The sequence below is a fragment of the Pseudoalteromonas sp. OFAV1 genome (assembly GCF_021532595.1).
GTDB lineage: Bacteria > Pseudomonadota > Gammaproteobacteria > Enterobacterales > Alteromonadaceae > Pseudoalteromonas > Pseudoalteromonas lipolytica_C.
Genome location: NZ_JAKGBG010000021.1, coordinates 1 through 57671 on the forward strand (window position 1 = coordinate 1; position 57671 = coordinate 57671).

The following is a 57671-nucleotide window of genomic DNA, read 5'->3' on the forward strand; positions in this document are numbered from 1 at the left end:
AGCTATCAGCTATCAGCTATCAGCTATCAGCTATCAGCTATCAGCTATCAGCTATCAGCTATCAGCTATCAGCTATCAGCTATCAGCTATCAGCTATCAGCTATCAGCTATCAGCTATCAGCTATCAAAAACATAAAACCTGAGAGATCAATGTAAAGCTATTGCTGCTCAAAAACACAAATAACTGAAACACCCTCTCTATTTGCTAAAAACTGACGGCTGAAAGCTGACAGCTCTAAAAACAAAAAACCGCTGTAGAGACTAAGCAACTACAGCGGTTTTTACGAAATCAAAGCCGTTAAAAATTAATGCTCTTCATTAACGATATTGAGATTATACTTTGGAATTTCAACCACTAAATCTTCATCTTTAATGATTGCTTGGCAACCTAGGCGTGATTCAGGCTCTAGACCCCATGCTTTATCTAGCATGTCGTCTTCTAGTTCATCGCTCTCATCTAAAGAGTCAAAGCCTTCACGGATGATTAAATGGCATGTTGTACACGCACATGACTTTTCACAAGCATGTGGAATGCTAATACCGTTTTTTAGTGCAACATCTAATACTGTTTCACCTGCAGGTGCTTCAATTGCTGCGCCTTCTGGGCATAATTCTGCATGGGGAAGAAAAATAATTTGTGGCATACCTTACCTCGTTAAACTTCGTCTACTGACTGCCCTTGCAGCGCTTTTTTGATTGATGCATCCATTCTGCGAGCAGCAAATTCGCTACTTGCATTGTCTACAGCTTCAATCGCTGCTTTAATTTCTGCAGGTGTTGTTGCAGTTTCGCGTACGGCAACAAGTTTAGCAATTTCTGCTTTTAACGCACCTAATTCTTGTTCATCAAGTAATGCACTGTCGGTTGCCAGTGAAGCTTCAAGCGCTTCTACAACACGTAACGCTTCAACTTGCTGCTCTTTAAGCATCCGCGCTTGCATATCGTCTTTTGCGTTAGTCATTGATTCTTTGAGCATGTTTGCAACTTGATCATCCGATAAGCCAAATGATGGTTTAACCTGGATTTCAGCTTGTACACCGGTTGATTTTTCCATTGCCGATACACTTAATAGGCCATCAGCATCTACTTTAAAGGTTACGCGGATGTGCGCAGCACCTGCTGCCATTGCCGGAATACCTTTTAAGCTGAATTTAGCCAGCGAACGACAATCATCAACCAGCTCACGCTCACCTTGTAATACATGCAGTGACATAGCCGTTTGACCATCTTTAAAAGTGGTGAACTCTTGTGCACGTGCAACAGGGATCGTGGTGTTACGTGGAATGATTTTCTCAACCAAGCCACCCATGGTTTCAAGACCTAGCGATAGTGGTAATACGTCTAATAGCAACATGTCTGAATCTGGCTTATTGCCAACCAGTACGTCTGCTTGTAATGCCGCACCGAGTGCAACTACGCGATCAGGGTCGATAGAAGTCAGTGGCTCTTTATCAAAAAATGCAGCAACTTGAGAGCGTACAATTGGCATACGAGTCGAGCCGCCAACCATTACAACTTGCAGCACTTCTTCGTTTTCGATACCCGCATCTTTAACCGCACGGCGACAAGAACGCAGTGTTTTCTTCACAAGGCCAAGAGCTAACTCATCAAACGTTTCGCGAGTAACTTCAACTTTGTGGCTTTGGCCATCAAACTCTAAGCCTACATTCACAGTTTGGTATTGGCTTAGTGCTTCTTTACACGCTTTTGCTTTATTGATGAATAAACGCAATACCGATGCAGAAAGCTCGCTCACACCTGTTTGCTTTTTGAAGTAATCAACTAATAGCGAGTCAAAATCATCACCGCCAAGGCTTGAGTCACCGCCAGTTGCCATTACTTCGAACACGCCTTGGTGTAAACGTAAAATAGAAATATCGAAGGTACCGCCACCTAAATCGTATACGGCGATAATGCCTTCTTGGCCTGAATCAAGGCCATAAGCAACAGCCGCAGCCGTTGGCTCGTTTAATAAACGTAATACCTTGATACCAGCAAGCTCGGCAGCGTCTTTGGTGCTTTGACGCTGTGCATCATCAAAATAGGCTGGCACAGTAATAACTGCACCCATAATGTCTTGGCCTGCAAAGCTATCTTCTGCACGCAGTTTTAATGCTTTTAAAATTTCACTCGATGCAGTTACAGGACTAATTGCACCTGCAACCGTGCTGATTGCTAACGAGCCATCATGCTCACAGAATTCATACGGTAGTTGACCATAGCTTTTTTCGATTTCGGCCTGAGTTTTACCTAAAAAACGTTTCACCGAAATTAAGGTGTTAGCAGGGTCTTGAGTGGCAGCTGCTGCCGCTCGTTCACCGACCACTATGCTATCAGCTTGGTATTGTACAACTGATGGTAGCATCGCATTACCTGCTAAATCAGTCAGTGTGCGTGCTTCGCCGCTTTGCACTGTTGCAACTAACGAGTTAGTTGTACCAAGGTCAATACCGACTGCTAATTTGTGCTCATGTGGTGCCGCGCTCTGCCCCGGCTCAGCAATTTGCAATAATGCCATAATGCTCTTTTAAACTCTTAAATAGCTGCTTTAAAACAACTAACGATTAATCATCAAATAAACTGTCTTCAATACGCTCTAGTTCATCGCGTAACTTATAAACAAACTTCAATTTACGAATATTGTCAGCGGCAGCTTGCCATTGTTGCTCATCATTACTTGCGAGCTGTTCGGCTAATTCGCTGCTGTATTGCTTATCGAGTTGTTTAATTTGCGCTTCAAACTGGGCAATTGCTGCATCAGGATCTGCGGCATTTTCAAGTTCTTCTAATTCTTCACGCAGTTCCATTTGCTGCATTAAGAATAGCGGGTCTTGCAATGTTTGTTGCTCGGCGCGAATATCAACACCTAACTCGCTTAGCATGTACTCAGCGCGTTTTACCGGGTGTTTTAAGGTTTGTAATGCATCATTGATTTCTGCTGCATTTTGCACAGCAAGTAATTTATCACGGCTGCTAGAGCTTGCGTGGCGATCTGGATGAACTGCGCGTTGTAGCTCAAGGTAGTGTTTATTAATAGTCGCTAAATCAATGTTGTAATCTACTGGAATTGCAAATAACTCAAAGTAACGCATTACATAATCCAACTCGGTAAACAGGAAAGAACAAAGCCCTACATAGGCAGGGCTTCAAGCAAAGAAATTTTTTAAGCTTAAACGGTAAAGCTTTCGCCGCAACCACACTCATCGGCTTGGTTCGGGTTATTAAACTTAAACCCTTCATTCAAACCTTCTTTGGTGTAATCAAGCTCAGTACCATCAATGTAGACTAAGCTTTTGGCATCAACGATCACCTTCACACCACGGCTTTCAAAAATTTCGTCGCCGTCAGCTAACTCATCAACAAATTCAAGAACATAAGCAAGACCTGAACAGCCTGTCGTTTTAATGCCAACGCGTAGGCCAATGCCTTTGCCGCGATTTGCTAAAAATGATTCTACGCGGTTTGCTGCCGCATCTGTCAATGTCACTGCCATGAATTTATCTCTTACTTCGCTTGTTTGCTTTTGTAATCAGCAATTGCTGCTTGAATCGCGTCTTCTGCTAAAATTGAACAGTGAATTTTCACTGGCGGTAACTCAAGCTCAGCACTGATATCAGTATTTTTGATTGTTGCAGCTTCGTCTAATGTTTTGCCTTTTACCCACTCAGTTACAAGTGAAGAAGAAGCGATTGCGCTACCACAACCATATGTTTTGAATTTTGCATCTTCAATTACACCTTCTGGAGATACTTTGATTTGCAATTTCATTACGTCACCACACGCTGGTGCACCCACCATACCTGTTGCAACCGACGGATCATTTTTGTCTAAAGCACCCACGTTACGTGGATTTTCAACATGATCGATTACTTTATCACTATAAGCCATAATACTATCCTCACTACCTGCTAGCGGCGGCGATCACTGATTAGTGATGCGCCCACTCAACTGAATCTAAATCAATACCTTCTTGATGCATTTCCCATAGAGGAGACATCTCACGTAAACGGCCGATCGAGTTTTTGATTAGTTCAACGGTGTAATCAATCTCTTCTTCAGTCGTAAAGCGGCCAATGCTGAAACGAATTGAGCTGTGTGCCAACTCGTCATTACGGCCTAATGCACGTAGTACATAAGAAGGCTCTAAGCTTGCTGAGGTACAGGCTGAACCTGATGAAACAGCAATGTCTTTAACAGCCATTAATAACGACTCACCTTCAACAAAGTTGAAGCTGATATTTACAATACCTGGAACTGAGTGACTTGGTTCACCATTGAAGTAAACTTCGTCCATATCAGCCATGATGCCATCAATCAGACGCTTACGAAGTGCGCTGATGTGTGCATGGTCTTTTTCGAAATCTTCTTTAGCGATTCTAAATGCCGCACCCATACCAACTAATTGGTGAGTAGCTAGTGTGCCTGAACGCATACCACGCTCATGACCACCACCGTGCATTTGCGCTTCTAAACGTGCACGTGGCTTACGACGAACATACAGTGCGCCTACACCTTTCGGACCATATACTTTGTGGCCAGAGAACGACATGAAATCAACTTTTAACTGTTGCACGTCGATAAGTACTTTACCTGCGCTTTGTGCAGCATCTACGTGGAACATAATTTTGCGCTCACGGCACATTTCGCCGATTGTCGCGATATCTTGGATAACACCTAGCTCGTTATTTACGTGCATTACGCTCACAAGTACTGTGTCGTCACGCATTGCAGCTTCAAGCTTTTTAAGGTCAAGTAAACCGTTTTCTTCAACGTCCATATAGGTTACTTCGAAACCTTGACGCTCTAGTTCACGACACGTATCAAGTACTGCTTTGTGCTCTGTTTTAACAGTGATAACGTGCTTGCCTTTCTTTTTATAGAATTGCGCAGCACCTTTAATTGCTAGGTTATTTGATTCTGTAGCACCTGAAGTGAAAACAATTTCACGCGGGTCAGCGTTGATCAGATCAGCGATATCTGTACGTGCTTGATCAACCGCTTCTTCTGCTTGCCAACCAAAACGGTGTGAGCGTGATGCAGGGTTACCAAAATTACCGTCCATAGTCAGGCATTGCATCATTTCTTTTGCCACACGTTCATCAACAGGCGTGGTTGCTGCGTAATCTAAATAAATCGGTAACTTCATTTCTCTCTCCGCTTTCGTCAAGCTACAGTTGACAGCTTACTTGAATGTTTTCCAGTTGCTTAATTGCAGTGTTGATGCTGTTATCTTGGCGTGATGCGACTTCTTTCACATCTGACTTTTCAACCAATTCAGCAAGGGTAATACTATTTAAAAACTCTTCGATACGTGCGCTTAAGTCCGACCATAAAGTGTGAGTCAAACAACGCATGCCGCTTTGGCAGCCACCCGTTGCGTTGTGGCAACGTGTTGCATCAACAGACTCATCAACGGCATTAATCACATCGCCGACAGATATTTCGTTTGCTTCTCTACCTAATAAATATCCGCCACCTGGGCCACGCACAGAGGTCACAAGGCCATTTTTACGTAAACGGGCAAATAATTGTTCAAGGTAAGATAACGAAATCTCTTGGCGTTCAGAAATATCGGCAAGAGGCACTGCACCCACATTTGTATGTAGTGCAACATCCAACATGGCGGTTACTGCGTATCTGCCTTTTGATGTTAACTTCATGGAGCCCCCGATGTTACTGCACGCTAAGGTGTGCAAATTTTAATTACCAGACCAAAATAGTCAAGTATTATCACTTGATAAAAATTGATACTTGCCATTGATAAAACCGAATACTTGACAAAAATAGTCAAGTACTAGGTATATTGTAATTACCTGAGTAATTTAGTCAAGTATTATACTTATAACCTGTGATTATTTTATAGACTTATTAATAGAGGTAAGAATACCGCGTAAGATGTTCATCTCAGCTTCTTCTGGACGCGCGCGGTTAAATAAACGACGTAATTTAGTCATTACCATGCCAGGGTGTTGTTTGATAATAAACCCCGTGTCGTTTAGCGTTTGCTCTAAGTGCTCGTAGAACAGCTCAGTTTGCTTCGCATTTGGATAGGTTGCTTCGTCTTCTTCTTGTACTTTTGGCTGTTTATTTAAATAAGCCATACGTGTTTCATAACACAGTGTTTGCACCGCCATCGCTAGATTTAGCGAGCTATATTCAGGGTTGGCAGGAATACATACGTGGTAATTACATTGTTGTAGTTCTTCGTTCGTTAAACCACTATTTTCACGACCAAATACCAGTGCAACAGGACCGTGCTCAGCTTCAGCTACTAATTTTTCACCACATTCACGCGGCTCAACCATAGGCCAAGATAATGTACGTGAGCGTGCACTGGTACCAATTGTTAAACTACAATCGGCAATTGCATCTGCCAGCGTATCTACAACCACTGTTTTACCTAAAACATCAGTTGCACCAGCTGCAAGCGCACTGGCATGACTATCAATTTCACAAGCAGGATCAACAAGATATAAATTTGATAAGCCCATCGTTTTCATAGCACGTGCCGCTGAGCCAATATTACCAGAATGTGATGTGTTAACTAATACGATACGAATATCATCAAGTGTCATTGCGTTGTTACTTACTGAAAGTCAAAAATTGCGGGGATTATAACATGGCTGCAACCGCTAGGCGATATGCTTTGAACGGTAAGCGGTAAGGCGCGATTTTACATCGCGCAATAATCCTATGACTCACAAAGAGGGTAAGAGACGCTACGCTTTAGAGGAAGAAAAAAATCTGTGGTTTCCTCTTTATCTTCTCGTTCACTTCTCTTTGTGCATATTTTACAAAAACATATTTGAACCACTGAGAACACAGAGGCGCTTCGCGCTACACAGAGAAATCCAAATGTTCACAAAGAGTGATAAGAGACGCTGCGCTTTAGAGAAACAAAAAGCATGATTATCGCTTCCTCATTTTCTTCTCATTCACTTCTCTTTGTGCAAAACATATTTGAACCACAGAGAGCACAGAGGCGCTTCGCGCTCCACAGAGAAAACCAAATGTTCACAAAGAGGATAAGAGACGTTGCGCTTTAGAGGAAGAAAAAAACCTGTGGTTTCCTCTTTGTCTTCTCGTTCACTTCTCTTTGCGCAAATATATTTGGCATTAAAGCACTTCCTACGAGGTAGGCCTTAGGCAAAATGCTCAACCCGCAACACCATTCGACATCAAACTAATAGCTTACCGCTTGTAGTCCAATAGGATCCCCTTGCATTTCAACCCTGTACAAAAAACAACCTGATTTATTCGAGTTTATTGTTTACTTTACGCTAGAAATCGCTAGAATACGCCGGCTTAAATATATTCGTTCTTTTACAACCCAAAGGTAATGCTATGCATCCAATGTTAAACATTGCGGTTCGCGCTGCGCGTAACGCAGGCAAAATTTTACTTCGCGCAAGTGAAGATTTATCAAAAGTTGATGTACAACAAAAAGGCACTAACGACTTAGTGACTAACATCGACAAAGAAGCTGAAGCCGCAATTCGTGACACTATTTTAAAATCTTACCCTGATCATTGTATCGTTGGTGAAGAGCTTGGTGAGCACAAAGGTAAAGATGCAGATTACCAATGGATTGTTGACCCACTTGATGGCACAACTAACTTCATCAAGGGTATCCCTCATTTCGCAGTATCTATTGCACTTAAAGTTAAAGGTCGTTTAGACCAAGCTGTTATCTATGATCCAATTCGCGGTGAATTATTCACAGCATCGCGTGGTCAAGGCGCACAGCTTAACAACAAACGTTTACGCGTAACTAAAACTAACGAGTTAGCAGGTTCTGTACTTGCAACTGGTTTCCCATTCAAACAAAAGCACCACTTAGACGCATACTCTGAAGCGTTTAAAGCGCTTTTCGTACACACTGCTGATATCCGCCGTGCAGGTTCTGCGGCATTAGATATGGCTTATGTTGCAGCAGGTCGTGTTGATGGTTTCTTTGAAATTGGCCTTAAGCCATGGGACACAGCAGCAGGCGAGCTTTTAGTTAAAGAAGCGGGCGGTATGGTTGTTGATTTCGCAGGTGGTATTAACTACAACCAAAGCGGCAACATCATTTGTGGTGCACCTAAGTTAACGCAAGCGATCATTCGTGAAATTCGCCCAGTGTTAACTGAGTCACTACTCCGCTAATAGCGGTTGTAATTATACCAAGCCGCAATATTACTTAATTAAGCGAATTGGTATCTAAAAAGGAGCTAAGGCTCCTTTTTTTGTGGCTGAAAATAATCGTTATCGAGTTTTATTTCTATGGCTTCACTTTCTTTAAACGGCAATTTAGCTAAGTCTTCAGCGAAGTAGCTAGCAAATAACTGTTCAAACTCGCCCGTGCTTTTCATCGTTGTCAGTCCTTTCATTAACACTTCAGCTAGTTCAGGCCTGTGATTACTAACAAAAAAGTAAAATGCTGTTGGATAACTGATATATAAGTTTGGCACTATAACCAGCTCATTACTTTTCACTTGCTCTAGTTCAGAGATCACTTCAATGAACGAACGCGGAAAATAATCAACTCGTCCTCTGATCACTAAACTAAACATCGCTTGATAATTTGCCAGCGGCCTGACTGTTAGGCCATTTTGCGCAAGAATTTTTGTATCCGGCCAATCATGCCCTTGAATTGCCGTTAAAGGCGCTAAGTCTTGTTTCGTTTTTACTGATTCGAAAAGTGGTAGAAATGCACGTTTCGTTAGTAGAGCTCGCTTACCAATATAACCCTTGAACAAAGGCACAGGTACTGCAATGGCAAGGTGTTCTCGCTCAGGGCTTGTCATGCTCCAAAATATATCTGCTTGCTTTGCATCAAGCATCAGTAAGGTACGTTGTTGATGAGGGTGTACTAATACCTCATTAATTTCTGCTTGGTAATTACCAGCACGTAAAGCCGCTGCCAGTAATTCATGAAGATAATAATCACGCTTGTAGAGCGGGCGCTGTTCAATCGCTAAATTCACCACATTTTTTGCTTCTGTGGTAAGGCTGTATCCTAGGCTAAGCAATACTAAAATTGCGCTACATAGTCGCTTCATTGTTATTTTTTGATAGTGTTTTTTTTAAGCTACACCTACTCAAATGTAGACACAAGCAAAACTTACTAAACTTAAATTTTCTTCATAGTCCGACAGATGCACTGTCATCTTTCGCACAACTAAGGCGCACAACAGCAGGTGCTGGTCGCCTTCTTTGGCAAACAAATAAATGGCTACTTTGATAACGCTTAGCCTCTTTTTTTGCATCTGTCGCCAGCGCAGCTACCTGATGACTATTAATACACAGCTCTAAATCTGGCTTAACTAACCCTATCGATAGTGTAAGTAAAGGCACAAACTGCTTTTTACCTTCTCGATTACTTGCCCAATAACCCCCTTGCTCAATATGCTCAGGCGTAAAAAATGCGCGAGATTGATGCTCAAATTTATTAATGATGTCATGGCACACTTGCTCTGCATCATTTTTATCAAACACGACCATAAAATCATCCCCGCCAATGTGCCCCACAAAGCCTTTACTCGTGCTGCACGCCTCGACAATAACCTCAGCTAGCAGCTTTATTACGCTATCACCACTGGCGTATCCGTACAGATCATTGAATTGTTTAAAGTGGTTTAAATCAACATAGGCTAGCGAGAACGGATAATTATTGCGAAGCCTTAGCTCAATTGCTTCGTTAATCGCGACATTACCCGGCAGCATTGTAAGCGGGTTGGCATGTTGTGCATGGCGGATTTTTTCTTCAGTAATGTGCTTTAAAATATTACGTAGGGGTGCCAATCCTAAGTATTCACCACTTCGGGTGATCACAATGTGACGTCGAATATCAAACTCAAATTCGGTAATTTGCTGACTCACCGTATCGAGTAACTCGTTTTCGTCTACCACTAACGGCTGTTTATCCATTAAAGAAGTAACGGGTTGCTTATCATAAAGCGCATGCCCATACGGGGCAGCAAATACTTCGGTAAGTTGATCTCGGTGTAATAAACCAACAGGAATATTATGCTCTAGTACCGCAAGGCTCGTTAAGGTTTTATCTTGCTCAAAAATTTTATGAGCATCTTTACAGCGGGTTGTTGATTCAATACTTGCATGTTCAACTGCTAACCAGCCAATCGCCATAGACTGTTCAAAATTACTTTCAGTATCTGATGATTCTAAATGCTTTAGGCAGTGAATATTAATTTCGTAACTAGGCTGTAAACTTGGCCTTTCTAACAAAAAGCCTTGTGCATGCTGTACCCCTAAACTTTCGAGTAAGCGAAGCTCCTCTACACGCTCAATGCCTTCTGCTATTACTTGCGTATTGGTTGCTTTAGCAAGCTCAATAATAGACTTTAAAAACTCTTTTTTAACCACACTCTGGTCGCAATGATCAATAAAGTAGCGGTCTATTTTTACAAATTCAGGACATAACTCAGACCATTGTTTTAAGCCCGAATAGCCGGCGCCTAAATCATCAATTGCAATCGAAAAACCTAGCTCACGATAATGTGCAATAGTCTTTAACAATAAAAAGCCATCATCGACTTTTTCTTGCTCTGTAACCTCGATAACCACACGATTAGCAGCTAAACCGAAGTGCTCAACAAGGTGCAAAGTTTCACCTTTTGGATGACACGGATCGAGTAAAGTTTTAGGGCTTACATTTAAGAATAACTTACCTTGTAGGTTAAGCTTAACAAAGTTCTCAATCGCTTTACTGCGGCAAAGTAACTCTAACTCAGAGATTTTATGACAAGCAATGGCTTCGCTGAACAATGCACAGGGCATTTCTAACTCAGAATCTCTAGGCCCACGACTTAACGCCTCATAGCCCAAAATATGTTGATTAGAAATATCAAAGATAGGTTGAAACAAGGTTTCAATTGCACTGTTATCTAAGATCTGCTGTAGTTGTGCGCTCACCTTACACCTAGCATCAGTAATACAAATAGGCGACTAAATTAGCAACCTTGTATGACAATTTTATGGCAAGGCTATGACTAGCAATGACTACTCAGCAGCAATCATTTCTATCTGCTTGATGCGTGCAAAACTATCAATCATTTTTAACTTTGCGTGTTGGTAATCACTTTGTGCTAAATCTGCTTGTTGAGTTAGTGTATAGACCGCAAGTGGATTAAGTAATAGCTTTTGTGCGTGGTAGCAACTCGGCGCTGAGAATTCAGGTAATTTGGGGAGCTCTTCTTGAGACCCGCCATTTTCTATCTCTATATGTTGCTGTTTAATCATGGCTATTTGCGCCATAACGTTTAGACTTTCTTCGCATTCAGGCAGTTGCTCTTTAAGATTTACAAACAACTGCTTTGATGAGCCGATTAAAGTTGTTACTGAGTCACTTATCTGCGTTGGCGTAGATTGGCTTTGTAATAAACTGACTACATGCCAAGCCAGGTTTTGATACATATCTAATTGCTGTCGCACATCACCACTTGTATTGCTGCTTTCAGGCTGCTGGGGTGATGGCTCTTCTGAACATGCAACAAGCAAACAAAGTGAACACGCGCTCAGCATTAGCTTTTTAATAAGTTTTCTCATAAATAACAGTATATTACCGCCTCGTCATTTAATTTATCTTTGCAAGTGAGTGAATGAGATGCCTTCAAGTAAAAGCAACGCAAACTAACTAAGCAAGGCCTCTCGCTAATAGCATTTATAAATGCAATAACGCTTCAGCAGTAGACTCATTTGTAATGAGGGAATTGATCATACCAGACTCTATTGCCCCGGCAATGGCTGGAACCTTGTTCTGCCCTGCAGCAATTCCTATTACATGTTTGTCTCGACGAGTAGACAAAGCAACGCTCGTTACACGCTGGTTTATGTCAGATTGAACGAGTTTACCATTACTATCAAATATCCAACTTATTACTTCACCTGTGGCACCCATAGCCTCAAGTGCCGCAAGCTCATGTTGTGTAATAAACCCATCTAAATGTAAAGGGGAGTTTATCCCCAAGTCACCAACCCCGACAAAATACACATCTGCTTGTAGGGCGAGCTCATGAACATTTTTTACATGCGTCAGCTGTTGCCATTGAGCTTTATCTGCTTGCGTACTAGCAATAACAGGAACAGGCATAGGAAAATGTCTTGCCCCTAAACGCTCTGCAACATGAATAGCAACATCATAACGACTAGCAGAACCATCCTGCGCTATGTTTCCAACCAACGAGACAATACGGTGCTGAGGGCACTGCATATTGGTAAGTTCATTAGTGCAAGCACGTAAGGCTCGTCCGGTCCCAAAAGCAATCGTCTTAGCTTGTCGGCTTTTTGCGTACCGTTCAATTTCAGCTGCACCGGCTTGTGAAAGACCCACTACAGAATCAGCATCACCCGGCACACTCGGAACCACCTCACACTTGAGTAAGCCGAAGCGTTGTTGAAGTAAATCAGCCAGTTCCATGCAACGTTTAATTGGGTGTTCGAGTCGGACTTTTATTAACCCTTTTGATACGGCCATTGCCACTAATCTTTGCGCAGATTGTCGAGATGTATTGAGCTGTTTAGCGATCTCGTCTTGTGTTTTTCCTGCAACATAATAAAGCCAACCAGCTCTGGCTGCTTCCTCTAATTTTTGGTTTTCAGTAATAGGGGGCAAAGCCATTATTTATACCTGTTTTGGCCATTAATGAAAAAATTAACAGTAAAATGATTCACTGCACCAATCTATTCGTTTTTGCTATTTTTGCAGATTAACATACAGAATCAGGCTTATTGGTATCAAACCCAACTATGCGCCAGCTATTATTGAGTTCTGGCTACTGATTTAAAAGATACCATAAATTTTAATAACATAGCCTGTTTTAAACTTAATAGTATTACTACTCTAAAACAAAATTCAGGGTTCAAGGAAGTATTAAACATGATTTCTACCCTATTTTTACAGAGTAACCACCAAGCAACGATTAAATAAAGCCTTACTGAACAACAAACACAGTGCGAGTAAAACTTAAAAAACAGCACGTTCACTTATGAATCGTGCTGTTTCTTATTGGTTTTGCAAAAAACTAGCGGGATATTTCTTAACTATTTTTTACAGCCATCTATTGGTTTTTACAGCCATCTATTGGCACACAATATAAAACTAGAGATTAGAAGTTAAAACTCAGCTGTAAACCCGCAATGATGGCATTCTCTTCATCGCGATCACCATTTGGATGAATAATGAATTGAACACTTGGCATCAACTCAATCGCAGGCGTAATTGCATAATTGTAGTTAAGCTCAATAGGGTATTCATGACTACGCACATTAAAATCACTATTTATATGATTTACATTATATTTATGCTGTGCATCAGTTAACTCTTTACTGACGCTGTTTCGCCCAATAGCTAATCCAATACGGTCATTAGGACGACTAGCATATGGCGCTGTAATAAACCCTCCTATCGCGATCACTTCACCCACTGCGCTAATACTACTATCTGCATGAATCATACTCGCAAATACCCGTAATCCACCACCTGATGGATTGCGTGTTATTTGCTGTTCAAGGTTAAAATAAAATGCGTTATCCGTATCTTCAATCGCAACAGCATCAATAGTCGAACCGCCCGGAAAGCCAGCTTCATTTACAAGCTTGGCTTTATCTAGGCTGCTACGAACGACACCAACTCGGTAATCCCCTTGCAAGCCATGCCCATAGTTCACTTTATATTCTAACTCTCCCACCACGGTGGTACCGTCAATACCACCTGATGTATGCAGCTTCAACCCTTGGTTCAACGACATTACTTGTGGGTTTGCATCGTAGCTACCTATTTTAAATAATAAGTTATCCGATAACTTATACGTTAATTGCGCCCCTAAAGTACTCAATGGATCACCATACCAACTACTACTCAAATAATTAGATGAACCACCACTGCAAAATGTTAAATGCTGAAAAGCGCAGCTCATAGCAAAAAAATCAGCGCTTGGATAAATTCGACCAACTTTAATACTGAGCTGATCATCGAACAGCTGTTGAGTTAATGAAAATTGTGTGAGACGAGTTACATTTCCTCGACCATAAATTTGCTGTGATTGAAGTAATGATGGAATACCTGCCTTGTTGTTTATTAGCTCACCATTTCGATTTGTAATTTCTACTTTAAACTCAGCCCCAGACCAACCAAAAAGCTTTTCAAGATCAATATATCCACCAACAAAAAATTGGTCAGCATAAGCCACCTCATTATCAAGACCGCCTTTCAAATTATGAGCAACCTGATTGAAATAGCCTAAACGAAAATCCATACCTCGCTGCGACAATTCAGATCGTGCCCCGCTCCAGTCACCTGTTATATATTTTTGTGCATCAAACGTTTCAGCCCCATGACTTGTAAAAGAACTTAAAACCAAAATCGCTGACATTGAAGGAATTAAACATCGCTTTTTCACTAAACAACGAAAAAACAACATTTTTGATTTCTGTGTTACTGCAATCGATTGATTGTTATCCATGTATGTGTTCTCCATTTTAATTACGCTCGAGTGCTCTAAACTCATCGCCAAATTGTTACTACCACCTTTCAATTTGAGCAAACAAACACTGATTGAGTATATTCCCAACACATATAATATTTGTCAATAAAAACAGCAAGAGCTTGCCAAACATCGAAATGACAAATAACAGTATGAAATCACTAAAAAACAACATTAAGTCAGTTAAATATCACTAGAGTTATGATGAATGATGAACCTCCCTCTTTATCCACTCATTAACTTATTATTGACAAAACAATACACCGGTAGGATTATGCCCAAAGGCAACAACAATGCCCAAACAAATTATTTACCATGGAGTAGGTAATTTATTACAGTTGAATTAGACGCGTTGATCCATAACACACACCTTGTTTGAGTCGAGGTTTTCATATTTTTAGGAAGTTTTAATAAAAAAGAATCCCTTTAAAGAACATTAAAGAGCAGCACGTCATATGACTAACAGGGACAAGTACTTATGAAAAGTAATCAGGTCGATTTAAAAGGATTAGAAGAGGAACAATTACCGATTGCACAACACAAACTCAAAGGATGGAAGCACTTTTTAGGTCTATATGCAGGTGAACACGTAGCTGCAACGGAGTTTGTATTTGGTGCAACATTTGTCGCACTTGGCGCAACCATGACAGATATCCTCCTTGGATTACTGATCGGTAATATTCTTGCTGTATTGAGTTGGACGCTCATAACAACCCCCATAGCTGTAGAAACACGTTTAAGTTTATATACCTACCTACAAAAAATTGCTGGTGACTCGATGACCCGGCTATACAACTGGGCGAATGTAATTATATTTACTGTTATTTCTGCAGCCATGATTACAGTTTCTGCGACCGCAGTCCGCTTTGCTTTAAATATTCCGGCTCAACTTAACTGGTATCCAACTAACTCTTTATTTGTCATGGTTGTACTGGCTGTAGGGATCATTGTTGTACTTGTTGCCATGTATGGTTTTAACGCCGTATCACGCTTTTCAGGTATTTGCGCTCCTTGGTTATTCGTGATGTTTATAAGTGGTCCATTAGTGCTTATGCCAGAGCTTGCAAATGCTGTTATTGGCCAAACAGTCGTCTCTAGCTGGGGAGACTTTATGCATATTGGCAGCATCTCTGTTTGGACGGGTCTTGATGCCAATGGTGAACCCGGAATTGGTTTACTCGAAGTTATAGGCTTTTCTTGGGCTGCAAATACAATTACCCATTTTGGCTTAATAGACATGGCTCTTCTGCGCTATGCAAAGAAAAAAAGTTATGGGCTATGTACCTCTGCAGGCATGTTATTTGGGCACTATATAGCTTGGATCTCTGCAGGTATTATGGGCGCGGGAACTGCAGTTCTAGTGAAAAAGTCTATTGTTGAATTGGATCCCGGCGATGTTGCTTTTCACGCACTAGGCTTATCTGGGTTAGTGATCGTTATTGTCGCAGGATGGACAACTGCAAATGCCAACCTGTATCGTGCAGGCCTTGCTGCTCAAGCTATTTTTAGTAATCAATCTCGAACTAGAACCACATTTTTAGTAGGTATAGTTACAGTCATCATTGCATGTTTTCCGTTTGTATTTACCAAACTATTGCCATTATTAACCTATGCAGGTCTCTTAGTTGTACCTGTGGGCGCTATTGTATTTGCTGAGCACTTCTTATTTCCAAAACTTGGGTTAACTCGCTATTGGGTAACATACAAACAGCTTCAGCACAGCTCTGCGGCTGTTTTATCATGGGCTCTGGGACTCGTCTTTGGCTTTACGTTGAATGCGATAGACATTATGCCTTTTTACTACTTATTCATCCCAACATGGATATTTAGCATCATCGTTTATATCCAGTTAGCTAAAAGATACGGAGCTGCTGATTCATACCCAGAACAAGAAGCTGAACTTGCTGCGTTTGATACACGTGTAAAAGAATTTCATGCAGAGCAAGCAGCTAAAGAGCCTCATTTCGCCATTGATCAGCGTGGATTTACCAAACTATTGTCAACACTTGCGTGGTTAAGCTTAGGTGTAACGATAGCACTGGCTACTAAAACCATGTTCTATTCACCTGATATCAGTTCATACGAGGCTAACCGAACATTATTCTTTAACATTGGATTTGCCTGCACAATTATCTATTTTGCTACAGCTTACTGGGCGATGCATCGTAGAAACCATTTTCAGCCAGCAAGTTTAAGGAGCTAAGATATGGACGTAATTTCACTACAGCAATCTACGTTGAGCTCATTACCGACCACAGTGGCAGTCCCAGAATATGACCGCCAAGCATTGCAATCAGGTATCGTTCACGTAGGGGTGGGTGGATTTCATCGCTCACACCAAGCTTTCTACACTGATAACTATATTAACCGTAGTGATGATTTACGCTGGGGTATATGTGGTGTTGGTTTACGTGAAGCAGACCGCTTAGTAAAACAACATCTAGAATCACAAGACTACCTTTACTCAATTTTGACGAAGCACACTGATGGACATACGCAAGTGCAAGTTATTGGCTGCATGACGGATTTTCTAATGGCCCCTGACGACCCTGAAGCAGTCATTAGTAAAATGGCTGCTGACGAAACGTATATTGTATCATTAACAATTACCGAGGGAGGATATAACTACGATCCATCTAGCGGTGAATTTGACTTTACTAACCCTGATATTCAGCATGATTTAGCTAACCCAGATAAACCTAAGCTTATCTTTGGTTATTTGGCTGCTGCATTAGCACGTCGTCGAAAAACCGATAGACCGCCATTTACCATTCAGTCATGCGACAATATCCAACACAATGGCGACATTACTCGAAAAATGCTTGTTACTTATATTCGAGCATTCGACCACGGACTTGCCGATTGGGTCGAAAGCCATGTTTGTTTCCCCAATGCCATGGTAGATAGAATAACTCCAGCAACGGATCAAAGCGACTTAGCACTTGCTAAGAATTTGGGCATTATTGATAAATGGCCTGTTACTTGTGAACCATTTCATCAATGGGTGATTGAAGACAAGTTTAGTCAACAACGCCCAGCATGGGAACTTGTTGGTGCCCAGATTGTAGATGATGTAACACCTTACGAAACGATGAAGATTCGTCTACTTAATGCTAGCCACTCAGTGCTTGGCATTTTAGGTTCTTTACGCGGCTATCAAACTATTGAACAAGCAATCTGCGATCCTTTGTTCACTAAGCTTATAACCGAGTTTATGGATAAAGAGGTCACACCTATTTTAGATGCCGTACCGGGTATTGACCTTAGTGACTATAAAAAAACACTAATTGCCCGTTTTGCAAATCCAAATATCAAAGATAGCCTTACAAGAATTTGCTCACAAAGCGCAGCCAAAGTATCTACTTTTTTGGTACCAACAATTATAGAAAACCTCAAAAGCAACGGTAATACTGCTATTGCGAGTTTAGTTATTGCTGGATGGTGTTTATATAGTGATACGCATTTAACCCAACAAGGAGAGCCTTTAGAGATCATCGATGATATGGCTGAAACATTACAACAGGCAGCTCATGCATCGCGAATTTCCCCGCTCGCTTTTCTGGAGCAACCTAGCATTTTTGGCGCACTTGTTGAAAACACGTCATTTTGTAATGAATATAAATCTTACATTAGTAAGCTCTATGCAGGTGTGGCTATTGAGCACATTATAGTATCACTATTAGATCAGGCTCAGGCGAAGCAAGTTTATAATTAGGCGACAAAACGCAATTAGTGATTAGTTTTGTCACTTGAATGATTGAATATCATTGCCAGTGTATATAAAAACAAAAAACCGCCCTAAATTTAGGGCGGTTTTTCTTTTTAACACTCAGTTAAGGCATAGGATCGAGATCCGCACCTTCTTTTTCAATTACTTCTGGAATTAAGTCTTCTTTACTTACACCCATTGCAATTGCTACAGCTGAAGCAACATAAACAGATGAATAAGTACCGATGAACACACCAAACAGTAATGCCGTTGCGAAACCGTGGATCGTTTGACCACCCCAGCCAAATAACGCAATCAATACTAGAATAGTGGTGATTGATGTTACTAGGGTACGGTTTAACGTTTGCGTTAATGAGATATCGATAATTTCAATGGTGTCATCAATACGCACTTTACGGAAGTTTTCACGGATACGGTCAGAAACAACGATGGTATCGTTAAGTGAGTAACCTATTACCGCCAAGATTGCCGCAAGAATCGTTAAGTCAAACTCAAGACCTAGTATTGAGAATAAGCCTAATGTAATGATAACGTCGTGTAATAGTGCTGATACCGCCCCTACCGCAAAACGCCATTCAAAACGAAACGCAACGTAAATTAAGATACAGATAAGTGCAGTTAACATGGCAAGGCCACCCTGCTCTTTTAGATCTTCACCAACACTTGGGCCAACAAACTCGATACGACGCATTTCTACTGTCGGCTCAACTTTTTGTAATGCCGTAATGATTTGGTTACCAATCACTTCTGCTTTTACGCCAGCACCTTGTGGAGCAAGACGGACTAGAATCTCTTTACTTGAGCCAAACAGCTGCACCGAGAAATCTTCAAAGCCGCTTTCTGTGATTGCATCACGTACTTCTTTAAGATCAGGTGCTTGAGTAAAGCCCACTTCAACAGCAGTACCGCCTGTGAAGTCGAGGCCGAAATTTAAGCCTTTAGTAAAAAACGATACGAAAGAAGCCAAAATCAACAAAGTTGATAATGTCATGGCAAACTTTCTTAACTTCATAAACGGGAGTGTTTTACCACCGAGTTTTAAAATTTGCATGCTGACTCCTAAATCGACAACTTATCAATACGCTTACCGCCAATGAATAAGTTGATTACCGCACGGGTACCAACAATGGCTGTAAACATAGAGGTGATAATACCAATCGCAAGTGTTACTGCGAAACCAGCAATAGGACCAGTGCCCACTGCAAATAGGATCACTGCTGCGATAAGCGTTGTGATATTAGCATCGAAAATTGTGCTAAATGCGCTGTCGTAACCAAAATGAACCGCTTGTTGCGGACTACGACCATCTTCAAGCTCTTCACGGATACGTTCAAAGATAAGTACGTTAGCATCAACCGCCATACCTACAGTTAATACGATACCTGCGATACCTGGTAACGTTAACGCAGCTCCTGGAATAAGCGACATTACACCGACAATTAATACTAAGTTGGCACCCAGTGCGATGTTCGCCACCATGCCGAAACCTTTGTAATAAAAAAGCATAAATACAAGCACAAACACGAAACCTAGCACAACCGCAGTCATACCCGCTTCAATGTTTTCTTGACCTAAGCTTGGACCTACCGTGCGTTCTTCAACGATTTGAATCGGCGCAACAAGTGCACCGGCACGAAGTAATAAGCTCAGGTTATGTGCTTCAGCTGGATTATCGATACCAGTAATACGGAATGAACGGTCAAGACGGGCTTGAATCGTCGCCACGTTAATCACTTCTTCAACTTTAATAGGTGGAAGTGCTTTACCGTTTTCATCTGTTTTACCTGATGGCTTATATTCAATAAATACTGTGGCCATGCGTTTGCCGATAGCACGTTTAGTGAACGCATTCATTTTTGCGCCACCTTTGCTGTCTAGCGTAATACTAACCTGTGGGCGCTGATACTCATCCATACCAGATTGCGCACCAGTAATGTGGCTACCTTCAAGGATGATGCGTTGCTTAAGTACCACTGGGTATCCATCACGTGCCATGATCACTTCAGTACCTGGCGGTACACGACCTTGTAAAGCGGCACCTGCATCGGCATTTTCGTCAACTTCACGGAATTCAAGCGTTGCTGTTGCACCTAAGATTTCTTTAGCGCGTGCAGTATCTTGTACACCCGGAAGTTGCACAATAATACGCTCAGCACCTTGGCGCTGTACGTTAGGCTCTGCAACACCGATTTGGTTAATACGGTTACGAATAATAGTTTCGTTTTGTTTGATAGCATAATCGCGAATTTCTTTTAGCTTTTGCTCGCTCATGCTGGCAAAAAAAGCGTTATCACTGCTGCTATCATCAATGTATACGTTTAACGGGTAACGAGTAGATAAGAAGCGCTCTGCGGCATCTTTGTCTTCTTCGTTACGCATCTCAACACGTAGACGCTCACTACCTGCTACTCTACGAATAGTGCGATAACGTAGCTTTTCTTCACGTAAGTCACTTTTGAAATCTTGTTCCATTTGCTCAAGCTGAGTATCAACCGCCGTCGCCATGTCGATTTCCATAGTAAAGTGAACACCACCGCTTAAATCTAGGCCTAGCTTCATCGGGTTACCACCCAATGCTTTTAACCACTCAGGTTGAGCCGGAGCCATATTGATTGCAGAGATGTAATCTTCACTAAGGGAATCACGCAGTATATCTTGCGCTTTTAGTTGCTCTTCAACATTCTTAAAACGAACCAGGATTTGTCCGTCTTCAAGTTTGCTTGATTTAACAGTAACGTTATGTTCTTTGAGGGTCGCATTTACTTTATCGAGTACGCTGAGGTCAGCATCAGTACCTTTAGTGCCCGATACTTGTATGGCCGGGTCGCGGCCATACAAGTTAGGTGAGGCATACAGAATACCAACGACTAACACAACAAGAACAAGTAAATACTTCCATAATGGAAACTTGTTTAACACGTGTGAGTCCTTATTTTTATTGTTATAGCGACTTCATAGTGCCTTTTGGCAATACTGCAGAAACAGCTGATTTTTGTACTGTTACTTCTGCTTGGTCGTTTAATGAAATCACGATGAAGTCTTTGTCATCAGCGATTTTAGCGATCTTACCTACTAAACCACCTTGCGTTAGTACTTCGTCGCCTTTTGCCATTGCGCTCATCAGGGCTTTATGCTCTTTTACACGTTTGGCTTGAGGGCGGTAAATTAAGAAATAAAATACCAAACCGAAAATACCCAACATGATTAGCATTTCCATGCCACCACCTGCTGGTGCTGCACCTGCCGCACTTGCGTGGGCGTTTGAGATGAATAAACTCATTTCACTTCCTCTTTAATTTTTCTAAAAATTTAATCTGATGTATCTGCAAGCTCTGGCACTTCTTGGCCGCGGCGTGCATAAAAATCTGCAACAAATTCGTCTAGTTTGCCATTACTGATGGCATTACGTAAGCCTTCCATCACGCGTTGATAATAACGTAAGTTATGAATCGTGTTTAGACGTGCGCCTAAGATTTCATTACATTTATCAAGATGATGCAAGTATGCACGTGAATAGTTTTTACACGTATGACAATCACACTCAGGATCCAGTGGGCCCGTGTCTGTTTTATGTACTGCATTACGGATTTTAACAATGCCACCCGTTACAAATAAGTGACCATTACGGGCATTACGTGTAGGCATTACACAGTCAAACATATCGATACCACGGCGAACCGCTTCAACTAAGTCTTCTGGTTTACCAACCCCCATTAAGTAACGAGGCTTGTCTTCCGGCATTTTGTAAGCACAGTGATCAAGGATATTGATCATCTCGTTTTTCGGCTCACCCACCGATAAACCACCTAATGCATAACCATCAAAGCCAATTTCTTCTAGGCCTTTTTGTGATTGTGCACGAAGCTCAGGGTACATGCCACCTTGGATAATACCAAATAGCGCTGCAGGGTTATCGCCATGACCTTCTTTTGAGCGTTTAGCCCAACGAAGTGATAACTCCATAGAATCTTTTGCTTCTTTTTCAGTCGCTGGGTATGGCGTACATTCGTCAAAAATCATCACGATGTCAGAGCCTAAATCGCGCTGAACTTGCATCGCTTTTTCTGGTGAAAGCATGATCTTTTCACCATTAACTGGTGAGCTGAACATCACGCCTTCTTCAGTGATTTTACGCATTGCGCCTAAGCTGAATACTTGGAAACCGCCTGAGTCAGTAAGAATTGGGCGATCCCAATTCATAAAGTCGTGTAAGTCACCGTGTTGCTTAATGATTTCTGTACCAGGGCGCAGCATTAAGTGAAAAGTATTACCTAGGCAAATTTGCGCGCCAGTATCTTTCACTTCGTCCGGCGTCATACCTTTAACGGTGCCGTATGTGCCTACAGGCATAAATGCTGGCGTTTCTACAACACCACGTTCAAAAATCAAGCGGCCACGGCGCGCTTTACCGTCAGTGCGGTCTAATTCAAATTTCATATTATCCTCAGTGTCGGAAAAACAGTCCAACAAGCTATAATTTAACCGCTCGATTCTACCCTGTTTGCAGCTTTATTACTATTAATTGGGCTAAATTCGAAAATAAAAAGCCCAGTTAAAAAACTGGGCTTTTTAAAATCTAAACTGTCGTTATTTTCGCGTTAAGAACATGGCATCGCCATAACTAAAGAAACGATATTTTTGCTCTATTGCGGTATGGTAAGCATCCATGATGTTTTCTTGGCCAGCAAAGGCACTCACTAACATGATCAAGGTTGATTCTGGTAAGTGGAAATTTGTCACCATAGCATCAACTACGTTGAACTGATAACCCGGGTAGATGAAGATATCGGTATCACCAAAGTAGGTATCAAGTTTGCCGCCGTGCACTTTAGCAGCAGATTCTAACGAGCGAACTGAGGTAGTCCCTACGGCTATTACGCGACCACCTTTTGCTTTCGTTTCGGCTACCGCTTTAACCACATCATCAGGTACTTCGATGTATTCTGAGTGCATGACATGCTCATCAACTGAGTCAACACGCACAGGCTGAAATGTCCCCGCACCTACATGCAAAGTCACAAACGCCATGTTTATACCTTTGTCTTTTAATGCCGTCATTAACTTGTCATCAAAGTGCAGGCCTGCCGTTGGCGCTGCAACTGCACCTGGCTTTTCACCATAAACAGTTTGGTAGCGCTCGCGGTCTGATTCGTTATCAGGACGATCAATGTAAGGTGGCAAAGGCATGTGACCAATGTCATTTAAGATATCTAATACATTTTCGTCTTTGGCAAATTCAAGCTCAAAAAGCTCGCCATGACGTGCAACCATGATAGCTTCGGCTTTACCTTCAAGAATAATTTTTGAGCCAGGTTTTGGCGATTTACTTGCTCGAACATGGGCAAGCACCCGATGTTCGTCAAGCACACGCTCAACTAATACTTCAAGTTTGCCACCCGACTCTTTTTGCCCGAACATACGTGCAGGAATTACTTTAGTATTGTTGAAAACGAGTAAATCATTTTCATTAACAAGTGATAAAATATCACTAAACACTTTATGTTCCACTTTCCCTGATGGGCCATCAAGGGTCAGCAAACGGCTGCTAGTTCGATCTGCTTTAGGAAAACGAGCAATTAATTCATCTGGAAGGTCAAAGCTAAAATCAGCTACGCGCATGGAGCATATCTCTCATTAATAAAAACGCGCCAAGTTTACTCTGATACGCCCACTACCTCAAGCAAAGGCCAAATAACCGCTTTTAGGTAAAGTTTGCTTGTAGATTAGGCAAAATGTCATTATTCTAGCTTATTCACTAAACATGGGTTCGTTAAGAGGTAGTAGCGCCATGGCAAAGCAGTTAAAACTGCTAATTTTGAACGCTAGCGTTGCAGAACGTGAGACGGTAAAGTCTACGCTCAATAAACTAAATGTATTTCAGTTTATCGAAGCAAGCGACTCTCAGGACGCGTTAAAAATACTCAAAAGTCACCCGGTGGACATTATTATTACTGGCCTTGAGGTTGGTAAAATTGATGGCTGGCGCTTTTCACGTATGATCCGCTCTGGATTGTTAAAAACACCTAAAAACACGCCTATCTTATTAACACCTCCTATATACTGCGAACGCATTGCCGAAACCACTGCGCGAAGCTACGGTATTGATGCCGTATTGCCATTCGAACGCCAAGATATGTTACCGCAAGTACTTGCCAATGTACTTTCAACCCATTTAGAAAAAAGTAGTCGCCTAAATTTACTGCTACTCGAAACAGACAGCCGCAAAGCACAAGATATAAGCAAACAACTAAAACTTAGCTTTGCGGTAACGCATACCACCTCAACTAAAGCGACGCTTGCAACATACTTACAGCATAAGTTTGCGATTGTTTTGATTGATGCCACTGAGTCACATTCTGATACTGCAGCTGGACTCATCAGCGAAATTTTGCAACATAATCCAAAACAAGCAATCGTAACCATTATTGATAATAATGATGCTGACTACGCTGAACAGTTATTATTATCGGGTGTGACTGACTTTATCCGTGCACCTTATGATCAATCACTGTTAAGTAAGGTGTGCGATCATGCTGCCCGACGCGAAGATTTTATGGTTAGCTATGCTGAGTTTGCGCAAAAGGTCGAACAGCTAAGCCAAAGCCAAAGTCGCTACAAAGAACTGTTTTCAGCGCACCAACGAATTTTATTGCACCTTAATACGGTTGTTCTTGAATTTGATCAGCACGGAAATATTCGCTTCATTAATCCTGCTTGGGAAAGTCTTACTGGTTATGGCATAAAATCAAGCTTATCAAAGTCACTCACAGATTTCTGTCTTCCAGAGTGTCAAACCAAGTTACAAAATACAATTCAAAGTATTTTGCATGGTGGCGAGCAACAACAACAAGTTGAAATACAACTTAAACACAAAAATGGCAATGCAATTTGGGTCGAGTGCCGCTTACAACTGATTAAAAATAGTCAAAACTCGGCTACGATCACTGCAACCATTGATAATATTCATGAACGAAAACAAGCTGAACTTCAGCTTCGCCATTTAGCTTTACACGATACACTCACAGAGCTGCACAATCGTTATTACTTTGACCAACAATTACAGCGTATTTGCCAAGAGAAATACACTAATGACGATATTGAGCACGCACTTATTTATATCGATTTAGACCACTTTAAGATTATTAACGACAGTAAAGGCCATCAACAAGGCGATATTGTCTTAAAAGAGGTTGCCCAGCTATTTACCGCTAACATAAGCGAAGAGCATTTGATTTGTCGTATTGGCGGTGATGAATTTGCTGTTATCTTAAAAAATACCAACTTACTTGATGCACACTTAGTTGCTGAGAGCATTTGCGTTGCTATTGAAAAACACCAATTTCACTCTGAAGGGCAAATATACTCAATTAGCTGCTCTATTGGTTTGACACAAATTACAGCACAGAATAATGATCCCAGCGAATGCTTAAAACAAGCAGATATCGCGCTTTATGTGGCAAAAAGTTTGGGCCGAAACTTAGTTCATTGTTATTCCAAAGAAGACAGTAACCACAATAGCCTACAAGTTGGTTTAGAGTGGGGACATAGTATTCGTCAGGCTCTTCAGCAAAATGCCATCGAGCTTCATTATCAGCCAATCTGGGATTTTAAACGTAATCATGTTGCTTACTTTGAAACATTACTGCGCTTGAAATTAAATGATGAGCTAATTTACCCGAACCAGTTTATCCCTGCATTAGAGTTATTAAATGACACATTTTTGATGGACCAATGTGTTATTCGAAATGCTATTCAAAGTGTTGCAAAGCATCCAGAGCTTAATCAAATTGCTATCAATTTATCGGCGCAATCATTCTTAGATGAGCGTTTGCTTCCGCATATTGAATCAAGCTTAGAAGAGTATGAAGTGGCACCGAGCCGCATAATTTTTGAAATAACTGAGTCGGCAAGCATCAAAAACCTGACAGCAACCCGTGCGATGATAGAGCGTTTAAACGGCTTGGGCTGTCACTTTTCGATTGATGATTTTGGCACTGGATTTAGCACGTTCAATTATCTAAAACAATTACCAGCACAACATGTGAAGATCGATGGTTCATTCGTTCGCGACATGCTAAATGATCCTATCGATCTTGCTTTAGTTAAAGCCATTAACGATATTAGTCGTTCGCTTGATAAGCGTTCTGTTGCTGAGTATGTTGAAAATAAAGAAATATTTTTAGCATTAAAAGAAATTGGAATTGATTACGGACAAGGCTTCTTTATCGCCCGCCCAGTACCGGTTGAAAAAATTTCTGCTGAACTAAAAAAAATATCTGAAAATAATTTATTTAACTAACAATTAGCTAGCATTATAAAGTGAAAAAAAACGGCATTTTTGCTACTTTTTACCTATTTTTAGTACTTCCAAAGTCACGATACTCATCTATACTTAAATCCACAGCAGGAACTAATGTCGTATTTTTATAGTGATTACTTAAAAAATACATGACATTACCAATTACATTATACATACTGAAAATAACTTAATATTAATAAGTTCATGTATTAACGGTATAAAGGAGAAAAGTGATGACACAACTAATCGTTTTGTTGCTGTTCGTAAATTTAGGGATAGCGTATCAATGTTACCGTAATGCAACCTTCAAGGGGTATCCGGTAAAGATATTTACAGGCTTAGGTCTCGTGCCGTATTTTAATTTAGTCGTATGGGTTTATTTATTGTTTTTACCCGACTTGAAACCTTTTTCAATGAATGAAAAGCAGCCTCTCTAGGCTGCTTTTTAGTTGGGGAGCTAGCCAAGCTAAAAATTATAGCTTGATGCCTTTTCAAGCAGTTGCGTGGCTTTTATATCACCTTGCACACACTTTTTAATATCTGACTTTTTAAACACCTTAACCTGTTCACTTTTATCTTCGCTAATACCACGAATGACAAAACTAACATGCTCATCGTTTGGTAAGTTTCTTAAGCCACTACCATAATCACATAAGGTAAGCGATAAGCTGTTATTTACCTTTTGTACAAGCTCAGCTAATTGTTGCTGCTGCTCTTTCACCCGTGCTTGTTTTTTTTCAGCTAACTCTTTACGCATTACTTGTTGTTTTTGCGATAATTTTTGCTGCTGCTTTTCAAGTTCTTTGATTGCTGCTTGTAGCTCTTTTTTACGTTGTTCGAGCTCTTGATCTTTGGCGTCTTTGTCGTGACGACGGTCAAACTCCAAATCACGTTTTTCACGTTCAAGATCACGAATTTCACGGCTTATATCTCGCTCTTGTTCAGCAACATCACGCACTCGCTCAGCACTTTCACGCATCACTTCCATTGCTTGCTGGTAGGCTTCTTGCGTTTTCACTACCACGGCATCGCTTATTACTTGCACATGATCACCTAACACCTCAATTTCAGCCAGTTCTTCAAAGTCGATATCTGGCAATGGTGGAAGAGGCGCATCAGGTACAGACGCAAACACCGAAGACCACCGTGAACTACCTCGTACATCAAAGCTAAATACCACGCCTTGGTGTTGTAGATAGCTTGAAGTTACATTTCTTACCTTGTTATCGGTATCTTGTTTTAAAGCTGCGGTGAGGATTTTTTCCATGATCCCGACTTCTCGCTGAATTTTATCTAATTCATCGTTTGCTTGTGCTTGCACGCTTACGGCTGAGCAAAGCAATAAGGCAGCTGAGGTTAATGTGTATTTTGACATCTTAATACTCCAAGTTGTTGGCAACGGTTGGCATAGATCGGCCGTCCACTTGCTCTGCTAAATCATTTAACTGCATACGTAAGTACGCTTGGTCTTGAGCGCGCTGCGTTTTGATATAGGCAAGCACGCTAGCAATATCTTCTTGACGCTCTACTCGCCCAGTTTTAATCGCTTCTTTAGCCAGCTGGTACATCTGCTGCTGTTGCACTTCATTTTGTGCTGTAAGAATGTTTTGCAGCTGATCAATTTGCTTTTGTTGTGACTCTAATAAGTTGGTTTGTTTAGCGACTTGCTCAAGTAATTGCTGGTTTTGTTGCTGCGGATTACTAACAAAAAGCCACGCACAAAACGCAATTGATGCCGCCATTGCCCACATACCAGAGCCAAAAAATACGTTAGCTTTTTGCACTTTCGGCATACTTGATTCTCTGTCCCAGTTTGGTACTGGCACCGTTTCATAGTCTTTACTTTGTTGTTGCCACTGCATCGCATTGTTCATCATTAATGCATACTCAGCATTAGCTTGCAGCAAGGCTATTTGCTCATCAGTTAAGCTCTCACCTTCTAACCATGCGGTAAATAATGAATCTAAATTAGCCATCTACGGCCTCCAAATGCACTTTTAATTTGCCAAGCGCACTGTATAGTCTTGATTTAGCTGTATTGGTCGAAATGCCTAATTGCTCAGCTATCTCTTCAAATGTACAGTGCTGAAAAAACTTTAACTCCACCACTAAACGCTGCTCCCAGGGTAAATTATTCATCATTTCTTTTAGTTCATGATGCTGCTCAGATTGCAGTTGATTCGTTTCTAACTCGCTACGCTCACAGCTTTCTTCTGGCGCAGAATCCAAACTTTGATGCAATTTACGGCGACGATAATATTCGACACTACGCCGATGCACTATTTGATAGAGCCAAGTATTAAAGCTCGATTCACCACGAAAGCTCGGTAAGCTTTTATACACAGAAATAAACACTTCTTGCATCAAATCCATTGCATCATCGGGATGGCTTAACATCCTTAGGCAATAGTTATATACCTGTGTTTCGTGCTGCTTGACTAATTTCAACCACGCCCGTTTATTGCCCTGTTGCGCTTTGGCAATTAATGTTTCAAGTGATTGAAAAAACACGCTAGCCTCGTCATCTGATCTGCCTTTAATGGTTTTGTTATTATGTTAGTCGAGGGAAGGAAAAAAATAGTTTGTTTAAATAACAAAAAACCCCAAATTTTTTATTTGGGGTTTTTTATTTGCGGTTTTTTATTATTCGTCACACTGACCATCTAAGCTACATTGCCTATTAAGAAACAGCTCTAACTGCTGACTAAACAGCCTAAAGTCTCTGATCCGGCCTGTGGTTTTACGCCATACAATACCAATATCACGGTACGCATCGCTCTGGGATGGCGTAGCAACCATTTCTTTCTTGTCTAAAATGCCGGCATTAATAGCCATTTGCGGTAAGAAAGTCACACCTAGCTGGTGCTCAACCATACTTAACAAAGTATGTAAGCTTGCCGCTTCAAATGGATTAATACAACTTGAACGATTCAAGTGGCAGGCACTTAGCGCATGGCCAGTCATACAATGCTCACGCTCTAGTAAAAACACGCTGGCATCCGGTAGTAGATTAAAATCTTCCACCCCAGCTGCAGGCGTATAGTCTTTGTGATGCACCAAACTAAAGTGATCTTTTGCAAGCACTTGAGTATGGAATTTGTCAGTATCATACGGCAATGCAAGCAATGCCATATCAATTTGGCCATGCTCTAATTTATCGAGTAGCTTATCACTGGTATCTTCAACCAAGACTAACTCTAACTCAGTAAAAGTTTGTTTGCAGAAATGATATAAAGGCGCGGCAATGAAGCTGGCAATCGTTGGGATCACGCCAAGGGTGAGCGTGCCGCTTAACGGTGTCAAAAAGCTTTTTGTTAGCTCTTTTAGGCTTAAGGTATCGTCTATAATTTTACGAGCTTTCTCTACGACTTCTTCACCGATAGCTGTAAACATTAAACTGCGATTTTCACGCTCAATAAGCTGACAACCTAACGTTTCTTCTAAGTTTTGAATTGCACTACTTAATGTAGATTGGCCAATAAAACAGGCGCTGGCTGCGCGGCCAAAGTGTTGATGCTGATGGACTGCTAATAAATACTGTAGCTGTTTTATACTTGGTAAGTTATTCATATTCTGTTTTTATACCAAATCGCTTAATTAAGTGATCTATTTTGAGGCAATAAAACCTCGTTAATAACAAGGCAAAAATTTCGCTATTAAGTTGCTCTTAATGAGAAATCTTTAACGCAGATAGCGACAGGTTTATCCTTCAAAATGATTAAATATTATTGCGGATTGATATTACTACCTGCAAATAAAAAGACCCCAATACCTAAGGCATTGAGATCTTTTCAAGCTAAAAGTCTGTTAGTACTTTTTTAAACCCCGAAGGCAGTTCTCAGTACGTAGAAAATAACAATAGCAAGGGCTGCGCCAACTGGCAATGTAATTACCCAAGAAACTACAATGTTTCTTACTACACCCATGTTAAGTGCCGCAATACCACGTGCCATACCTACACCTAATACTGCACCCACAAGTGTTTGTGTAGTAGAGATAGGTAAGCCAGTACCTGATGCGATAACAACAGTAGAAGCAGCTGCAAGCTCAGCAGCAAAACCGCGGCTAGGTGTTAAGTGTGTGATACCTTCACCGATTGTTTTGATTACTTTCTTACCTAAAATAGCAAGACCAGCAACAATACCGAAACCACCCAGTGGTAAAATCCACCATGCGATAGCCGCTTTCTTAGCGATTTCACCGTTGTGCTCAACAATGTTTACAACAGCAGCTAGTGGACCAATTGCGTTAGCAACGTCGTTTGAACCATGTGCGAATGCCATACAACATGCTGTTAGTACCATTAGTACTGCGAACACTTTCTCAACGTTGTTGAATTGCATTTTTTTGTCAGCTTTAGGGTCAATTTTAAGGCGTGAAATTGCGAATTTACCAATGATTGCAACAACCACTGCAATTGCGATAGAAAGCGCATAACCTTCAACAGCACCTAAGTTAATACCAATGTGCTTCAAGCCTTTCTTGATGGTTACAAGCGACATGATGAAGCCAGCTAGACCCATGTATACAGGTACGAAACGCTTAGCATTTTTAAGTGGTGCATCAGTGTCAAAAATTAGCTTTTGCGCACTCATGAAAATCAAATAAGCAATAAAACCTGAAATAGCAGGGGTAACAATCCAGCTACCTACAATGCCCATTACCTTGTTCCATTGAATTGCTTCGCTACCTACTGCAACCAATGCGAAACCAATGATGGCACCGATGATTGAGTGAGTCGTAGATACTGGCCAGCCCAAGAAAGAGGCAATTAATAACCAGCTACCAGCAGCGAATAGTGCGGCAATCATACCAAGTATCATAAGTTCTGGTATGTCCGTAAATGGCGCGGCATCTATAATCCCTTTACGAATTGTAGATGTAACCTCACCACCGGCAAGGTATGCACCAGCGAATTCAAACACCATCGCAATGATGATTGCTTGTTTAATTGTAAGTGCTTTTGAGCCTACAGATGTACCCATCGCATTGGCAACGTCATTTGCACCAATACCATAAGCCATGAAGAAACCGACTGCGGCGGCAGTTAAAACGAGTAACGTGCCGTAATTTGCAATGATATCCATTGTGTGAACCTTTAATTTTTCGAATTTGAACTGATTTTTAATTAACGAGCTAACATCAGCTCAAGACGAGAACCTACGCGCTCAGCAATATCAGCCAGCTCGCCAACCCATTCAATGATCTTGTATAAGAACATTACGTCGATTGGGTTAAGTTCATTTTCTATAGCGCGCAATTGACGGCGTATTTTGATTTGCATGTCATCCGTGTCTTGCTCAATTGCGTCCAATTCAACGAGCATCTTTTCAACTAAAGTCACTTCGCGACCTTTGAAGCCCGTTTCAAGAAGCTCATCTAGCTCGTTGATTGCTTTTGATGCTTGTTTAGTTGCATCAACACAACGAGTTACATAAGCAAGGAAATCTTCTTGAATTTCTGCAGGAATAGTCATCTCACGACCAACTACACGACCTGCAATATCTTTTGCTTTGTTAGCAATCTTGTCTTGTTGAGTAACAAGTTCAAGCAAATCGGTACGCTCAACAGGCATGAATAAGCCACGAGGTAGTTGAAGGCGGATGTTACGTTTCATTTCATCAGCTTCACGCTCTAAATTACGAATGTTTAGGCGGATTTCTTCCGCTTCTTGCCATTCTTCTTTAAACACGTGATTAAAGAAAGGGATCAACGCTTTACTTGCTTGATGTGCTTTCTTGATGTGATCTTCCATAGGCTTAATAGGTGATTTAGCAAAAACCCCTAAAAATGCATTTGTAGGCATAACTGACCCTTTATAAATTAGTATGCTTTGGCAGCTGCGAATTTTACAGCATTGTGTTCGATTGTGAACGCTTTTTCTGCCTTACATCACCAATAATAGACAAAGCGGCCAAAGGCCGCTCGGTTTAATAATGAAAAGTAGCGGTTAAAATTACAGCGACTTTTCTATATCTGCTTGAGATGTATGACGAATATCTTTACCGTTTACAAAGTAGATAATGTATTCAGCAATATTTTGGCAACGGTCGCCAATACGCTCTAATGAGCGTACTGACCACACTAAATCCATAATTTTCGGGATTGAGCGTGGATCTTCCATCATATAAGTCATGATTTGACGTGTAATTGCTTCGTATTCACGATCAACTTTGGCATCTTCTTTGTGCACTTCAAACGCACATTGCACGTCCATACGTGCAAAAGCGTCGAGTACATCATGAAGCATTTTCGATACTTGACGACCCATATTTTCAATATTCACCAAAAGATCTTGCTGATCTTTTGTGAACGAATCCAATGCTACTTTAGCAATGCGCTCAGCTTCATCACCAATACGCTCTAAATCAGCAATTGTTTTAGCGATTGCAATCACAAGGCGTAAGTCACTGGCAGCAGGCTGACGACGAGCAATAATGCGTGTGCACTCTTCGTCGATATTTACTTCCATTGCATTTACTTTATAGTCGTTTTCACGAACTTTTTGTGCAAGATCCGCATCACCATTGCTAACAGCATCCAGTGCACTGTTTAGCTGTTGCTCAACTAAGCCACCCATGTTTAATACATGGTTACGCACATTTTCAAGCTCTTCATTAAAGCGGCCCGAAATGTGTTTATTGATATTATGTTCCATTGTCTACCTCTATAAATTTCGTTTACGGTACCAAGTGACTTTATTGACTAACCGTAACGGCCTGTAATGTAGTCTTCTGTTTTCTTCTTGCTTGGTGTTGTAAATAACGTATTGGTATCTGAATACTCAATCAACTCACCCATGTACATGAACGCAGTTTGGTCTGATACACGAGCAGCTTGTTGCATGTTGTGAGTAACGATTACCACGGTAAACTTGTTCTTTAAGTCGTTAATTAGCTCTTCGATAACTAAAGTAGAAATTGGATCAAGTGCCGATGTTGGCTCATCCAGAAGCAATACTTCAGGCTCGATAGCAATTGAGCGAGCAATAACAAGACGCTGTTGCTGACCACCCGATAGGCCAAATGCACTATCGTGTAAACGGTCTTTAACCTCATCCCATAACGCTGCGCCACGTAAAGATTGTTCAACCACTTCGTCTAGTTTACGCTTTTCTTTAATACCTTGTAAGCGTAGGCCATAGACGACATTTTCGTAGATTGATTTTGGAAATGGATTAGGACGCTGAAACACCATCCCAACATTTCTTCGTAATGCTGCAACATCTACGCTCTTATCATAGATGTTGTGACCATGAAGTAAGATCTCACCATCGATACGACAGCTATCAACTAGGTCATTCATACGGTTGATACAACGTAAAAGTGTTGATTTACCACAACCAGATGGACCGATAAACGCCGTTACCTGTCCTTTCGGGATGTTCATATTTACGCCGCTAAGCGCTTGTTTATCACCGTAGTATAGATCTAAGTTTTTAATCTCTAACGCTGTTTGTTCTGCTGTTAGATTTTCTAAATCTAGCTTTGCCGCGCTTTTCGCTTGGTTTACTTGTGGTGCAACTGTAATCATCTCTGTCTACCTATAAAAATTCTGTATTAATGCTCAAGAGCTCTAAACTTTTCGCGTAAGTGGTTACGAATACCAATCGCGGTGATATTCAGGGCGATAATTACTGATACCAGTAAGAATGCCGTGGCATATACCAGCGGACGCGCCGCTTCTACGTTAGGGCTTTGGAAACCAACATCATAAATGTGGAAACCTAAGTGCATAAATTTTCTATCTAAATGTACGTATGGGAAGTTACCGTCAAGTGGCAGTGTTGGTGCCATCTTAACAACACCAACAAGCATTAGTGGTGCTACTTCACCGGCTGCACGCGCAACCGCTAAGATTAAACCAGTCATAATCGCAGGGCTTGCCATCGGAATGATGATGCGCCATAGCGTTTCTGCTTTTGTTGCACCAAGCGCCAGTGAACCATGACGAACAGTACTTGGAATACGTGACAAACCTTCTTCCGTTGAAACAATTACAACCGGTAAGGTTAAAATTGCCAAGGTTAATGCTGACCAAATCACACCAGGTGTACCAAATACTGGGCTTGGCGACGACTCTGGGTAGAACAATTGGTCGATACTGCCACCTAGCATGTATACAAAGAAGCCTAAACCAAATACACCGTATACAATTGAAGGTACACCCGCAAGGTTGATTACCGCGATACGGATCATCTTCGTAATCGCATTTTTCGCTGCGTATTCATGTAAGTAAATCGCTGCAACAACACCAAACGGAGTCACAATCACTGCCATCAGTAATACCATGAATACAGTACCAAAAATTGCAGGGAATACACCCCCTTCAGTATTTGCTTCACGCGGGTCGTCCGCTACGAACTTACCTAGCTGTACAAAGTAATGACCAAGCTTTGCAAAGAAGCCCATGTCATTTGGGAACCATACATCAAGAACTTGATACAGAGGTAAAGTAACCACTTCACCACGCATGTCTTTAACCGTTACTTGGTCACGCTTTGCTTCTTTACGAAGTGCAAATAACTGTTTTTCTAGCACGGCATATTCAGCACGTAGCTCAGCGCGTGTTTGTGCTAGCTCAGCAACACGCTCATCCGTTAACTCGTTATCAAGCTGATACGCTTTTTCTTTTAAGCGCAAGCGCTCAAGTTCATAGTTGATATGACCAATATCACCATTTTGTAAATCGAGTGCTTGGTCGTTTAGGTCAACGGCACGGTCAACAAGATCATAAAGTACCTCGATTTTGTTATCTGTAATAACTTCACCGTCTTTAATAACCTGTTCTACATAACCGTAAAAGTTACCGTTTTTGCTACGCTCGAATACTGCAAGTTCAGCGGGTGCAGTACGCGATGTGATGTCTGTCTCTAATACCCAACGGAAATCGAGATCTACGTACTCACGGTTACCTGTTTTGATTAGTAAGCGCTCTAGTTGCTCTTTGTCGTAGTGAGATAAATCAACGCCCGTCGCCTCAATACGTGATTTTGCAACTAGCTCACGGTCATAAACTTCACCGATCACTGTTTGTTTAGCAACTGAGCCTTGCAGCTCAAGTTGCACGACTTCTGATGGCCAGAAAAAGCTTAAACCTTTCCAAGCAATCATGGCTAATAAGCCAAGAACCGAGATTAAACTGATGCTTACCGCACCGCCGGTCATCCAAATCCAAGGAGAACCAGACTTAAACCACTGCTTTACCATGTCGTGTCTCTCCACCTACATTGAACTGTATTTTTCACGCAGTTGCTGACGAACAAACTCAGCCACTGTGTTGAAAACGAATGTGAATATGAATAGTACAAATGCTGCTAAGAATAGAATGCGATAATGCGAGCTGCCTACCTCAGACTCTGGCATTTCTACCGCGATATTCGCTGCAAGCGTTCTCATACCCTGGAAGATACTCCAGTCCATAATAGGTGTATTACCTGTTGCCATTAGTACAATCATTGTTTCACCCACAGCACGGCCTAGACCCATCATCACAGCTGAGAAGATACCTGGGCTTGCTGTTAGTAATACTACACGCACCAATGTTTGCCACTGCGTAGCACCGAGTGCTAATGAACCATTTGATAAGTGCTTAGGAACACTAAATACCGCATCTTCCGCAATTGAGAAGATAGTTGGAATAACTGCAAAGCCCATTGCAATACCAACAACTAACGAGTTACGTTGGTCGAATGTCATTCCTAATTCATTAGTTAGGTACTGACGAACGTTACCATCGAACATCCAAAGCTCAATTGAGTTACTCATCGCAAATGATAACCAACCAATAAAGATAACCACTGGAATAAGTAAAATTGAATGCGAACCTTCAGGAACACGGTGACGAATTGACGCCGGTAGCTTGTTCCAACCAAATGCGGTTAATAGAATACCAATTGGCAGCAACACCAGTAATCCGACGATGGCTGGTAAATGCTCTTCAATCAGTGGCGCTAACCAAAGACCTGCCAAGAAACCTAGGATTACCGTTGGTAATGCTTCCATGATTTCAACCGTCGGCTTAACCACTTTACGTAGTTCACTCGACATAAAGTAAGCTGTGTAAATAGCCGCAGAAAGTGCAATCGGTACTGCAAATAACATCGCATACATAGCAGCTTTAATCGTACCGAATGAAATTGGTACTAGTGAGAATTTAGATTCAAAGTCATCACTTGCAGACGTTGACTGCCAGATATAAGCCGGCTCTGGGTAGCCCTCGTACCATACTTCTTGCCATAACGCAGACCAGGTTACTTCAGGGTGCTCGTTATGAATTTCGATTACTTTTAATGCATCATCAGCAAGAATAAGTGCCGCATTAGAACGTGGTGCAATTGCAAAATTTTGAATTGGACCTTCGCTTACTTTGCCTTGCCATAGTTTTGCTTCACTGGTTGTGTAATAAATACCTAGCTCACCATTTGCACCCGCGGTAAAGAAAGTTCGACGATAAAACTCTGTAGAGATATTTAATTTAGATTGTTTAGTCGTTTCGAATGCACGGATTTTTTGAAACTCGCGACCATCTTCCGTGTTTACTTCGAACCACTGCGATACTTCGCCGTTATCGTTAGCAAGCATTAGTGAGTTAGCACCGGCTAACAGCTGCGTTGAAACAAGATTTGCGTTTTCTTCGTTTGCTGCAAGCAATTGAATTAGCTCAACCTCAGAAGGATAACGCGTATCGTAAACATAAATCTGATTTGCAGAACGAATAAAAGTACGCGTTGTGTCAGGTGAGATTAATAGCTCATCAACGCGGCCTTCAATATCAAGCTCAGTGCGCTCAACAACCCATTCAACTTCGCCGGTGAACATATTTTCTTCACCCACAAAGCTACTAAATAAAACACGCTTATCAGCGGTTAAAGCAACAACGGCTGTTTTATCTTCGTAGTGGCTAAATGCGAACTTAGTAATCGCCGCACCTTGATCGTCTACTTCAAGCGCCAAATCACCTAACGGATAATCTAAGCGAGGGGTTAGCTTGCGTTCATTATTAGGGAAAGTAACTAAAAACTTTGGTGACACGATAACCACAGAGCCATTTTCTAGGCCATAGCCATATTGGTTCTGAAATGGTGCAGAGCGTGCAAAGCTGCTCACGTCACTTGGTAATTCAGTATTAAGAGTGGTGATCTTTTTACCAAACTGCGCTTTCTCGACATTATAAAAGTCGACATTGCCTTTTTCACCTAGTAAAAAAGCCACTTCAGTTTGCTCTTCAATACCTAGACCAACAATTTCTGAGGCATTATCTAGTTTTACACTGTTACGTGTTTCAACTTTTGCTGACTCAAAAATAGGTTGAACAACATATAGAAGGTAAAAGAATATCAGTAGCAGTGCGATAAGCACCATTACACCGCCTGCGGAAATACCCCACTCGGCAAACCGGTCTTTAAATAGACGGCTTCTATCCGTATGAAAGGTCGGTTTATTCGGATTGGAAGTCATCAAAACACCCTTAAATCTTAACGTTGCGCGGATTATATTTCACGAAGATGACAGTAATGTTACAACCGTCATATTTCAGTGTAATAAACTGCATGCTTGGGTGTTGTTTTTAGCCTGTAAATATAAGCGAAATGAATATTGTTTTAGAGTTATGAGTCACTAACATACAATGGGCTAACGATTTGTTATAACTAATTTTTTATTACTATATGGAAAATATTGGACAAACAATAAATCTGCAACAATACTGAATAAGTGTTATTTTTCCCAAAATAAAAATTATCATCAACCAACGCCTCCTCTTTTCATTGCATTTTACAGAGGCTTTTTTAAGAGACTTAAGTATGAAGCAGTTAGTAATTACTATTTTAGGGCCAGATAAGCCTGGCCTAGTTGAAGATCTATCAGCAACAATTTTAAACCATAATGGCAATTGGTTAGGGAGTAACTTAAGCCACCTAGCCGGTCATTTTGCGGGCATTATAGAAGCTGCTGTTCCTGAAGAACACTTACAAGAATTGCAAGATGCTCTACATAGCCTTCCTCATCTAGAGGTGAGAATTGAGCGTGGTTCAGAAACACTCGAAGAGGTTAAATCTGAACAAATTAACTTTGTGATCACCGGTAATGATAGACCCGGCATTGTCCAAGAGCTTGCCAGTGTTATTCGTCACAAAGGAGCAAATATCACTCACCTTAATTCAAAACAACAAAGTGCACCTAACTGGGGAGTACCTATATTCAGTGCCGTTGCAACCGTTGCCCTGCCCGTTGGTATGAGCAAAGACGAAGTGATCAGTGCGCTTGAATCTATTACCACAGACTTAATTGTTGATATTGAGGACGCATAACAAGCAAGTTTATAGGGATATTTAAACTTAAACTAAGCTTTAAAATTAACGGCATACATGTCACATAACTGACATGTATGTCATAAAAGTGATAAATACGTCATATAAACGTCATCTGCATCCTCTATATTCTAACTAGCTATAAACGTTGGAAAACCAGATGAACGCATCACATTCTTCTTCTCAAGCCGTTAATTACTTTGCCAAAGAGCTAAGTTGGCTGTCTTTTAATGAACGCGTGCTGCAAGAAGCTAAAGATAAATCTAACCCGATTATTGAGCGCATGCGCTTTTTAGGTATTTACTCAAACAACATGGATGAGTTTTTCCGTGTCCGTGTTGCCGATGTTAAACGCCGAATATTACTTAATAAAATTCCTGATGCGAACTTTGAAGAAGACGAAATACTACTTCATCAGATCCAAAGTAAGGTGCTGCAGCTTGGTAAAAAGTTTAACCAAATTCATAAAGACATTTTAAATGACTTAAACGAGCACAATATTCACGTTGAGTTACCTGAGGAGCTATCTGAATTTCACTTGAGTTGGCTGAAAAAATTCTTCCACGACAATGTGCTGCAACACATATTGCCGATTTTACTCTCTGAAAAGAAAGACTACTCAGATCAAATCAACGACACCATGACCTATTTGTTTGTCGAGATGACCAACCAAAAAAGTCATTATGCCATGATGGAAGTACCAACCGACCGCGTATCTCGTTTTGTTATTTTACCACCAGAGAAAACGCGCCGTCACAAAACCATTGTGATGCTTGATGACATTATCGCCTACTTTATTCGCGATGTGTTTAGCAGCTTTTTTAGCTTTGATGATATTCAATGTTATGCCATCAAATTGACCCGTGATGCCGAATACAACTTAGATGACGAGCTTGAAGAAGGCTTGCTCGATAAAATGTCAAAAGGTCTAAAACAACGTATTTCTGCAGAGCCTGTGCGCCTTGTTTATGACGAGAGCATGCCTGCTGAAATGCTTAAAGTGATGAAAAAGCGCCTTAATATAAGCCAACATGATGCGTTGATCCCCGGCGGCCGTTACCGTAATTTCCGCGATTTCATTGCGTTTCCGAATGTTGGCCGTCAGTATTTAGAAAACAAACCACTGCCTGCATTACAAAGCGCAGCCTTTAACAATCACTCAAGTGTGTTTGATGCCATTTCAGAGCAAGATATTTTACTGTATTACCCCTACCACACCTTTAACCACTTACTTGAGTTTGTACGCCAAGCGGCGTTTGACCCAGATGTAACCCAAATTAAGGTCAATATTTATCGCGTTGCGAGTCAGTCTCGCCTGGTTTCTACGCTTATTAATGCCGCCAAAAATGGCAAACACGTAACTGTAATAGTTGAGCTGAAAGCGCGCTTTGATGAACAAAACAATATTGAATGGGCAAAAACCCTGAGTAATGCGGGTGTTAAAGTTATTTTTGGTATTCCTGCACTAAAAGTGCACAGCAAACTATGCGTTATTCACCGTAAAGAAAAAAACAACATAGTGAAGTACGCCCATATTGGCACGGGTAACTTCCATGAAAAAACCGCCAAAATCTACACTGACTTTAGTTTATTTACTAGGCATGAAGGTATTAGTGAAGAGTGCGATAGTGTGTTTAAGTTTATCGAAAGCAGCTATAAGCCATTTCAATTTGATCACTTAATGATTTCACCAGTCAACGCAAGACAAACTATTACCTCCTTGATAGATAATGAGATTACCAACGTAGAACACGGAAAAGCTGGTCGAATTACGCTAAAAATAAATAATCTTGTTGATAAAGAGCTGGTTGACCATCTCTATTTTGCAGCAAGACGCGGTGTAAAAATTCGTATTATTGTGCGTGGCATGTGTTCGTTAGTGCCCTCTGTCGTTAACGATAATATTCGTATTATTAGTATTGTTGACCGCTTTTTAGAGCACCCTCGGGTTATGGTGTTTCACAATAATGGTGACGAAAAAGTGTATATTTCATCAGCAGACTGGATGACCCGGAATCTAGATCACCGTGTAGAAGTAGCTACACCCATTTATGATGAAAAATTAAAGCAGCTCATAATTGATATTCTTGAGCTACAGTTTAAAGATAGAACAAAAGCGCGCATAATCGATAGCGAACAAAAAAACAGCTATGTACGCCGTGGCAATCGCAAGAAAATTCGTTCGCAAATTGCCATTTATGACCACCTTAAAAAATGGGAAAGTAACTATAATAATGAATGATTATCCCTCAATTGCTGCAGTTGATTTAGGCTCAAACAGTTTTCATTTAGTGGTGGCAAGAGAGGTCGATGGCTCTTTGCAAATCTTACACAAAGAAAAGCAGCGCGTTTATTTAGCTGATGGTTTAGATGATAAAAATCACTTAAGCCAAGAAGCTATCGAGCGCGCACTGGCTATTCTCAAACAATTTGCCACTACATTGCAAGACTTCCCTTTAGAGAATGTCAAAGTGGCTGCCACTTACACATTACGCCGCGCGAAAAACATACATTCATTCTTAACTCAAGCAAGTAAGGTGTTTCCTTACCCGATTGAAGTGATTTCAGGGCAAGAAGAAGCCCGTTTAATTTACCAAGGCGTTGCCCATTACATTCATCACGATGAGAACCGCTTAGTTATTGATATCGGTGGCGGCAGTACCGAGCTCATCATTGGTAAACACTTTAAACACAAACTCCTTGCTAGTCGCAACATGGGCTGTGTTAGCTATACCAAGCAGTTTTTTGCAGATGGACAAATCACAGCTAAGCGCTTTGCCAAAGCGGAGGTTCGCGCTGAACAAGAACTCGAAGTGATCTTTGCCAATTACTTATCGGCTGGCTGGCAATCTGTAGTGGGAACATCAGGCACAATAAAATCTATCCTTGCCATGATTAATGCCAATGATGCCGAGCAAGAGCTGATCACATTAGAGCGATTATTAGAACTTAAAACCCAGTTTATTGCTGCTAAACAAATAGCTGCTCTGCAAATTGAAGGTCTTACACCTGAGCGACAAGTGAGTATTTGTGGTGGTTTGGCTATTTTAATCGCGGTATTTAGACTATTTAAAATCGAAGCGATGCAATATAGCGATTACTCGTTGCGTGAAGGTTTACTTCATGAAATGCAGCAAAAGCTCGCCCATAAAGATATTCGCACTAATACTATAGCGAACCTATCTGAGCGTAATGCCATAGATAAAGAGCATGCTAATCGTGTATCGACAACTGCAAAGTGGCTATTTGAACAGGTAAAAGGGGCATGGCAACTTACCGACCCTGACTATATCAACTTACTGGATTGGGCCGCGCAGCTGCATGAAATTGGCTTAGGGGTTAATTCATCAGGAATACATAAACACAGTGCGTATATCGTAGCAAACAGTCAATTACCGGGCTTCACACAGCAACAACAAACTCTACTTAGCTGTATGATCCGCTTTTATCGTAAAAAGATCCGTTTAGAAGATTTTCCAGCTCTGCATACCATGCAGCATTACGAAATATTGCAGTTAATTGTTATTTTGCGCTTAGCAGTATTGCTAAATCAAAAGCGCATTACTGACCAAGGTTTTGATCTTGAGGTCACAGCCAAGCAAAATAGTATGTTCTTAAAGTTTCACAATAAGTGGCTTAAAGAACATACCTTGCTTTTGGCGGATTTACAGCAAGAGCAAAAATACCTTAAAAAGGTCGGCTTCTTACTCGATTTTCATTAAGCGGATTAATAGATTAATCGATTACATATCCATATGACGGTTTGAGCTTTGCATCATTTGCTTAAGACCTTGATGTTCAAGCTCTAGTAAACGCTCGAGCTTTTCAATCGTTGCAGCAGTTTCGGCACGCGATACAAGGTATTCATATAAATCAATAACCTTTTGATGCTGTGTCGTTAAATATACTTGAATGGCCTTTTCATCAATTTTTTGATCAGTACTAATATCATCAAACGTGATCAAATCTGGGTTGTCTGAAAAGTACTCGTAGCAATAAGTATCCAGTGTGTTCAGTTCTGTAATGGCTTTAAAGCCAACCAGATCTTCTGCCAATTTTTTCTCGTATTGCAGATAATACTCCACCAGCATTTGATTGTGCTCGTCCAGTAAGTCTTTAACATTATGGAAGTTGGCCGCCATTTGGGTATGAAATAACACGGTCCAATCATAAACTTGCTGTATTGTTTTAACTTGCATGTGCATTCCTTATCAAAATCAATTTAATAAGACACTGCATAAATCACACCAGTAAAAAACGCTTTAATTATCATAACTTTAAAAACAAAATGTGTAACTTGTAGCAAGTAAAAGCGTACAAGTTACACACTGACTGTAAAATTTATAGATCTCGTTTACGCCAAATAAAATAAAGCGCAGGTAACACAAGTAGCGTTAAAACAATGGCACTGAGCATTCCGCCAACCATAGGTGCTGCTATTCGGCTCATCACTTCACTACCCGTTCCAGTGCCATAAAGCACCGGCAGTAAACCGATAATAATGGTGGCAACTGTCATCATTACAGGTCTCACCCGAAGGCCCGCACCATTGATGATTGCTTGGCGCAGCTCTGTAACCGTAAATTGTGCTGATTGCGCTTTAGCATCTTGATAAGCTTGGTTAAGATAAACCAGCATGATCACGCCAATTTCTACTGCGACCCCAGCTAAGGCTATAAAGCCGACTCCAACGGCTACCGAGAAGTTAAAACCTTCAAGGTACATCAACCAAATACCCCCAATCATTGCAAGCGGTAAAGTCAACATGATCATTGCTACCTCAGTAAAGCTTCTAAAATTGAGGTATAACAGCACCACAATAATTGCCAAGGTTAATGGCAATACGTAGCTAAGCTTAGCTTTAGCACGCTCCATATACTCATATTGCCCCGCCCAAGTAATTGAGTAACCAGCTGGTAGCTCGAGTTGCTCATGCAGCGCTTGTTGCGCACGCTCAACATAACTGCCGATATCACTGCCTTCAATGTCGATTAAGCTCCAGCCATTAATGCGGGCATTTTCACTTTTAATACCCGGCGGGCCATCTTCGATAAAGACATGGGCTACATCAGCCAATGCGATACGCTGTCCGTTTGGTGTCACTATCGGTAACAACTTAAGCTCTTCTGGCGAGTCACGATAATCTTGCGGGTAACGCAAGTTAACAGGGTAACGCTCTTGCCCTTCAACGGTTTCGGTCACATTCATACCGCCGATAGCAGTAGCAACAACCTGTTGTACATCAGCAATATTCAAACCATAACGCGCTGCTTTTTCACGGTTGATATCGACTTTGATGTAGCGACCGCCGGCAACACGCTCAGAGTAAACCGAAGCCGTGCCCGGTAAGTCTTTTAAGATGACTTCAATTTGCTCACCGATTTTTTGAATTTCACTCAGCTTTGGACCAGCAACTTTGATCCCCACAGGCGTTTTAATACCAGTGGCAAGCATGTCGATTCGCGTTTTGATTGGCATAACCCACGCATTGGTAAGCCCTGGGAACTTAACCAGATTATCGAGCTCTTTTTTCAGTTTCTCGGTTGTCATGCCCTCGCGCCACTGTGACTTTGGCTTTAACTGAATAAAGGTTTCGATCATGGTGAGTGGCGCCGGATCTGTTGCAGTATCTGCACGACCTACCTTACCGAATACCGACTCGACCTCTGGCACACTGGCAATTAACTTATCGGTCTGCTGTAAGATTTCACGGGCCTTACCTATTGAAATACCCGGGTAAGTAGTTGGCATGTACATTAAGTCGCCCTCATCAAGGGGAGGAATAAACTCACTACCAATTTTATTAACTGGGTAAAAACCAATAGCAGCCAAAACCACAGCGAGTAACAGAGTTGTTTTCGGCGCTTTTAATACTGCATTTAATAAGGGTTTATACGCTGCCACCAATAACCGGTTAACAGGGTTTTTCTGCTCCGATATAACCTTACCGCGAATAAAGTAGCCCATTAGCACCGGCACCAATGTAATGGCTAAACCAGCCGAGGCCGCCATGGCATAGGTTTTTGTATAAGCCAGTGGCGAGAACATACGGCCTTCTTGTGCTTCTAGAATAAACACTGGCATAAAGCTGACGGTGATAATTAATAAACTAAAGAATAACGCGGGCCCGACTTCTGCGGCTGAGTCCATCACCACTTGCCAACGGTTTTCATCGGTCAGTGGGGTTTTCTCCATATGCTTATGCATATTTTCTATCATCACGATAGCACCATCTGTCATTGCACCAATAGCAATCGCTATCCCACCAAGCGACATGATATTAGCGTTTATACCTTGCCAATACATCACCAAAAAAGCCGTTAAAATACCCATTGGCAACGTAATAATGGCTACGATCGATGAACGTATATGGAATAAAAACACCACACACACTAAGGCCACGACGATTAATTCTTCAATTAACTTTGAGCTTAAGTTATCAAGCGCTTGGGTAATAAGGTTTGAGCGGTCGTACACTGGGATGATTTCAACCCCCTCAGGCAAGCCTTTTTTGAGCGACTCTAGCTTCTCTTTTACAAGTTTGATGGTTGCTTCGGCGTTTTCTCCAAAGCGCATCACCACCACACCACCAGTTACTTCGCCCTCGCCGTTAAGCTCGGCAATACCACGGCGCATTTGCGGCCCAAGTTTTATATCAGCCACATCGCGTAATTGCAGTGGCGTGCCATTGGCATTAGTACCCAGCGGAATAGCCTCTAAATCGGCGACACTTTTGATGTAACCTGTGCTCGATACCATGTATTCTGCTTCTGCCATTTCGACCACAGAAGCACCACGCTCTTGGTTACCTTGCTTAATTGCTGTTTGAATTAAACTTAGCGGAATACCATAAGCACGCAATTTATCGGGGTCGACATTCACCTGATACTGCTTAACCATACCGCCAACAGACGCTACTTCTGATACGCCCGGCACCGTTTGCAGCTCAAACTTTAAAAACCAATCTTGCAGGCTTCGTAGCTGGCTAATATCATGCTTACCGGTTTTATCCACCAGCGCATACAAGTAAATCCAGCCTACCCCTGTTGCATCAGGGCCAAGTTCAGGCCTCGCTGAATCCGGTAAGCGAGCACTTACTTGACTCAAATATTCTTGTACTCGACTACGGGCCCAGTAAAGATCGGTGTCTTCATTAAAAATAACGTATACATAAGAGTCACCAAAAAACGAAAAGCCCCTTACCGTTTCAGCACCCGGCACCGACAACATGGCTGTGGTGATCGGAAACGTTACTTGATCTTGCACCACTTGTGGCGCTTGTCCTGGGTAGGACGTTTTTACAATAACCTGTATATCAGATAAGTCAGGCAAGGCATCAACTGGGGTATTCTTTAAAGAAAAAATCCCAAAGCCCGCCAACATTAAAGACAGCAGTAATACAAAGAAGCGATTACCGACTGACCAACGGATCACGGCTGCTATCATTGCATTTCTCCTTGCATAGGGTGGCTCATGGTCATAATGTCAAAAATCACAAACTCACCATCAACCAGCTTAAAGGTAAAATGCACTTCATCATCGCTTTGCAAACTAGACATATCGATGCGTGGCGAAAAATGAAACTCCATGGTTGCTGCATCTCGCCCCCATTTAGGGATGGCTTCGCGACTGATCACGGCAGTTCGGGCTTCGCGGTCAATGCTGTTGATCACGCCATTGACCATTGCACTATCAGTATCCGGCTCTTGCATACGCATAAAGTCAGAGCTTTTGCTTGATTCGGAATCTATTAAGAACTGCGCTGAAACCACTACGTTATCGTCTTTCAATAAGCCTGATAAAATTTCGACATCGTGATTATCACTACGACCTAGCGTCACGGCGACTGATTTAAAGCGCCCTTCACCTAAATCAATGACGACACGGTCTTGGCTACCGGTGCGGATCACCGCTTCTTTTGCGATGACTAATTGCGGCTCAGTCGGCTTGGTAGTAATGCTCACTTCAGCAAACATATTTGGTTTTAGTAAGCCATCTTGGTTGGCAAAACGTAAGCGCACGCGAAGAGTACGGTTTTTCTCATCAAGGGTTGGGTAAATATAATCGACCTCGCCCTGCCATCGTTTACCCGGTACGTAATCTAATGTCATAGTAACTGGCAAGCCTTTATGGATAAGCCCTGCTTGGCGCTCGAAAACTTCCGCCTCAACCCACACTTCTTCTAGGTGAGCAATACTCATCATGGTTGTGCCAGGTTTTACGAAGAAGCCTTCGCGGATATTTAGCTCATCCAATACGCCACTTTGCTTGGCATAAAAGGTAATGTTTTGTCTGACCTTTTGGCTTTGCTCTAATCGCGCAATAAAATCGTCAGAAACATTCAGTGAGGCTAAGCGTGCTTTGGCCGCACGTATAAGCACTGCGTTGTTACGTTTAAGGGCAAGCAGTAGCTCTTCTTGTGCGTTCACTAACTGTGGAGAATACAAGGTATAAAGTGGCTCGCCTTGCTTAACTTGGTCACCTGCAGCTTTTACATATAAGGTTTCTATCCAACCTTCGACACGAGGGTGAATATGCACGAGTTGGTCTTGGTCGTATTGCACATAACCAACCGTATCAACGGTCGTTTGTAATGATTTAAAGCGTACGGGCGCTGTTCTTACCCCTAAGTTATTAACGACCGCGGATGAGATCCTCACAGTACCTGGGCTGTCTTCAGCGCTACTTTGCTCCTCATAAACGGGGACTAATTCCATACCCATTGGCGATAAACCCGGTTCATCACGGCGATAATTGCTGTCCATAGGCGCCACCCAATATAGCGGCTTTTTCTCAGCGCTTGGCATAGCTTCATGATCTGGCTCAGCTAGTTTATTTACAGCCGTTGCCAATGCCGCACCTACCGCCAAGGCGATAACTAATTTCACTGTATTATTCATTGCTAGCTCCTTGGCTTTGTGCTGCATTTATTTGGTTATCTTTTGCTGCTGCGTAATAGTTAAGGCGAGCGAGGGTGATTTGTTTGTCTATTTCGATGTTTAACGCATCAATTTTTGCGTTAAGTTCGCTGATACGTGCGCGCATCACTTCTGAAAAGTCACCATCATCGTTGGTGTAAGCATTTAAAGTCGCTTCGGCTTGCTCTGCCATTTGCGGTAATAGCTGCTGTTGATACAGTGCTTTGCGCTGGGCTAGTCGGCTCAACTGGCTAAGCTCTTTAAAATACTGACCTTGCAATTTTTGTAGGGTAATAAGTTTGTTGGTTTTTACTGCCTCTGCACTAGCTATTGCGGCATTGACTTGTTGATCTTGACGGTTATCAGTGAACAGCGGTAAATCAACACTAACCCCTATAGAGAACAAGTCAGCGCGAGAGTCACCCATAAGTGTATCGTCACGATAGCCATAGCCTAGGTTCATACCAAATTGCGGCTTATACGCTTCTTTAGCCACTTGCACTTGGGTGTTTTTAGCACGCATTGCATGATCAATAGCAATAATTGCCGGGTGACTCATCAACACTTCAGTCACCCCAGACGGTTCAAGCTCTTGATAAGGCATTAGTGCAGCCACCTTAGTATTGTCATCGCTCACTGCACCGTTTAGCATTTCAATAGGTAGCCATTGTGCTAGTCGCTTTTTGGCACTATCAAACTGTTGCTCTAACATCACCAGCTTATCTTCAAGCCGAGTCAGCTCTAGCTGAGCGCGAATAATATCCTGCTGGCGAGTTGCGCCAAGTGTATTGGCATAGCTTGCTTCTGTAATATCAATAAGTTGATTAAATAAGGCTTTATCTTGGTTGATCAGTTGAATGCTTTTTTGCGCGCGATAGGCATTTAGCCATGCTTCGCTAACAATGGCTTTAACCTGCGCTTGGCGGTCTGCACGCAGCCAAGGGTATTGCTCAGCTGATTGTTTCAATGCTTGCTGCTGTAGGGCAAGGCTATCACCTCGGCTAAATTGTTGTGACAAGCCCACTTTGAATTGCGTCATACCTTCTTGATCAAAGGCAAAACCATCGGTTGGTAAATTCATTAGCCCAACGGTTAATACTGGATCTGGCAAGGTACCGGCCGCAATGCTTTGCGCTTCTATCGCCTGTTGCTGGTATTTATTTGCCTGTAACCAAGGCTCGTGAGTCAATGCATAATCAATCACCTGATTGAGTGCCAACGGCTCTGCTTTCACTAAACTTGAGGTTACCAATACTGCGCCAAGAGAAAGCGCCTTAATCAATTTGCTGTGAATCATCACATGCTCCAAAAATCTTAAAAATGGTTAAAAAACAATAGATTTTGGTTGCAGGATGAGGTGTATTTCAGCGTTTTGCTAAATTTTAGACAGACCTATCCTGCTTAAGCAGTAATAGGTGGACGATATAAAGAACTTACACGGAAACTAAGCTGGCTGGCGCCTAACACTGTGACTTTTTCTGATTGCTTAATTGATTTAACAACTAAATCATTTAGCGGCAGGAGTGAGTGAGCTGTACAGGCATTGAACGGACACGCACAATCGCTGGTATCCATTACGTCTTCATGGCAACAGTCCATATCACTCATGTCGCTGTCAGCGCTCATAGTAGCATGATGGTCCATTTGCATGCTGGCATGTGGCATATCACATACCATAGCAACAGACGCAACTGACTGACCCACAAAAGTGAGCAGCATCATAGCTATCAATAAGTAGCTTGAAAGTCGCGTCATCATCATACCTTAAAAATTAGTTGCCCAAATTGTAGCCCGAAATTTACGCGCTCGACAAGGGTTTATCTGTTTTAATGCTACTGCTGGCAGCAATAGCAAACAGGCAATAACCAGTAAAATACCAAAATCCATCGCCTAATTCGGCATGCATTTTTATCAGTTCGCCCATTTGTCCATCGGCGTTACCAGCCAAATAAGACACGATTAATGCAATCACAAACACATCAACCATGCTCCATTTACTTAAGCCTTGTATGAGTTGACCGAGTAAATGCTTAAATCTATTCATCGGTAAAAAACAATAAAGCAATTGCATCAGGAGTTTTAAAGTGGGAATAACAATCGAGAACACCGCAACCAGCGCGGCAACAAGGTAGTTTTTGTTATTGGCAAGCTCATTTACTGTGCCCCAAATGCTGCGCGTTTTTTTGTAGGCATCGATTTCGCCTTCAAGCTTATCAAGCCCCAACATGCTTGATGCCATCATTAGTACACTACGCGTATTGCGATCGCCTTCATCGGCAATCATTTCAATACCTGTTTTAGCAAGCTTCGATTTATCTATTTTACCTTCTAAGGTTAAAACTGGTCTCGTCACGCCCGGTATAAGTAAAGCTAACGCCGCAATAATCATTACAATGGGGAAAAAAACACGCATATTGATAACCCTTACCTGTAAACATTGCGGGCATCATAGCTAACTTAACGAGATTAGTCTGCAACCGATGCTAAAGTGTCAAACACATTGTCAGCATAGGCACGAGCGTCATACATTGCACGATACACAATATCCATATTCGCTGCTGGACGAATTATCTTTAGTAACTTGGTTGCTGTTTGCCACTGTTCTTTTTCCATGGCTATAACAAGCTGCAAACTGGCTCCTTGCATTCCATCAAACTTAACCAGTGCACTTGTAAGTTCTGCTCCAAGCGAGAACTCTTTAACAACCGCATCAAGCTTTACATCTAAAATAGCGTCCAATACAGACAAAAGACCCACTAAATAGCCTTGCTCCGAAAGCTCTTTACCCGCAGGTTCAAGCATCAGTGATATAAATTTAGCACGAGTTAAACCAAGCTTAGTTAACTCTTGCGGTTTATCGTTCCCTAACTCGCTTAGTGCTAATACACGAACAAATTGCCTAATTGCATCTTCACCTAAATAAATAACCGCCTGCGAAATTGAGCGAATTGTCTGTTGTGTACTGCTGGTTCGTGCGTTTACCAGCCTTAAGATTCTAGCTGTTAAGGCAATATCTTTGGCTACACGTTGCTGGATTTGGTCAAAATTTAGAGCAGTTTGAGCAGTGCAGCTGAGTAACTCTAGAACAGCCACTTTTGAAGGCTCCACATTACCAAACCTTAGCAATTCTGGCTTCGCAAAAAAATACCCTTGAAATAAATCACAACCAGCCGCTTTTAATTGTTGAAAATCTTCGTAGCTTTCTACTCTCTCAACAATAACTTTTGCTTTTGGGTAGCTGCGTTTAAGCTTTTTAACCGTCATATTGGTTTTAATGATTGGGTCAGCAGCCTCTATTTTTATGAAGTCCATTAATGGCAATACATCTTGCCACTTATCATCACCGTCGTAGTCGTCTAAAGCAAAAAGGTAACCATCTTGCTTTAATTGTTTAACTCGACCAATAATTTGCGGGATACTTGTCGCACGCTCGACAATTTCTATCACAGCACTGGTTGGCTGCAACAACTTTGGAAAGTCATCTAAAATAGCGTCAGTTGATAAGTTGATAAATGCTGGTTGAAAACCTGTAAGCTTCTCTAACCCCATCAACATCAAGGCATTGAAAAACAATCGACCTGTAGCTTGACCATCACTGGTCCCCACCGGAAAGACATTATCATTTGATTCCCTGTACAATAACTCATAGGCATACAGGCTTCTGTCAGCATTAAATATTGGCTGCCGGGCTATATACTGCGTCATGCTCTGACTTTTGTTACCTTCCATACTTAATTCTGACATTATACATCTCGCTCAGATACTGTCCCCCCACTTTACTCCTGTTCTTAGTATAGTGAAAGCTGAACACCTTGCTAAAAAATAAAAACCCGACCACACTAGGCACATGAAAACGATGTCAAATAATCCATTGCCCCTAATTTACTCGGCTTTCTTAGTTTTATTACTTCTTTCACGGTCTGTACAAGCGGAACAACCACCCGTACTTAAATACAATGTCACGGGATCTGGAAACTATTTCCCATATTACACAAACGATAAACGTGAACCGGGGATATTGCCTGAAATTATCATGCGAGTTATGCAGCTCGCTGACATACAAGCAAAACATGTAGAGCTGCCAGCCAAACGTACCGTTAAATATCTTCATCTTGGGCACATCGACTTTGATGTAATTAGCCTTGAATGGTTAAGCCAAACCGAAAAGCAAAACCCACAATTTATTTATTCAGATAGCTTATTTACCATTGAAGAATACCTAGTAAGTTTGAAAAATAATGTGACCAATTGGCAACAGCTTGAGGCCATAAAAAACAAACCTGTTGGTACTATACTTGGCTATTATTACTACGACGACAACCACTTTAAACGGGTCGATTTTAGTTCTGAAAAGCAACTTATTGAGGCTCTAAAACTAAAACGTATTGAGGTAGTCATTCTAGATAAACTGCCTGCGCTGTATTGGGCTCAGCAATTTAATGCTGATATCGACTTTGGCGCGCTACACTCGCTTGGTAACCTAAAAATTCGCCTACGTGCTGAACACCAAGCATTGCTACCAAAGATAAATATGGCTATCGATGAGTTAAAACAATCCGGCCGCCTTGATGCCATCATCAACAAATATACGAAAAACATACCCCCACAATAACTAAGGATATTCCGCTTTGGACCTACTTTTGCTATACTGCGCGCTGTTTTTCTTACCTTGTTAACTTAAAAGAGCCTCCTATGAGCATTGAACAAGCCCTTATCGAACGCAGTAATAACCAATGTGAACTTTGTACTAATACAGCTAACCTATCTGTTTACGAAGTCCCCCCTGTTACAGAGGCTCATTCAGACAAGTGCATTTATGTGTGCCAAACCTGTAAAGACCAAATTGACAATAGCGCAGAGCTAACAGCAAACCATTGGCACTGCCTAAACGATAGCATGTGGAGTCAAACACCCGCTGTGCAAGTTGTGGCTTATCGCATGTTAAAACGCTTAGCTGCGGATAATGGTTGGGCACAAGACGCGCTAGACATGATTTACCTTGAAGAAGATACCCTTAAATGGGCGCAAATGGCCCTTGCCGAAGAAGATGACATTAAACATATCGATAGCAATGGTGTGGTTCTTCAAGCTGGTGACACCGTTACACTGATTAAAGATCTTGACGTAAAAGGCAGTAGCCTAGTTGCAAAACGAGGCACAGCTGTTAGAAATATCGGCCTGACTAGCAACCCTGAACACATCGAAGGGCGCGTAGAAGGTCAGCGTATTGTTATTCTCACTAAGTACGTGAAAAAATAATACATGAAATAAATGGGCCTTGTGCCCATTTTCAATTAATTAAGCTATGATTAAGTCAGCGAACTTTATGCTTTTCTAATTATTTACATAGTGTAACGCAAGGAAAATAATCATGGCTTCGGATACCTTCTCATCTTTAAAAAACGCCTCTATTTGTAGTCTTATGCTGTTAGGTAGCAGCGTTGTATTAACGGGTTGTGGGGACAATTCTAGTACCCAAAAAGCAGAGCAATCTACAATGAAAACTCTTACTACTGAGGTTACTTACTTAGATCGCAGCATGTTACCACCAGGCTCAGTACTAAAGGTGCAACTTGCTGATGTTTCAAAAATGGACGCAAAAGCTGATGTAATCAGCGAGCAAGAGATTGAACTAAATGGTGCACCACCTTACACTGTGGCTCTTGAATATGATGATAGTAAAATCGTTGATCGTCACCGTTACAGCGTAAGTGCTCGCATCGAAAACCAAGGTAAATTGCTTTATATCAGCACTACTCATAACAATCCATTTGTCGAAGATGAAACTGCTGAGGTTTATAAAGTAACCGTTTCTAAAGTATCTGCTAAAAAGCCAGATGTTACTTTGGTAAACACTTACTGGAAAGCTATCACCATTAATGATGAAGCAGTGACGGTCGAAACCAAAGAGCCTTTTATTCAATTCAAAGAAGATGGCTCAACCAATGGTTTCTTGGGCTGCAATAATTTCTCTGGTAGCTATGAAGTCAGTGGCCAAACTCTGACCTTTAACCCATTAGCAAGCACCGAAAAAATGTGTATTTCGCAAATGGATATCGAAGCAGCTATGTCTGCAGCTTTAGCTGCGACTGCTCAATTTACAATAAATGGTGAAAAGCTCATATTGCTTGATGATAGTAGCGAACCTGTTGCTACCTTTGCAGCCACTTATATGAACTAAATAAAGCAACCTAAACTTTATATAAACAACTATAAAGATAAATTTAGGCAACGCATAAAAAGCCCAACAGTGATTGTTGGGCTTTTTATATGGAAAACAATTTACTCTTCAACTAACTGTTCACTGCGATAAAAACCACTGCTATCACTCAGTAATGAAACAAGTTCTGGTAATACCGCATCCATTGTTTGCTTTAATTTCCATGGCGGGTTGATCACTATCATACCCGATGCTGTCATGCCATGAACGTCGGTATCGGCCTCAGTTGCTAATTCAAAAAGTTGAATATTGCGCATACCCGACGCAATTAATCCAGCTTCCATTCTATCGATTCGTTCACGGTCGACTACCGGATACCAAATCATATATGTGCCTGTTGCGAAACGTTTATGTGCTTTGACAAGCGTTTTTACAACAGTGTCATAGTCATCTTTAATTTCATATGGAGGGTCAATCAATACACACGCACGCCGAGAGGCTGGTGGTAACAAGCCTACCAAGCCTTGAAAACCATTTTCGCCACGCACGCGAATTGAACGCTTTCCTTTCATGTTGTCTTGCAAAAGCTGTAAGTCGCGCGGATGTAATTCAAAAAACCAGCCATTATCTTGGCGGCGTAGGAAGTGCTCTGCAATTTTCGGTGAGCCTGGGTAAAAATCTAAATTACCATTTTCATTAAACAACTTAATAAGCTCAATATAGTCATTTAGTTCCGCATGTTCACTACGGTGATGCCAAAGCTTGGCGATGCCATCTAAATATTCTTGTGTTTTTTGTGCATCACTACCAGCAAGTTCAAAAAAACCTGCACCAGAATGCGTATCCACATAATCGAGTGGCTTATCTTTGATAGTTTGGTATTTAAGTACTTCAGCTAAAACAAGGTGTTTTAAAACATCGGCAGGATTGCCCGCATGGAAAGAATGTCGATAACTAAGCATATTTATAAGTCGCCAGATGCAAAAGCTGCATTAAAAATGAATAGTCATATTGTACATGATAAACAGAAAATGTGGCGCTTCAGTGAACCATAAATGAATAAAAAAGCCATTACACTGAATTACGCCTTAATAATAAATAAAAATCTGCTAAAACAGCCGTAAATGCTGGCATATCAAGGCACTTTCCTTTACATTTGCATGACAATAATCACAGTTTTATGAGCGCATTTATGAATAACGAAACTCTTTCCCAACTCGAACAACTGATCGACAAATTAATCCTTCGCAACAGTGAACTTGAAAGCGAAGTTAAAAGCTTACAAGAACAAACAGCAAAACTGTTAGATGAAAACGAAACTCTGCAACTTGAAGTTCTCGAAAACGAAGAGAAACAAAAAGATGCTAGCAGTACACTTACCGGTCTGCTTGAGAAATTACAAAGCGTTCAACAGGCTAGCTAATGAGCTCCCCACAAAGTCAGCGAGTCACTGTCGAGCTACTGGGTAAGGAACATGAATTCTCTTGCCCACAAGGGCAAGAGCATGCCCTTATAGCCGCAGCTCAAAATTTAAATGACTTGGTGGAGCAAATGAAACAACGCTCAACAGTTCGTAATGAACAAAACGCTTTGCTAATGGCTGCATTACATTTAAGTCATGAATTGCTTGAAGTGAAATCGCAACAAGCAAAACAAGAACAGCAACATGACAGTTTAATTGATAAACTCAGCCAACATCTCGATCCCTAAAAAGCGCACACAGCGCTTTTTTGTTTACAATCGATCATATTCACTCATATTCGAGCAAATAAATATGCGAATTGCTGCTGCATTACTTTTTTTATTTACTGGGTTAAACGCACAAGCAAATGTTAGCTGGCATACAATCACGCCTGAAATTCAATTTTTAAAACAACAAAGTAAGTTACGCTTTTATGATTCAAACCAAGTACTCATTGAAGGAAAAAAGTGTGCTTTGATGGTAGATGCAAGCGGTAACTTTGCAGAAGTTGAAAGCCTTGCCAAGCAATTAAAACAACGTTTAAAAACCCCCTTATGTTATCTAGTGGCGAGTCATTTTCACGATGACCACTTGTTAGGGTTAGCCGTATTACAAGCTGAATTTCCTGATGCCAAACTAATTGTACATCAGCAAGTGGCTAGTGAATTTGCAGCAATGCAACAAGCATTAAAAGATAAACTAGATGGTTATGAAAAAAGTATTGAGCTTAGCTACCAACGCTTGGCGAATCAGCCTGAAGATCAGCAAACTATTTGGCGAGACAAATTAACCCTTGCTAAACAACGTTTATTTCGCTGGCGAGAGCTTAGTTTAAACCCACCAGCCATAAGCGTATCAAAGCAGACTAGTCTTGAATTAGGTCACTACCCTATTACATTAACGCCTTATCGGGCTCACACTCAAGGTGACTTAACCATTACCGCTGATCATGGCAGAGTGTTAGTTGGTGCAGATATCGTTGATAGCTTACCCTACCCTGGTCATGGCGAATTAGAAAACTGGCTAGCAGCGCTCAAAAAAATTCACAATAACACTGAGCTCGTGACTATTTTACCCGGCCATGGCGAACAGCTAAATACAGCAGAACTAGCTAAACCAATCGCATTTTTAAACGCAATTATTACCCTTACAAAAGCGCAGCCAGATAAATCGGTTGAGGAGTTAATTGAGCTTTTTCCTGAACAGATCAAACAGCAATATCAGCTTGATGAAATTGGTAATCGGGCATTCACTATGTTTCTAGAAGCTGGACTTAAGAAGGCCAAATTGTCAAAATAGCGCTAAAATAATAAAAGGATTTTATTATATGGCTCGTATAAAATTGAAAGACATACTTTTGCTGAGCTTTATTATTGGCTTACAAGGATGCCAACTTACTCAGCAAGACACTGCTCAGGAACACTCAGAGCGGCCAGCTATCTTCAGCCACTATGAACCTGACTTAGCCCCCCAACTCGAAGTAAACGAGTTTATCGTGGCGACGCCCCAAATAAAGGTGTCACCAAAAGAGCCTGTGCCAGTAAATAATACTCCATTACCAACTGCACGTGCCGAAGAGTTATGGCAACACATTGCGAATAATTTAAGCCTTGTTTTCCAAACCAATGCACATACTACCGCTCGTCTTAAATGGTATTTAGCACAACCTAATTACTTACTGAAAGTTAACAAACGTGCTGCGCCTTACCTGTATCATATTGTCCGCCGTGTAGAGCAACAAAAGTTACCAATGGAGTTGGCATTATTACCTTTTGTAGAAAGTGACTTCAGGCCTACAATTCGCTCATCAGAACATGCCGTAGGGGTGTGGCAATTAGTTGGAGCAACCGCCTATCACTTTGGCATACAAAGCGATCAATGGTATGACGGTCGTCAAGATGTATTAGCCTCAACTGATGCTGCTTTGGCCTATCTACGTTACTTACATAAACGGTTTGATGGTAACTGGCTGCATGCTTTAGCAGCTTACAATAGTGGCGAAGGCAGAGTAAAAAAAGCCATAGCAAAAAACAAACGCTTGGGTAAAAAAACAGATTATTGGTCTCTTTCATTACCTCAAGAAACTGCCGACTATATCCCAAAGTTAATGGCACTGAGTTATTTACTAAAACATCCTGAACTCGGCCTTAAGCGCCCAAGGCTAGCAAATAAAGCACTGACTACTGAGTTTAATATCGGCCAGCAGTTCGATTTTTCAGTTATTGCTAGTTTGTCAGGGGTGGGGCGTAAACAGCTACACAAATTGAACCCTGGTTATTTAAAAAACCAAAGCTCTCCAAACGGCC

Annotated in this window: 51 protein-coding genes (1 of these 51 running past the window's edge); 15 read left to right on the top strand and 36 right to left on the bottom strand. The window is 41.5% G+C overall.

Annotated elements, in window-relative coordinates:
- Positions 1-305 precede the first annotated feature (305 nt).
- From fdx to trmJ, 8 genes are all read right to left on the bottom strand, one after another.
- Positions 306-644 carry an ISC system 2Fe-2S type ferredoxin gene (gene fdx / locus L1267_RS12825; RefSeq protein WP_135923331.1) on the bottom strand — a complete coding sequence of 113 codons (339 nt, stop codon included), beginning with the start codon at positions 642-644 and terminating at the stop codon, positions 306-308.
- Between the two features lie 11 nt (positions 645-655).
- Complete coding sequence (gene hscA, locus L1267_RS12830; protein ID WP_235383111.1) at positions 656-2518, bottom strand: Fe-S protein assembly chaperone HscA; 1863 nt, start codon at positions 2516-2518, stop codon at positions 656-658.
- A 46-nt stretch (positions 2519-2564) separates the two neighbouring features.
- Positions 2565-3092, bottom strand: a complete 528-nt coding sequence (gene hscB, locus L1267_RS12835) for a co-chaperone HscB (RefSeq protein WP_135923329.1) — start codon at positions 3090-3092, stop codon at positions 2565-2567.
- Positions 3093-3169: 77 nt separating this feature from the next.
- Positions 3170-3493 carry an iron-sulfur cluster assembly protein IscA gene (gene iscA, locus L1267_RS12840; protein WP_054552502.1) on the bottom strand — a complete coding sequence of 108 codons (324 nt, stop codon included), beginning with the start codon at positions 3491-3493 and terminating at the stop codon, positions 3170-3172.
- A gap of 11 nt (positions 3494-3504) precedes the next feature.
- Positions 3505-3888: a Fe-S cluster assembly scaffold IscU gene (gene iscU / locus L1267_RS12845; protein WP_054552501.1), complete on the bottom strand. Its 384-nt coding sequence runs from the start codon at positions 3886-3888 to the stop codon at positions 3505-3507.
- A 40-nt stretch (positions 3889-3928) separates the two neighbouring features.
- Positions 3929-5146 carry an IscS subfamily cysteine desulfurase gene (locus L1267_RS12850; protein ID WP_054552500.1) on the bottom strand — a complete coding sequence of 406 codons (1218 nt, stop codon included), beginning with the start codon at positions 5144-5146 and terminating at the stop codon, positions 3929-3931.
- Between the two features lie 22 nt (positions 5147-5168).
- On the bottom strand, positions 5169-5660 hold the full coding sequence (iscR, locus tag L1267_RS12855; protein WP_063701779.1) for a Fe-S cluster assembly transcriptional regulator IscR: 492 nt from the start codon (positions 5658-5660) through the stop codon (positions 5169-5171).
- A gap of 192 nt (positions 5661-5852) precedes the next feature.
- Positions 5853-6575, bottom strand: coding sequence for a tRNA (cytosine(32)/uridine(32)-2'-O)-methyltransferase TrmJ (gene trmJ, locus L1267_RS12860; protein ID WP_135923327.1), 723 nt, complete (start codon positions 6573-6575; stop codon positions 5853-5855).
- A gap of 769 nt (positions 6576-7344) precedes the next feature.
- Between trmJ and suhB the strand changes: the two genes are divergently transcribed.
- Positions 7345-8148, top strand: coding sequence for an inositol-1-monophosphatase (gene suhB, locus L1267_RS12865; protein ID WP_235383112.1), 804 nt, complete (start codon positions 7345-7347; stop codon positions 8146-8148).
- Between the two features lie 65 nt (positions 8149-8213).
- On the opposite strand, the gene L1267_RS12870 is transcribed toward suhB, so the two are convergent.
- The 5 genes from L1267_RS12870 to L1267_RS12890 all read right to left on the bottom strand — a co-directional run bounded on the left by L1267_RS12870 (position 8214) and on the right by L1267_RS12890 (position 14465).
- On the bottom strand, positions 8214-9044 hold the full coding sequence (locus L1267_RS12870) for a substrate-binding periplasmic protein (protein WP_235383113.1): 831 nt from the start codon (positions 9042-9044) through the stop codon (positions 8214-8216).
- A gap of 82 nt (positions 9045-9126) precedes the next feature.
- On the bottom strand, positions 9127-10917 hold the full coding sequence (locus L1267_RS12875) for a GGDEF domain-containing protein (RefSeq protein ID WP_235383114.1): 1791 nt from the start codon (positions 10915-10917) through the stop codon (positions 9127-9129).
- A gap of 87 nt (positions 10918-11004) precedes the next feature.
- A complete protein-coding gene (locus L1267_RS12880; protein ID WP_135923323.1) occupies positions 11005-11550 on the bottom strand; it encodes a hypothetical protein in 546 nt (181 codons plus the stop codon).
- Positions 11551-11665: 115 nt separating this feature from the next.
- On the bottom strand, positions 11666-12622 hold the full coding sequence (locus L1267_RS12885; protein WP_135923322.1) for a sugar-binding transcriptional regulator: 957 nt from the start codon (positions 12620-12622) through the stop codon (positions 11666-11668).
- A gap of 487 nt (positions 12623-13109) precedes the next feature.
- On the bottom strand, positions 13110-14465 hold the full coding sequence (locus L1267_RS12890) for a carbohydrate porin (protein ID WP_212748188.1): 1356 nt from the start codon (positions 14463-14465) through the stop codon (positions 13110-13112).
- Between the two features lie 499 nt (positions 14466-14964).
- Here L1267_RS12890 and L1267_RS12895 point away from each other — a divergent pair, with 499 nt between their 5' ends.
- Both L1267_RS12895 and L1267_RS12900 read left to right on the top strand, forming a co-directional pair.
- Entirely contained in the window at positions 14965-16689 is a 1725-nt protein-coding gene (locus L1267_RS12895; protein ID WP_235383115.1) for a purine-cytosine permease family protein, read from the top strand.
- A 3-nt stretch (positions 16690-16692) separates the two neighbouring features.
- Complete coding sequence (locus L1267_RS12900; protein WP_235383116.1) at positions 16693-18201, top strand: mannitol dehydrogenase family protein; 1509 nt, start codon at positions 16693-16695, stop codon at positions 18199-18201.
- A gap of 118 nt (positions 18202-18319) precedes the next feature.
- Here L1267_RS12900 and secF read toward each other — a convergent pair whose 3' ends face one another.
- From secF to queA, 5 genes are all read right to left on the bottom strand, one after another.
- Positions 18320-19267 (bottom strand): protein translocase subunit SecF, encoded by a 948-nt coding sequence (gene secF / locus L1267_RS12905; RefSeq protein WP_135923319.1) that lies wholly within the window; start codon positions 19265-19267, stop codon positions 18320-18322.
- Between the two features lie 8 nt (positions 19268-19275).
- Entirely contained in the window at positions 19276-21135 is a 1860-nt protein-coding gene (gene secD, locus L1267_RS12910; protein WP_135923318.1) for a protein translocase subunit SecD, read from the bottom strand.
- 22 nt (positions 21136-21157) lie between these two features.
- Entirely contained in the window at positions 21158-21496 is a 339-nt protein-coding gene (yajC, locus tag L1267_RS12915; protein WP_036973302.1) for a preprotein translocase subunit YajC, read from the bottom strand.
- 29 nt (positions 21497-21525) lie between these two features.
- Positions 21526-22653: a tRNA guanosine(34) transglycosylase Tgt gene (gene tgt, locus L1267_RS12920; protein ID WP_058583935.1), complete on the bottom strand. Its 1128-nt coding sequence runs from the start codon at positions 22651-22653 to the stop codon at positions 21526-21528.
- 150 nt (positions 22654-22803) lie between these two features.
- A complete protein-coding gene (gene queA, locus L1267_RS12925; RefSeq protein WP_235383117.1) occupies positions 22804-23835 on the bottom strand; it encodes a tRNA preQ1(34) S-adenosylmethionine ribosyltransferase-isomerase QueA in 1032 nt (343 codons plus the stop codon).
- A 169-nt stretch (positions 23836-24004) separates the two neighbouring features.
- On the opposite strand from queA, the gene L1267_RS12930 reads away from it, so the two are divergent.
- Both L1267_RS12930 and L1267_RS12935 read left to right on the top strand, forming a co-directional pair.
- A complete protein-coding gene (locus L1267_RS12930; RefSeq protein WP_135923316.1) occupies positions 24005-26515 on the top strand; it encodes a two-component system response regulator in 2511 nt (836 codons plus the stop codon).
- Positions 26516-26748: 233 nt separating this feature from the next.
- Positions 26749-26952 carry a hypothetical protein gene (locus tag L1267_RS12935; RefSeq protein ID WP_135923315.1) on the top strand — a complete coding sequence of 68 codons (204 nt, stop codon included), beginning with the start codon at positions 26749-26751 and terminating at the stop codon, positions 26950-26952.
- Positions 26953-26981: 29 nt separating this feature from the next.
- Here L1267_RS12935 and L1267_RS12940 read toward each other — a convergent pair whose 3' ends face one another.
- From L1267_RS12940 to L1267_RS12985, 10 genes are all read right to left on the bottom strand, one after another.
- On the bottom strand, positions 26982-27890 hold the full coding sequence (locus L1267_RS12940; protein WP_235383118.1) for a hypothetical protein: 909 nt from the start codon (positions 27888-27890) through the stop codon (positions 26982-26984).
- Position 27891: 1 nt separating this feature from the next.
- On the bottom strand, positions 27892-28491 hold the full coding sequence (locus L1267_RS12945) for a hypothetical protein (protein ID WP_138556703.1): 600 nt from the start codon (positions 28489-28491) through the stop codon (positions 27892-27894).
- Positions 28484-29026, bottom strand: coding sequence for an RNA polymerase sigma factor (locus tag L1267_RS12950; protein ID WP_135923312.1), 543 nt, complete (start codon positions 29024-29026; stop codon positions 28484-28486). Before L1267_RS12950 ends, L1267_RS12945 begins: the two co-directional genes overlap by 8 nt.
- 132 nt (positions 29027-29158) lie before the next feature.
- Positions 29159-30085, bottom strand: coding sequence for a hydrogen peroxide-inducible genes activator (locus tag L1267_RS12955; RefSeq protein WP_235383119.1), 927 nt, complete (start codon positions 30083-30085; stop codon positions 29159-29161).
- A 248-nt stretch (positions 30086-30333) separates the two neighbouring features.
- The gene (locus L1267_RS12960; protein ID WP_135923310.1) at positions 30334-31602 is read right to left on the bottom strand and encodes an inorganic phosphate transporter; all 1269 of its coding nucleotides are present in this window, start codon (positions 31600-31602) and stop codon (positions 30334-30336) included.
- A 41-nt stretch (positions 31603-31643) separates the two neighbouring features.
- A complete protein-coding gene (locus L1267_RS12965) occupies positions 31644-32321 on the bottom strand; it encodes a TIGR00153 family protein (protein ID WP_135923309.1) in 678 nt (225 codons plus the stop codon).
- Between the two features lie 150 nt (positions 32322-32471).
- Positions 32472-33173 carry a phosphate signaling complex protein PhoU gene (gene phoU / locus L1267_RS12970; protein WP_054552476.1) on the bottom strand — a complete coding sequence of 234 codons (702 nt, stop codon included), beginning with the start codon at positions 33171-33173 and terminating at the stop codon, positions 32472-32474.
- A 47-nt stretch (positions 33174-33220) separates the two neighbouring features.
- Positions 33221-34048, bottom strand: coding sequence for a phosphate ABC transporter ATP-binding protein PstB (gene pstB, locus L1267_RS12975; protein ID WP_135923308.1), 828 nt, complete (start codon positions 34046-34048; stop codon positions 33221-33223).
- Positions 34049-34074: 26 nt separating this feature from the next.
- Complete coding sequence (gene pstA, locus L1267_RS12980) at positions 34075-35724, bottom strand: phosphate ABC transporter permease PstA (protein WP_135923307.1); 1650 nt, start codon at positions 35722-35724, stop codon at positions 34075-34077.
- Between the two features lie 15 nt (positions 35725-35739).
- Positions 35740-37974, bottom strand: coding sequence for an ABC transporter permease subunit (locus tag L1267_RS12985; protein ID WP_235383120.1), 2235 nt, complete (start codon positions 37972-37974; stop codon positions 35740-35742).
- 344 nt (positions 37975-38318) lie between these two features.
- Between L1267_RS12985 and L1267_RS12990 the strand changes: the two genes are divergently transcribed.
- From L1267_RS12990 to ppx, 3 genes are all read left to right on the top strand, one after another.
- Positions 38319-38825 (top strand): glycine cleavage system protein R, encoded by a 507-nt coding sequence (locus L1267_RS12990; RefSeq protein WP_135923305.1) that lies wholly within the window; start codon positions 38319-38321, stop codon positions 38823-38825.
- Positions 38826-38985: 160 nt separating this feature from the next.
- Positions 38986-41067 (top strand): polyphosphate kinase 1, encoded by a 2082-nt coding sequence (gene ppk1, locus L1267_RS12995; RefSeq protein WP_235383121.1) that lies wholly within the window; start codon positions 38986-38988, stop codon positions 41065-41067.
- Positions 41060-42547, top strand: a complete 1488-nt coding sequence (ppx, locus tag L1267_RS13000) for an exopolyphosphatase (protein ID WP_235383122.1) — start codon at positions 41060-41062, stop codon at positions 42545-42547. Before ppk1 ends, ppx begins: the two co-directional genes overlap by 8 nt.
- 21 nt (positions 42548-42568) lie before the next feature.
- Here ppx and L1267_RS13005 read toward each other — a convergent pair whose 3' ends face one another.
- The 7 genes from L1267_RS13005 to L1267_RS13035 all read right to left on the bottom strand — a co-directional run bounded on the left by L1267_RS13005 (position 42569) and on the right by L1267_RS13035 (position 51487).
- Complete coding sequence (locus L1267_RS13005) at positions 42569-43024, bottom strand: hypothetical protein (RefSeq protein WP_135923302.1); 456 nt, start codon at positions 43022-43024, stop codon at positions 42569-42571.
- Between the two features lie 142 nt (positions 43025-43166).
- On the bottom strand, positions 43167-46271 hold the full coding sequence (locus tag L1267_RS13010) for an efflux RND transporter permease subunit (protein ID WP_235383123.1): 3105 nt from the start codon (positions 46269-46271) through the stop codon (positions 43167-43169).
- Positions 46268-47725 (bottom strand): efflux RND transporter periplasmic adaptor subunit, encoded by a 1458-nt coding sequence (locus L1267_RS13015; protein ID WP_235383124.1) that lies wholly within the window; start codon positions 47723-47725, stop codon positions 46268-46270. The genes L1267_RS13010 and L1267_RS13015 overlap by 4 nt, the downstream gene beginning before the upstream one ends.
- Positions 47718-49040 carry a TolC family protein gene (locus L1267_RS13020; protein WP_235383125.1) on the bottom strand — a complete coding sequence of 441 codons (1323 nt, stop codon included), beginning with the start codon at positions 49038-49040 and terminating at the stop codon, positions 47718-47720. Before L1267_RS13020 ends, L1267_RS13015 begins: the two co-directional genes overlap by 8 nt.
- 104 nt (positions 49041-49144) lie before the next feature.
- A complete protein-coding gene (locus L1267_RS13025) occupies positions 49145-49498 on the bottom strand; it encodes a hypothetical protein (RefSeq protein ID WP_138556696.1) in 354 nt (117 codons plus the stop codon).
- A gap of 43 nt (positions 49499-49541) precedes the next feature.
- On the bottom strand, positions 49542-50156 hold the full coding sequence (locus L1267_RS13030) for a paraquat-inducible protein A (RefSeq protein WP_135923297.1): 615 nt from the start codon (positions 50154-50156) through the stop codon (positions 49542-49544).
- 53 nt (positions 50157-50209) lie between these two features.
- Entirely contained in the window at positions 50210-51487 is a 1278-nt protein-coding gene (locus L1267_RS13035) for an EAL and HDOD domain-containing protein (protein ID WP_235383126.1), read from the bottom strand.
- Between the two features lie 112 nt (positions 51488-51599).
- On the opposite strand from L1267_RS13035, the gene L1267_RS13040 reads away from it, so the two are divergent.
- From L1267_RS13040 to L1267_RS13050, 3 genes are all read left to right on the top strand, one after another.
- Positions 51600-52355, top strand: coding sequence for a substrate-binding periplasmic protein (locus tag L1267_RS13040; RefSeq protein WP_235383127.1), 756 nt, complete (start codon positions 51600-51602; stop codon positions 52353-52355).
- 80 nt (positions 52356-52435) lie between these two features.
- Positions 52436-53002 carry a PhnA domain-containing protein gene (locus tag L1267_RS13045; protein WP_235383128.1) on the top strand — a complete coding sequence of 189 codons (567 nt, stop codon included), beginning with the start codon at positions 52436-52438 and terminating at the stop codon, positions 53000-53002.
- 112 nt (positions 53003-53114) lie between these two features.
- Positions 53115-53924 carry an META domain-containing protein gene (locus tag L1267_RS13050; protein WP_235383129.1) on the top strand — a complete coding sequence of 270 codons (810 nt, stop codon included), beginning with the start codon at positions 53115-53117 and terminating at the stop codon, positions 53922-53924.
- Between the two features lie 101 nt (positions 53925-54025).
- Here L1267_RS13050 and L1267_RS13055 read toward each other — a convergent pair whose 3' ends face one another.
- Positions 54026-54865 carry a 23S rRNA (adenine(2030)-N(6))-methyltransferase RlmJ gene (locus L1267_RS13055; RefSeq protein WP_235383130.1) on the bottom strand — a complete coding sequence of 280 codons (840 nt, stop codon included), beginning with the start codon at positions 54863-54865 and terminating at the stop codon, positions 54026-54028.
- A 230-nt stretch (positions 54866-55095) separates the two neighbouring features.
- Between L1267_RS13055 and L1267_RS13060 the strand changes: the two genes are divergently transcribed.
- The 4 genes from L1267_RS13060 to L1267_RS13075 all read left to right on the top strand — a co-directional run.
- Positions 55096-55326, top strand: coding sequence for a DUF904 domain-containing protein (locus L1267_RS13060; protein ID WP_130050403.1), 231 nt, complete (start codon positions 55096-55098; stop codon positions 55324-55326).
- Positions 55326-55613, top strand: a complete 288-nt coding sequence (locus L1267_RS13065; protein ID WP_135923292.1) for a cell division protein ZapA — start codon at positions 55326-55328, stop codon at positions 55611-55613. The genes L1267_RS13060 and L1267_RS13065 overlap by 1 nt, the downstream gene beginning before the upstream one ends.
- A 64-nt stretch (positions 55614-55677) precedes the next feature.
- The gene (locus tag L1267_RS13070; RefSeq protein ID WP_235383131.1) at positions 55678-56664 is read left to right on the top strand and encodes an MBL fold metallo-hydrolase; all 987 of its coding nucleotides are present in this window, start codon (positions 55678-55680) and stop codon (positions 56662-56664) included.
- A gap of 43 nt (positions 56665-56707) precedes the next feature.
- Positions 56708-57671, top strand: partial view of a LysM peptidoglycan-binding domain-containing protein gene (locus tag L1267_RS13075; RefSeq protein ID WP_425343218.1) — the 5' portion only. It continues 521 nt past the right edge of the window; the window shows 964 of its 1485 coding nt (coding positions 1-964); its start codon is at positions 56708-56710; the stop codon falls past the right edge of the window.

What these genes read in the sequence shown, in the direction of transcription:
- fdx (WP_135923331.1), bottom strand. Translation starts at nt 644, where the DNA reads ATGCCACAAATTATTTTTCTTCCCCATGCAGAATTATGCCCAGAAGGC.
- hscA (WP_235383111.1), bottom strand. Translation starts at nt 2,518, where the DNA reads ATGGCATTATTGCAAATTGCTGAGCCGGGGCAGAGCGCGGCACCACAT.
- hscB (WP_135923329.1), bottom strand. Translation starts at nt 3,092, where the DNA reads ATGCGTTACTTTGAGTTATTTGCAATTCCAGTAGATTACAACATTGAT.
- iscA (WP_054552502.1), bottom strand. Translation starts at nt 3,493, where the DNA reads ATGGCAGTGACATTGACAGATGCGGCAGCAAACCGCGTAGAATCATTT.
- iscU (WP_054552501.1), bottom strand. Translation starts at nt 3,888, where the DNA reads ATGGCTTATAGTGATAAAGTAATCGATCATGTTGAAAATCCACGTAAC.
- L1267_RS12850 (WP_054552500.1), bottom strand. Translation starts at nt 5,146, where the DNA reads ATGAAGTTACCGATTTATTTAGATTACGCAGCAACCACGCCTGTTGAT.
- iscR (WP_063701779.1), bottom strand. Translation starts at nt 5,660, where the DNA reads ATGAAGTTAACATCAAAAGGCAGATACGCAGTAACCGCCATGTTGGAT.
- trmJ (WP_135923327.1), bottom strand. Translation starts at nt 6,575, where the DNA reads ATGACACTTGATGATATTCGTATCGTATTAGTTAACACATCACATTCT.
- suhB (WP_235383112.1), top strand. Translation starts at nt 7,345, where the DNA reads ATGCATCCAATGTTAAACATTGCGGTTCGCGCTGCGCGTAACGCAGGC.
- L1267_RS12870 (WP_235383113.1), bottom strand. Translation starts at nt 9,044, where the DNA reads ATGAAGCGACTATGTAGCGCAATTTTAGTATTGCTTAGCCTAGGATAC.
- L1267_RS12880 (WP_135923323.1), bottom strand. Translation starts at nt 11,550, where the DNA reads ATGAGAAAACTTATTAAAAAGCTAATGCTGAGCGCGTGTTCACTTTGT.
- L1267_RS12885 (WP_135923322.1), bottom strand. Translation starts at nt 12,622, where the DNA reads ATGGCTTTGCCCCCTATTACTGAAAACCAAAAATTAGAGGAAGCAGCC.
- L1267_RS12890 (WP_212748188.1), bottom strand. Translation starts at nt 14,465, where the DNA reads ATGGATAACAATCAATCGATTGCAGTAACACAGAAATCAAAAATGTTG.
- L1267_RS12895 (WP_235383115.1), top strand. Translation starts at nt 14,965, where the DNA reads ATGAAAAGTAATCAGGTCGATTTAAAAGGATTAGAAGAGGAACAATTA.
- L1267_RS12900 (WP_235383116.1), top strand. Translation starts at nt 16,693, where the DNA reads ATGGACGTAATTTCACTACAGCAATCTACGTTGAGCTCATTACCGACC.
- secF (WP_135923319.1), bottom strand. Translation starts at nt 19,267, where the DNA reads ATGCAAATTTTAAAACTCGGTGGTAAAACACTCCCGTTTATGAAGTTA.
- yajC (WP_036973302.1), bottom strand. Translation starts at nt 21,496, where the DNA reads ATGAGTTTATTCATCTCAAACGCCCACGCAAGTGCGGCAGGTGCAGCA.
- tgt (WP_058583935.1), bottom strand. Translation starts at nt 22,653, where the DNA reads ATGAAATTTGAATTAGACCGCACTGACGGTAAAGCGCGCCGTGGCCGC.
- queA (WP_235383117.1), bottom strand. Translation starts at nt 23,835, where the DNA reads ATGCGCGTAGCTGATTTTAGCTTTGACCTTCCAGATGAATTAATTGCT.
- L1267_RS12930 (WP_135923316.1), top strand. Translation starts at nt 24,005, where the DNA reads ATGGCAAAGCAGTTAAAACTGCTAATTTTGAACGCTAGCGTTGCAGAA.
- L1267_RS12935 (WP_135923315.1), top strand. Translation starts at nt 26,749, where the DNA reads ATGACACAACTAATCGTTTTGTTGCTGTTCGTAAATTTAGGGATAGCG.
- L1267_RS12940 (WP_235383118.1), bottom strand. Translation starts at nt 27,890, where the DNA reads ATGTCAAAATACACATTAACCTCAGCTGCCTTATTGCTTTGCTCAGCC.
- L1267_RS12945 (WP_138556703.1), bottom strand. Translation starts at nt 28,491, where the DNA reads ATGGCTAATTTAGATTCATTATTTACCGCATGGTTAGAAGGTGAGAGC.
- L1267_RS12955 (WP_235383119.1), bottom strand. Translation starts at nt 30,085, where the DNA reads ATGAATAACTTACCAAGTATAAAACAGCTACAGTATTTATTAGCAGTC.
- L1267_RS12960 (WP_135923310.1), bottom strand. Translation starts at nt 31,602, where the DNA reads ATGGATATCATTGCAAATTACGGCACGTTACTCGTTTTAACTGCCGCC.
- L1267_RS12965 (WP_135923309.1), bottom strand. Translation starts at nt 32,321, where the DNA reads ATGCCTACAAATGCATTTTTAGGGGTTTTTGCTAAATCACCTATTAAG.
- phoU (WP_054552476.1), bottom strand. Translation starts at nt 33,173, where the DNA reads ATGGAACATAATATCAATAAACACATTTCGGGCCGCTTTAATGAAGAG.
- pstB (WP_135923308.1), bottom strand. Translation starts at nt 34,048, where the DNA reads ATGATTACAGTTGCACCACAAGTAAACCAAGCGAAAAGCGCGGCAAAG.
- pstA (WP_135923307.1), bottom strand. Translation starts at nt 35,724, where the DNA reads ATGGTAAAGCAGTGGTTTAAGTCTGGTTCTCCTTGGATTTGGATGACC.
- L1267_RS12985 (WP_235383120.1), bottom strand. Translation starts at nt 37,974, where the DNA reads ATGACTTCCAATCCGAATAAACCGACCTTTCATACGGATAGAAGCCGT.
- L1267_RS12990 (WP_135923305.1), top strand. Translation starts at nt 38,319, where the DNA reads ATGAAGCAGTTAGTAATTACTATTTTAGGGCCAGATAAGCCTGGCCTA.
- ppk1 (WP_235383121.1), top strand. Translation starts at nt 38,986, where the DNA reads ATGAACGCATCACATTCTTCTTCTCAAGCCGTTAATTACTTTGCCAAA.
- ppx (WP_235383122.1), top strand. Translation starts at nt 41,060, where the DNA reads ATGAATGATTATCCCTCAATTGCTGCAGTTGATTTAGGCTCAAACAGT.
- L1267_RS13005 (WP_135923302.1), bottom strand. Translation starts at nt 43,024, where the DNA reads ATGCAAGTTAAAACAATACAGCAAGTTTATGATTGGACCGTGTTATTT.
- L1267_RS13010 (WP_235383123.1), bottom strand. Translation starts at nt 46,271, where the DNA reads ATGATAGCAGCCGTGATCCGTTGGTCAGTCGGTAATCGCTTCTTTGTA.
- L1267_RS13015 (WP_235383124.1), bottom strand. Translation starts at nt 47,725, where the DNA reads ATGAATAATACAGTGAAATTAGTTATCGCCTTGGCGGTAGGTGCGGCA.
- L1267_RS13020 (WP_235383125.1), bottom strand. Translation starts at nt 49,040, where the DNA reads ATGATTCACAGCAAATTGATTAAGGCGCTTTCTCTTGGCGCAGTATTG.
- L1267_RS13025 (WP_138556696.1), bottom strand. Translation starts at nt 49,498, where the DNA reads ATGACGCGACTTTCAAGCTACTTATTGATAGCTATGATGCTGCTCACT.
- L1267_RS13030 (WP_135923297.1), bottom strand. Translation starts at nt 50,156, where the DNA reads ATGCGTGTTTTTTTCCCCATTGTAATGATTATTGCGGCGTTAGCTTTA.
- L1267_RS13035 (WP_235383126.1), bottom strand. Translation starts at nt 51,487, where the DNA reads ATGTCAGAATTAAGTATGGAAGGTAACAAAAGTCAGAGCATGACGCAG.
- L1267_RS13040 (WP_235383127.1), top strand. Translation starts at nt 51,600, where the DNA reads ATGTCAAATAATCCATTGCCCCTAATTTACTCGGCTTTCTTAGTTTTA.
- L1267_RS13045 (WP_235383128.1), top strand. Translation starts at nt 52,436, where the DNA reads ATGAGCATTGAACAAGCCCTTATCGAACGCAGTAATAACCAATGTGAA.
- L1267_RS13050 (WP_235383129.1), top strand. Translation starts at nt 53,115, where the DNA reads ATGGCTTCGGATACCTTCTCATCTTTAAAAAACGCCTCTATTTGTAGT.
- L1267_RS13055 (WP_235383130.1), bottom strand. Translation starts at nt 54,865, where the DNA reads ATGCTTAGTTATCGACATTCTTTCCATGCGGGCAATCCTGCCGATGTT.
- L1267_RS13060 (WP_130050403.1), top strand. Translation starts at nt 55,096, where the DNA reads ATGAATAACGAAACTCTTTCCCAACTCGAACAACTGATCGACAAATTA.
- L1267_RS13065 (WP_135923292.1), top strand. Translation starts at nt 55,326, where the DNA reads ATGAGCTCCCCACAAAGTCAGCGAGTCACTGTCGAGCTACTGGGTAAG.
- L1267_RS13070 (WP_235383131.1), top strand. Translation starts at nt 55,678, where the DNA reads ATGCGAATTGCTGCTGCATTACTTTTTTTATTTACTGGGTTAAACGCA.